General features: G+C 72.9%; 48 protein-coding genes, 3 rRNA genes and 1 pseudogene (2 of these 52 only partly in view). 33 read left to right on the top strand and 19 right to left on the bottom strand.

What is annotated here, in order from left to right; all coding sequences use genetic code 11:
• The 4 genes in view from ACSDG8_RS05505 to ACSDG8_RS05490 are tightly spaced (at most 2 nt apart) and all read left to right on the top strand, a layout consistent with a single transcriptional unit that may run on beyond the window.
• Positions 1–682 carry the 3' portion of a peptidase M50 gene (locus ACSDG8_RS05505; RefSeq protein WP_210897572.1) on the top strand. 503 nt of this gene lie to the left of the window's left edge, so only the last 682 of its 1,185 coding nucleotides appear in the window; the start codon falls outside the window, past its left edge; the stop codon is at positions 680–682.
• Between the two features lie 2 nt (positions 683–684).
• Positions 685–1,596, top strand: a complete 912-nt coding sequence (locus ACSDG8_RS05500; RefSeq protein ID WP_210897569.1) for an ABC transporter ATP-binding protein — start codon at positions 685–687, stop codon at positions 1,594–1,596.
• Positions 1,593–2,348 (top strand): ABC transporter permease, encoded by a 756-nt coding sequence (locus ACSDG8_RS05495; protein ID WP_210897567.1) that lies wholly within the window; start codon positions 1,593–1,595, stop codon positions 2,346–2,348. Before ACSDG8_RS05500 ends, ACSDG8_RS05495 begins: the two co-directional genes overlap by 4 nt.
• Positions 2,345–4,276, top strand: a complete 1,932-nt coding sequence (locus ACSDG8_RS05490) for a TOMM precursor leader peptide-binding protein (RefSeq protein ID WP_210897565.1) — start codon at positions 2,345–2,347, stop codon at positions 4,274–4,276. Before ACSDG8_RS05495 ends, ACSDG8_RS05490 begins: the two co-directional genes overlap by 4 nt.
• Positions 4,277–4,358: 82 nt before the next feature.
• Here ACSDG8_RS05490 and ACSDG8_RS05485 read toward each other — a convergent pair whose 3' ends face one another.
• Entirely contained in the window at positions 4,359–4,535 is a 177-nt protein-coding gene (locus ACSDG8_RS05485; protein ID WP_210897563.1) for a thiazolylpeptide-type bacteriocin, read from the bottom strand.
• A gap of 151 nt (positions 4,536–4,686) precedes the next feature.
• On the opposite strand from ACSDG8_RS05485, the gene ACSDG8_RS05480 reads away from it, so the two are divergent.
• The 9 genes from ACSDG8_RS05480 (at position 4,687) to argH (ending at position 14,646) form a co-directional block, all read left to right on the top strand.
• A complete protein-coding gene (locus tag ACSDG8_RS05480) occupies positions 4,687–5,967 on the top strand; it encodes an amidohydrolase (RefSeq protein ID WP_210897725.1) in 1,281 nt (426 codons plus the stop codon).
• A 90-nt stretch (positions 5,968–6,057) separates the two neighbouring features.
• Positions 6,058–7,059, top strand: coding sequence for an N-acetyl-gamma-glutamyl-phosphate reductase (argC, locus tag ACSDG8_RS05475; protein ID WP_210897561.1), 1,002 nt, complete (start codon positions 6,058–6,060; stop codon positions 7,057–7,059).
• Positions 7,056–8,228 (top strand): bifunctional glutamate N-acetyltransferase/amino-acid acetyltransferase ArgJ, encoded by a 1,173-nt coding sequence (gene argJ / locus ACSDG8_RS05470; protein ID WP_210897560.1) that lies wholly within the window; start codon positions 7,056–7,058, stop codon positions 8,226–8,228. The genes argC and argJ overlap by 4 nt, the downstream gene beginning before the upstream one ends.
• A gap of 177 nt (positions 8,229–8,405) precedes the next feature.
• Positions 8,406–9,293, top strand: a complete 888-nt coding sequence (gene argB / locus ACSDG8_RS05465) for an acetylglutamate kinase (protein ID WP_210897557.1) — start codon at positions 8,406–8,408, stop codon at positions 9,291–9,293.
• Complete coding sequence (locus tag ACSDG8_RS05460; RefSeq protein ID WP_210897556.1) at positions 9,290–10,534, top strand: acetylornithine transaminase; 1,245 nt, start codon at positions 9,290–9,292, stop codon at positions 10,532–10,534. The genes argB and ACSDG8_RS05460 overlap by 4 nt, the downstream gene beginning before the upstream one ends.
• A complete protein-coding gene (gene argF / locus ACSDG8_RS05455; protein ID WP_210897554.1) occupies positions 10,531–11,457 on the top strand; it encodes an ornithine carbamoyltransferase in 927 nt (308 codons plus the stop codon). The genes ACSDG8_RS05460 and argF overlap by 4 nt, the downstream gene beginning before the upstream one ends.
• A complete protein-coding gene (locus ACSDG8_RS05450) occupies positions 11,454–11,966 on the top strand; it encodes an arginine repressor (RefSeq protein WP_030502461.1) in 513 nt (170 codons plus the stop codon). The genes argF and ACSDG8_RS05450 overlap by 4 nt, the downstream gene beginning before the upstream one ends.
• Positions 11,963–13,168 carry an argininosuccinate synthase gene (locus tag ACSDG8_RS05445; RefSeq protein ID WP_439427723.1) on the top strand — a complete coding sequence of 402 codons (1,206 nt, stop codon included), beginning with the start codon at positions 11,963–11,965 and terminating at the stop codon, positions 13,166–13,168. The genes ACSDG8_RS05450 and ACSDG8_RS05445 overlap by 4 nt, the downstream gene beginning before the upstream one ends.
• Before the next feature lie 14 nt (positions 13,169–13,182).
• Positions 13,183–14,646: an argininosuccinate lyase gene (argH, locus tag ACSDG8_RS05440; protein WP_210897723.1), complete on the top strand. Its 1,464-nt coding sequence runs from the start codon at positions 13,183–13,185 to the stop codon at positions 14,644–14,646.
• 316 nt (positions 14,647–14,962) lie between these two features.
• Here the strand turns inward: argH and ACSDG8_RS05435 are convergent, their stop codons facing one another.
• From ACSDG8_RS05435 to ACSDG8_RS05425, 3 genes are all read right to left on the bottom strand, one after another.
• Positions 14,963–15,316 (bottom strand): MmcQ/YjbR family DNA-binding protein, encoded by a 354-nt coding sequence (locus ACSDG8_RS05435; RefSeq protein ID WP_210897552.1) that lies wholly within the window; start codon positions 15,314–15,316, stop codon positions 14,963–14,965.
• 64 nt (positions 15,317–15,380) lie between these two features.
• A complete protein-coding gene (locus tag ACSDG8_RS05430; protein ID WP_210897550.1) occupies positions 15,381–15,806 on the bottom strand; it encodes a DNA-binding protein in 426 nt (141 codons plus the stop codon).
• A 152-nt stretch (positions 15,807–15,958) separates the two neighbouring features.
• On the bottom strand, positions 15,959–16,597 hold the full coding sequence (locus ACSDG8_RS05425; protein ID WP_210943161.1) for a DNA-3-methyladenine glycosylase: 639 nt from the start codon (positions 16,595–16,597) through the stop codon (positions 15,959–15,961).
• Between the two features lie 138 nt (positions 16,598–16,735).
• On the opposite strand from ACSDG8_RS05425, the gene ACSDG8_RS05420 reads away from it, so the two are divergent.
• Positions 16,736–17,836 carry an LLM class flavin-dependent oxidoreductase gene (locus ACSDG8_RS05420; RefSeq protein WP_210897547.1) on the top strand — a complete coding sequence of 367 codons (1,101 nt, stop codon included), beginning with the start codon at positions 16,736–16,738 and terminating at the stop codon, positions 17,834–17,836.
• Positions 17,833–18,459, top strand: coding sequence for a CE1759 family FMN reductase (locus ACSDG8_RS05415; RefSeq protein WP_210897545.1), 627 nt, complete (start codon positions 17,833–17,835; stop codon positions 18,457–18,459). The genes ACSDG8_RS05420 and ACSDG8_RS05415 overlap by 4 nt, the downstream gene beginning before the upstream one ends.
• A 218-nt stretch (positions 18,460–18,677) precedes the next feature.
• On the opposite strand, the gene ACSDG8_RS05410 is transcribed toward ACSDG8_RS05415, so the two are convergent.
• On the bottom strand, positions 18,678–19,562 hold the full coding sequence (locus ACSDG8_RS05410) for a universal stress protein (protein ID WP_210897542.1): 885 nt from the start codon (positions 19,560–19,562) through the stop codon (positions 18,678–18,680).
• Between the two features lie 71 nt (positions 19,563–19,633).
• Positions 19,634–20,542 carry a universal stress protein gene (locus ACSDG8_RS05405; protein ID WP_210897539.1) on the bottom strand — a complete coding sequence of 303 codons (909 nt, stop codon included), beginning with the start codon at positions 20,540–20,542 and terminating at the stop codon, positions 19,634–19,636.
• A gap of 156 nt (positions 20,543–20,698) precedes the next feature.
• Here ACSDG8_RS05405 and ACSDG8_RS05400 point away from each other — a divergent pair, with 156 nt between their 5' ends.
• Complete coding sequence (locus ACSDG8_RS05400; protein ID WP_116509964.1) at positions 20,699–21,169, top strand: cyclic nucleotide-binding domain-containing protein; 471 nt, start codon at positions 20,699–20,701, stop codon at positions 21,167–21,169.
• Here the strand turns inward: ACSDG8_RS05400 and ACSDG8_RS05395 are convergent.
• The 6 genes from ACSDG8_RS05395 to ppdK all read right to left on the bottom strand — a co-directional run bounded on the left by ACSDG8_RS05395 (position 21,166) and on the right by ppdK (position 28,882).
• Entirely contained in the window at positions 21,166–21,450 is a 285-nt protein-coding gene (locus ACSDG8_RS05395; RefSeq protein WP_210897537.1) for a hypothetical protein, read from the bottom strand. The two genes, ACSDG8_RS05400 and ACSDG8_RS05395, sit on opposite strands and share 4 nt — an antisense overlap.
• Before the next feature lie 32 nt (positions 21,451–21,482).
• Positions 21,483–22,277: a pyruvate formate-lyase-activating protein gene (gene pflA / locus ACSDG8_RS05390; protein WP_210897535.1), complete on the bottom strand. Its 795-nt coding sequence runs from the start codon at positions 22,275–22,277 to the stop codon at positions 21,483–21,485.
• A complete protein-coding gene (gene pflB / locus ACSDG8_RS05385; protein ID WP_210897533.1) occupies positions 22,274–24,517 on the bottom strand; it encodes a formate C-acetyltransferase in 2,244 nt (747 codons plus the stop codon). The genes pflA and pflB overlap by 4 nt, the downstream gene beginning before the upstream one ends.
• A 62-nt stretch (positions 24,518–24,579) precedes the next feature.
• Positions 24,580–25,590, bottom strand: a complete 1,011-nt coding sequence (gene adhP, locus ACSDG8_RS05380; protein ID WP_210897530.1) for an alcohol dehydrogenase AdhP — start codon at positions 25,588–25,590, stop codon at positions 24,580–24,582.
• 160 nt (positions 25,591–25,750) lie between these two features.
• A complete protein-coding gene (locus ACSDG8_RS05375; protein ID WP_210897528.1) occupies positions 25,751–26,209 on the bottom strand; it encodes a hypothetical protein in 459 nt (152 codons plus the stop codon).
• Positions 26,210–26,221: 12 nt separating this feature from the next.
• Entirely contained in the window at positions 26,222–28,882 is a 2,661-nt protein-coding gene (gene ppdK / locus ACSDG8_RS05370; protein WP_210897526.1) for a pyruvate, phosphate dikinase, read from the bottom strand.
• 145 nt (positions 28,883–29,027) lie between these two features.
• Between ppdK and ACSDG8_RS05365 the strand changes: the two genes are divergently transcribed.
• The 3 genes from ACSDG8_RS05365 (at position 29,028) to ACSDG8_RS05355 (ending at position 31,652) form a co-directional block, all read left to right on the top strand.
• A complete protein-coding gene (locus ACSDG8_RS05365) occupies positions 29,028–29,516 on the top strand; it encodes a GNAT family N-acetyltransferase (RefSeq protein ID WP_210897721.1) in 489 nt (162 codons plus the stop codon).
• 9 nt (positions 29,517–29,525) lie between these two features.
• Positions 29,526–30,152 (top strand): hypothetical protein, encoded by a 627-nt coding sequence (locus ACSDG8_RS05360; protein WP_174537356.1) that lies wholly within the window; start codon positions 29,526–29,528, stop codon positions 30,150–30,152.
• 144 nt (positions 30,153–30,296) lie between these two features.
• Positions 30,297–31,652, top strand: coding sequence for a hemolysin family protein (locus tag ACSDG8_RS05355; RefSeq protein WP_210897523.1), 1,356 nt, complete (start codon positions 30,297–30,299; stop codon positions 31,650–31,652).
• 51 nt (positions 31,653–31,703) lie between these two features.
• On the opposite strand, the gene ACSDG8_RS05350 is transcribed toward ACSDG8_RS05355, so the two are convergent.
• From ACSDG8_RS05350 to ACSDG8_RS05335, 4 genes are all read right to left on the bottom strand, one after another.
• Positions 31,704–32,021 (bottom strand): PRC-barrel domain containing protein, encoded by a 318-nt coding sequence (locus ACSDG8_RS05350; protein WP_184684745.1) that lies wholly within the window; start codon positions 32,019–32,021, stop codon positions 31,704–31,706.
• On the bottom strand, positions 32,008–32,388 hold the full coding sequence (locus ACSDG8_RS05345; RefSeq protein WP_210897521.1) for a hypothetical protein: 381 nt from the start codon (positions 32,386–32,388) through the stop codon (positions 32,008–32,010). Before ACSDG8_RS05345 ends, ACSDG8_RS05350 begins: the two co-directional genes overlap by 14 nt.
• Positions 32,385–33,611, bottom strand: a complete 1,227-nt coding sequence (locus ACSDG8_RS05340; protein ID WP_210897519.1) for an NRAMP family divalent metal transporter — start codon at positions 33,609–33,611, stop codon at positions 32,385–32,387. The genes ACSDG8_RS05345 and ACSDG8_RS05340 overlap by 4 nt, the downstream gene beginning before the upstream one ends.
• Before the next feature lie 71 nt (positions 33,612–33,682).
• Positions 33,683–34,066, bottom strand: coding sequence for a PaaI family thioesterase (locus tag ACSDG8_RS05335; protein ID WP_175438812.1), 384 nt, complete (start codon positions 34,064–34,066; stop codon positions 33,683–33,685).
• A gap of 101 nt (positions 34,067–34,167) precedes the next feature.
• On the opposite strand from ACSDG8_RS05335, the gene tyrS reads away from it, so the two are divergent.
• From tyrS to rrf, 4 genes are all read left to right on the top strand, one after another.
• Entirely contained in the window at positions 34,168–35,457 is a 1,290-nt protein-coding gene (tyrS, locus tag ACSDG8_RS05330) for a tyrosine--tRNA ligase (RefSeq protein ID WP_374223566.1), read from the top strand.
• A gap of 618 nt (positions 35,458–36,075) precedes the next feature.
• A 16S ribosomal RNA gene (locus ACSDG8_RS05325) occupies positions 36,076–37,590 on the top strand.
• A 371-nt stretch (positions 37,591–37,961) separates the two neighbouring features.
• Positions 37,962–41,071: ribosomal RNA gene (locus tag ACSDG8_RS05320) — 23S ribosomal RNA — on the top strand.
• 77 nt (positions 41,072–41,148) lie between these two features.
• Positions 41,149–41,265: ribosomal RNA gene (gene rrf, locus ACSDG8_RS05315) — 5S ribosomal RNA — on the top strand.
• The 16S, 23S and 5S rRNA genes sit together here, the layout of an rRNA operon.
• Before the next feature lie 94 nt (positions 41,266–41,359).
• Here rrf and ACSDG8_RS05310 read toward each other — a convergent pair.
• Positions 41,360–43,123, bottom strand: coding sequence for a hypothetical protein (locus ACSDG8_RS05310; RefSeq protein ID WP_439427722.1), 1,764 nt, complete (start codon positions 43,121–43,123; stop codon positions 41,360–41,362).
• Between the two features lie 57 nt (positions 43,124–43,180).
• Here ACSDG8_RS05310 and ACSDG8_RS05305 point away from each other — a divergent pair.
• Positions 43,181–43,715: pseudogene (locus ACSDG8_RS05305) on the top strand (Replicase polyprotein 1ab); the annotation flags it as partial.
• Between the two features lie 595 nt (positions 43,716–44,310).
• On the top strand, positions 44,311–45,306 hold the full coding sequence (locus tag ACSDG8_RS05300) for an HAD-IIA family hydrolase (protein WP_439428033.1): 996 nt from the start codon (positions 44,311–44,313) through the stop codon (positions 45,304–45,306).
• A 67-nt stretch (positions 45,307–45,373) separates the two neighbouring features.
• Here ACSDG8_RS05300 and ACSDG8_RS05295 read toward each other — a convergent pair whose 3' ends face one another.
• Complete coding sequence (locus ACSDG8_RS05295; RefSeq protein WP_439427721.1) at positions 45,374–45,709, bottom strand: SCP2 sterol-binding domain-containing protein; 336 nt, start codon at positions 45,707–45,709, stop codon at positions 45,374–45,376.
• 112 nt (positions 45,710–45,821) lie between these two features.
• Here ACSDG8_RS05295 and ACSDG8_RS05290 point away from each other — a divergent pair, with 112 nt between their 5' ends.
• The 5 genes from ACSDG8_RS05290 to ACSDG8_RS05270 all read left to right on the top strand — a co-directional run bounded on the left by ACSDG8_RS05290 (position 45,822) and on the right by ACSDG8_RS05270 (position 52,665).
• Positions 45,822–46,490, top strand: a complete 669-nt coding sequence (locus ACSDG8_RS05290) for a phasin family protein (protein WP_210890660.1) — start codon at positions 45,822–45,824, stop codon at positions 46,488–46,490.
• The gene (locus tag ACSDG8_RS05285; protein WP_030502668.1) at positions 46,487–46,714 is read left to right on the top strand and encodes a hypothetical protein; all 228 of its coding nucleotides are present in this window, start codon (positions 46,487–46,489) and stop codon (positions 46,712–46,714) included. Before ACSDG8_RS05290 ends, ACSDG8_RS05285 begins: the two co-directional genes overlap by 4 nt.
• A 21-nt stretch (positions 46,715–46,735) precedes the next feature.
• Positions 46,736–47,584, top strand: a complete 849-nt coding sequence (locus tag ACSDG8_RS05280) for a TlyA family RNA methyltransferase (protein WP_210890662.1) — start codon at positions 46,736–46,738, stop codon at positions 47,582–47,584.
• A complete protein-coding gene (locus tag ACSDG8_RS05275; RefSeq protein WP_073831635.1) occupies positions 47,581–48,465 on the top strand; it encodes an NAD kinase in 885 nt (294 codons plus the stop codon). Before ACSDG8_RS05280 ends, ACSDG8_RS05275 begins: the two co-directional genes overlap by 4 nt.
• 471 nt (positions 48,466–48,936) lie before the next feature.
• Positions 48,937–52,665 carry a S8 family serine peptidase gene (locus tag ACSDG8_RS05270; protein WP_439427720.1) on the top strand — a complete coding sequence of 1,243 codons (3,729 nt, stop codon included), beginning with the start codon at positions 48,937–48,939 and terminating at the stop codon, positions 52,663–52,665.
• A 46-nt stretch (positions 52,666–52,711) separates the two neighbouring features.
• Here the strand turns inward: ACSDG8_RS05270 and ACSDG8_RS05265 are convergent, their stop codons facing one another.
• On the bottom strand, positions 52,712–53,686 hold the full coding sequence (locus ACSDG8_RS05265) for a helix-turn-helix domain-containing protein (protein WP_210890666.1): 975 nt from the start codon (positions 53,684–53,686) through the stop codon (positions 52,712–52,714).
• 79 nt (positions 53,687–53,765) lie between these two features.
• Between ACSDG8_RS05265 and recN the strand changes: the two genes are divergently transcribed.
• The 3 genes from recN to ACSDG8_RS05250 form a co-directional block, all read left to right on the top strand.
• On the top strand, positions 53,766–55,523 hold the full coding sequence (recN, locus tag ACSDG8_RS05260; protein ID WP_210890668.1) for a DNA repair protein RecN: 1,758 nt from the start codon (positions 53,766–53,768) through the stop codon (positions 55,521–55,523).
• Between the two features lie 118 nt (positions 55,524–55,641).
• Complete coding sequence (gene steA, locus ACSDG8_RS05255; RefSeq protein WP_210890670.1) at positions 55,642–56,820, top strand: putative cytokinetic ring protein SteA; 1,179 nt, start codon at positions 55,642–55,644, stop codon at positions 56,818–56,820.
• 28 nt (positions 56,821–56,848) lie between these two features.
• On the top strand, positions 56,849–56,959 hold the beginning of the coding sequence (locus ACSDG8_RS05250) for a copper transporter (RefSeq protein WP_210942733.1). The gene runs 831 nt beyond the window's last position; only the first 111 of its 942 coding nucleotides appear in the window; the start codon lies at positions 56,849–56,851; its stop codon lies beyond the right edge, outside the window.

The following is a 56,959-nucleotide window of genomic DNA, read 5'->3' as shown; positions in this document are numbered from 1 at the left end:
GCTCGCCTGGGCGGGCGCGGCCGTCCACGAGTTCGCGCACGCGCTGACCGCGGTCCGTCTCGGCGCCACCGTCGAGCGGATCAACCTGATCACGCTCACCTGCCGGATCGAGGACTACGCCTTCCTGCCGAGGCGGCGGGACCAGGCGGTGATCGCCGCCGCCGGCGGGGTGGCGAACGGGATGGTGCTGCTGCTCGTCGGCGCGCTCCTCGCCGCCCTGCCGGGCGCTTTCGCCGGCCACCTGTTCAGCGCGTACGTGCTGGTCGCCGCCGTGCAGACCGCTGTCAACTTCGTGCCGCTCCCACCGTTGGACGGCTACAAGATGGCCAGCCACCTCCTGGACACGCTGGACCTGGCGCCGGAGAGCCGCCGCTACCTGTACACCGCTCTCGGCCGGCTGGCCCGCCGCGGCCGTGTCCGCTACCCGAGGCCGGCCGCCGTACGCCTCGGTCTGTACGGCCTGTGGTGGCTGTTCGCCGCCGTGGCGGTGGCCGCCTGTGTGGTCTACCTCGCCGGCGCGCTCCTGGAGTCGACACTGGGCGTAATCGGACACGTCGTGCCCGCCGCGGTCGTCGCGCTGACGCTCGCCGGCTGGCTGGCCCGGCCCCGGCGTGCCGCCCCCGCGGGCCGGTCCTCTCCGTCACACCAGCAGAACATCGAAGCCCACAAGCGAAAGGCGTGACCATGCCAGCCACCGACGATCCGGCCATCGTGCTGGACTCCGTGAGCAAGTCGTACGGCGAGGTGAGAGCGGTGGACGACGTCACCGTCTCGATCGGCCGCGGCGAGTTCTTCGGCATGCTCGGGCCCAACGGCGCGGGCAAGACGACGCTCATCGAGATGATCGAAGGTCTGCGGACCCCGGACAGCGGCGCCGTGCGGGTGCTCGGCATGTCGCCGACGCCGCGCAACCTCGACCTGCTGCCGCTGATCGGCGTGCAGACCCAGCGGTCGGCGTTCTTCACCCGGCTGACCGCCCGGGAACACCTGGTGACCGTCGCCGCGCTCTACGGCCTGCCCGCCTCCGCCGCGGACCGGGCGCTGAAGCTGGTCGGGCTGACCGACTCGGCCGACATCCGGGTCACGAACGTCTCCGGTGGACAGCGTCAGCGCCTCGCCATCGCCTCGGCGATCGTGCACGACCCCCAGGTGATCTTCCTGGACGAGCCGACCGCCGCCCTGGACCCGCAGGCCCGTCGTGATCTCGGGCAGTTGCTGCGGGAGCTGAAGGCGGGTGGGAAGACCATCGTCTACACCACCCATCACCTGGACGAGGCGCAGGCGCTGTGCGACCGGGTCGCCATCCTCGGCGCCGGGCGTGTCCTGGCCCTGGACAGCCCGCGGGATCTGATCGCGCGATCGGGTGTCGGCACCCGCCTCGTCGTACCCGCCGGCCGGCTCAGCGCGGAGCAGGCCGGCCGGATCGACGGCGTCGACGGCATCGACATCGAGGACGGCTCGGTCGTCCTGCGTACCACCCAGACGGCCCGGGTGCTGGCCGCCCTCGGCGCCGAGGGCGGCCTCGACGAGGTGGAGACCCGCCCGGCCACGCTGGAAGACGTCTACCTGCAACTGATGGGAGCGCCGCAGGCATGAGCGCATACACCGCACTGGCCCGGGCCAGCTACAAGGCGAGCGTCCGGGACGCCACGACGCTGTTCTTCACGTTCGCGTTCCCGCTGGTCTTCCTGGTCATCTTCGGACTGATCTTCCGCAACCAGGAGGTCGCCGAGACCGGCCACGGATACATCGACTTCATCGCGCCGGGCGTGCTGTCGTGGGGCCTGGCCAGCGCCGCGCTGTTCGGCGTGTCGTTCACGCTGATGCAGTGGCGCAACGACGACCTGCTGCGCATCATCCGGCTGTCGCCGACGAGCATCTGGTCCGTGGTCGGCTCCCGCTACGCGGTGGCGCTCGGCATCGGCGTCGCGCAGAGTCTGCTCTTCGTCGGCGTGGCCATGCTGCCCTTCCTGGGCATGCGCCCGGACGGGAAGTGGCCGCTGGCCCTGCCGATGATGCTGCTGGCGGTGACCACGTTCCTGGCGCTGGGCCTGATCGTCGGCTCGCGCGCGGACACCGCCGAGGCGGTCGCCGCGATCGCCAACTGCATCGTGGTGCCGATGGCCTTCCTGTCGGGGTCGTTCTATCCCCTGGAGCTGATGCCCGGGTGGTTGCAGGGCGTCTCCCGGGCGCTGCCGCTGCGCTATGTCAACGACGGCATGGCGTACGCGTTCACCGGGTTCGGCTCCATGACCGACTATCTGGTGGCGTGCGGCGCGCTGGCCGGCTTCGCGGTCGTGTTCGCCGTCATCGGCGTGCGTACCTTCCGGTGGAGCCACAGCTCGTGACCGCACCCGCGGCGTCGGCGCCCCCGGTCCCGCTGTCCGCCGCCGCGGCCCGGCTCGACGAGCACCTGCGCCGGCGGTGGACGGCACGGCCGGTGGGCCCGGCGCCCCGGGTGGTCACACTGGGCGCCGCCGACGCGCTGGCCGGGGCGGCGCCGCACCGGCGGCACGCCACTGTGCACCTGAGCGCGGACGCGGTGCTGGTCGGCCCGGTCGCCGGCACCCCGCCCGGGGCCGCCTGCGGGCACTGCCTGGCCATCCGATGGCAGCGGCTGCGCGGCCGCAGCGAACGCGACGCGCTGGAGACCGGTGGTGCTCCGACAGCGGTCGGGCCGTGGCCCCGGCTCACCGCCTACCAGCTCGACGCGGTGTGGGACCTGTACCGGGCGGCGCACGCCACACCGGCCCGGCCCGCGCCGCCGACGTGGGACGACCCGGACCGGCGGCTCGCCCGGGTCAGCCGGCTGGAACTGGACACGCTGCGGGTACGCACCCACCCGGTGCTGGCGGAGCCGCGCTGCCCGACGTGTTCGACGGCGCGTCCCGACTCGCCGGCCGAGGTGCCGGAGCTCGACCGGCCGGCGCCGAAGCCGGCCGTCGACGCCTACCGGCTGCGCGCCCCCGGGGACTACCCGCTGCCCCGCGCCGCCCTGGTCAACCCGGTCTGCGGGGCGCTCGGCGCGGGCACCCAGCTCACCATCACCTCACCCACCACCGCCCCGGTCACCGGCAGCGTCTTCATCCGGGGCTACGGCGGGCTGCTCGACGTCTCCTTCAGCGGCCAGTCCACCGGCTACGACGCCAGCCACGCGCTGGCGTACCTGGAAGGGCTGGAGCGCCACGCGGGCACCCACCGGCGGCGCAACCTCGTCCCCGTCGTCGCCGCGTACGCGGACGTCGCCGAGCACGCCCTGCACCCGGACGAGTGCGGCAGCTACCCGGACGAGGTGTACGACAGCGACCCGATCCTGCGCCGCTTCGACCCGGAGCGGCCGATTCCCTGGGTGTGGGGCCGGGACCTGCGCACCGGGCGGCCGGTGCTGGTGCCCCGGCGGCTCTGCTTCTACAGTTCCCCGGCCGCCGGGGACACGTTCGTGCTCTCGTCCTCCAGCGGCTGCGCGACCGGCAGCTGCCTGGCCGAGGCGGCCCTGTTCGGCTTGCTGGAGCTGATCGAGCGGGACGCCTTCCTGCTCGGCTGGTACGGCAACCTGACGTTGCCGAGGATCGACCTGGCGAGCTGTTCGCCGGCGGTACGGGCGATGGCCGACCGTGCCGAGTTGCAGGGGTACGCGCTGCACGCCTTCGACAACCGGATCGACCTGGACGTGCCGGTGGTGACCAGCCTGGCGGTCCGCCACGACGGCGGGCCCGGCCTGCTGTCCTTCGCGGCAGCCGCGCACGTCGACCCGGAGCAGGCGGTGGCCGGTGCGGTCGCCGAGGCGCTCACCTACATTCCGCACCAGCCGGCCACGGTGCGCCGGCGGCGGGGCGAGCTGGAACGGATGGCCGACGACTACGGCCTGGTCCACCGGCTGCCGGACCACTCCGCCCTGTTCGGCCTGCCCCGGATGGCCGGGCACGCGGCGACGTACCTGCGCGACGCGGCGGAGCGGGACGTCGGGAGCGTCTTCGCCGGCCACCGGGGGGCCGGCGCCCGGGACCTCCTCGACGACCTGGGCCGGGTCCTGGACACCCTGCACCGGCGCGGCCTCCGGGCGATCCTGGTCGACCAGACGAGCCCTGAGCAGGAGGCGGTCGGGCTGCGGTCGGTGTGCGTGGTGGTGCCCGGCCTGCTGCCGATCGACTTCGGCTGGCTGCGTCAGCGGGCGCTGCACCTGCCGCGTCTGCGCACCGCCCCGTACGCGGCGGGGTTGACCGGCGCGGAGCTCACCGACGACGACCTGCGCCGCGTACCCCACCCGTTCCCCTGAGCCGGCCGCCGCGGCGGCGGCCGGACACGCGCACGTAGGGCCGCCCCGCTGCCGGGGCGGCCCTACGTCGTGACCGATCCGCTCAGGCGCAGCAGCTGGTGGTCGAGGTGGTGCTGCTGCAGGTCGAGGTGGTGCCCGACGAGGAGCAGGAGGCCAGGATCGCCTCGGAGGCGTCGGCGTAGTCGGAGATCGCGAAGGTCTCGGACTCCAGCTCGAGGATCTCCTCGGCGAGGGCGTTGAGGTCGGTTTCGGGCGCCATGATGACTCCAAGGGGTTGGGTCCGGCCGGTTCCTCCGGCCTGGGACAAGCAGACCGCACGGCGCTCACCGATCGCCGTCGTCCGGACCCCCGGATCGCTGTCACCGGTGGTGAGCGGTGTGACAGCGGCGTGCGGTTGGCTCAGCGGCATGGTGTCGTCCGGCCCGCTCGCGACCGCCCGCCCTCCGGGCCCGGCCCTCGACGCGGGTGTCCTGGCGCGGGCCGGCTCGCTCTACCGCGACCTGCACGCCCACCCGGAGCTGTCGGGCCGGGAGGAGCGCACCGCGGCCCGGTTCGCGGCCGCGCTGAGCGAGGCCGGCTGCGCGGTCACCACCGGCATCGGCGGGTACGGCGTCGTCGGTGTCCTGGCCAACGGCGCCGGTCCGGCGGTGATGCTCCGCGCCGAACTCGACGCGCTGCCGGTCGCGGAGCGGACCGGGTTGCCGTACGCGAGCACCGCCACCGCTGTCGACGGCGAGGGGCGCCGGGTGCCGGTGATGCACGCCTGCGGGCACGATCTGCACCTGGCGGCGGCGGTGGGCGCCGCGGCCCACCTGAACCGCGTCCGGGACCGCTGGCGGGGAACGCTGCTCGTGCTCGGGCAGCCGGCCGAGGAGACGCTGACCGGCGCGGCGGCGCTGATCGCGGACGGGCTGTACGAGCGGTTCGGCCGGCCGGACCTCCTGCTGGCACAGCACGCGGCGCCGCTGCCCGCGGGCATGGTCGCGCACGGGTCCGGTCCGATGACGGCGGGCTGCGTCACCCTGGAGGTGACGGTGACCGGCCGTGGTGGGCACGCCGCCACCCCGCACCTGTGTGTCGACCCGGTGGTGCTCGCCGCCACGGTCGTCGTCCAGTTGCAGACCGTCGTGGCCCGGCAGGTGGGGCCGGCCGAGCAGGTGACCCTGACTGTGGGTTCGCTGCGGGCGGGCCACCATCCGGGAGTGATCCCGGAGGAGGCCACGCTGGGCGTCACGATCCGGGCGCTGTCCGACCGGGTGCTGGACGACGTGCATGAGCGGGTGGTCCGGACGGTGCGGGGCTGTTGCGAGGCCGCCGGGAGCCCGGTGGAGCCGGTGCTGCGGGTGGTGTCGCGGACCCCGGCCTACCGGGGCGATCCGCAGGTGGCCGCGCGGTTGCGCGCGGCCCACGAGCGGACGTTCGGCGCCGGCCGGGTGGCCTGGTGGCCGTCGTCGCTGGCGGCCGAGGACTTCCCGCTGCTGGCCACCGACGGGATCCCCAGCGGGTACTGGATGCTGGGTGTCGTCGGCCCGCGCCAGTGGCGGGCGGCGCCCGGTGGCAGCGCCGTCGAGAAGCTCGCCGCCCTGCCGGCAAACCACAGCCCGTCCTTCGCGCCGTACGCGGGGCTGGCGCTGCCGGCCGGGGTCGAGGCGCTCGTGTCCGGCGCGCTCACCGCGCTGGCGCCGGAATGACCGGCCGAAGCATCATGCACTGGACCGTATGAACTTGCACCCGGTCCGCGCTCGCTGGTAACCTCTCCGCATATTCATGCGGAGGTTAGTATGGGCATTCGGACAGCGGTGGCCGGGGCGAGCGGGTACGCCGGAGGCGAACTGCTGCGCCTGCTCGCCGGTCACCCCGAGTTCGAGCTGATCGCCGCCACCGCGCACACCCAGGCCGGTCAGCCGGTCACCGCCGTACACCCGCAGCTCGCCGGCCTGGACCTGGTGTTCGCCGCGACCGACCCGGCGACCCTCGCCGACGCGGACCTGGTCTTCCTGGCCCTGCCGCACGGGCAGTCCGCGGCGCTCGCCGCGGCGCTGCCCGAAACGGTCAAGGTGGTCGACCTGGGGGCGGACCACCGGCTGCGCGACGCCGCCGCCTGGGGCCGCTACTACGGCGGCGAGCACGCCGGCGCCTGGACCTACGGGCTGCCCGAGCTGCCCGGACAGCGGGCCGAGATCGCCGCCGCGACGCGGGTGGCCAGCACCGGCTGCTACGCGGTGGCGACCACGCTGGCGCTGGCGCCGCTGATCGCGGCCGGCGCGGTACGCCCCGACGACGTGGTGATGGTCGCCGCCTCCGGCACCTCCGGCGCGGGCCGGGCCGCCAAGGCCCACCTGCTCGGCAGCGAGGTGATGGGCGACCTGTCGCCCTACAAGGTGGGCGCGCACCAGCACGTGCCGGAGATCAAGCAGGCCACCGGCGCGACCGGTCTGTCCTTCACGCCGGTGCTCGCGCCGATGCCCCGGGGCATCCTGGCCACCGTCACCGCCGTGCCGACCGGCGACGCCGACCCGCGCGCGGTGCTGGCCGCCGCGTACGCCGACGAGCCGTTCGTGCACGTGCTGCCCGAGGGCTCATGGCCGCACACCGCCGCCACCGCCGGCTCGAACTCCTGCCACCTGCAGGCGACAGTGGACGTCGACTCGGGGCGGGTGATCGTGGTCAGCGCGATCGACAACCTCGGCAAGGGCGCGGCCGGCCAGGCCGTGCAGAACGCCAACCTGATGGTGGGTCTCCCCGAGACCACCGGTCTGTCCGTGTTTGGAGTGGCCCCATGAGCGTCACCGTCCCCCGTGGCTTCCGCGCCGCAGGCGTCGCCGCCGGACTGAAGTCCTCCGGCGCCGCCGACGTCGCCCTCGTGCTCAACGACGGCCCGGACGCCGGTGTCGCCGCTGTCTTCACCGCCAACCGCGTCAAGGCCGCGCCGGTGCTGTGGAGCCAGCAGGTCGTGCACGGCGGCGTCGTGCGCGCCGTGGTGCTCAACTCCGGCGGCGCGAACGCCTGCACCGGCCCGGCCGGCTTCCAGGACACCCACGCCACCGCCGAGCACACCGCCGCCGCGCTCACCGCGGCGAACGCCCGGCTCATCGTCGGCGCGGGCGAGGTCGCTGTGTGCTCGACCGGCCTGATCGGCGAGCGGCTGCCGATGGACAAGCTGCTTCCCGGCGTACGCGACGCGGTGCGCGGCCTGTCCCGCGACGGCGGCCCGGCGGCCGCCGAGGCGATCATGACCACCGACACCCGGCCCAAGACGACAGTGGCGCGGGGCACGGGCTGGAGCGTCGGCGGGATGGCCAAGGGCGCGGGCATGCTCGCCCCGGCCATGGCCACCATGCTCTGCGTACTCACCACCGACGCGGTGGCCGGGCCGGACGCCCTGGACGCCGCGCTGCGCGCCGCCACCCGGATCACGTTCGACCGGATCGACTCCGACGGCTGCATGTCCACCAACGACACGGTGCTGCTGCTGGCCAGCGGCGCGTCCGGCATCGAGCCGACCGCCGAGGAGCTGACCGCCGCGGTCACCGCCGCCTGCCACGACCTGGCCCAGCAACTCCTGGCCGACGCGGAGGGCGCGTCCAAGGAGGTCGCGATCGAGGTGGTCGGCGCGGCCAGCGAGGACGACGCGGTCGAGGTGGGCCGCGTGGTGGCCCGCAACAACCTGGTGAAGACCGCGCTGTTCGGCAACGACCCGAACTGGGGCCGCATCCTCGCCGCCGTCGGCACCACCGCCGCCGTGTTCGAGCCGGACGGCGTGGACGTCGCGGTGAACGGCGTCTGGGTGTGCCGGGGCGGAGCCGCCGCCGAGGACCGCGCCAAGGTGGACCTCACCGGCCGCGGCGTCACCGTCCGGATCGACCTGCACGCCGGCGCCGACGCCGCCACCATCTGGACCAACGACCTGTCCCACGCGTACGTCCACGAGAACTCGGCCTACTCCACGTGAGCGCGAGGAACGCAGCGAAGCGGAGTCCCGCAGTCGCGAACGAAAGGCGGGCTCCGGTGAGCGCGAGGAACGCAGCGAAGCGGAGTCCCGCAGTCGCGAACGAAAGGCGGGCTCCGGTGAGCGCGAGGAACGCAGCGAAGCGGAGTCCCGCAGTCGCGAACGAAAGGCGGGCTCAGCATGAACCTGAGTGCTGACCTCACCCGGGCCCAGGCCAAGGCCGCCACGCTGATCGAGGCGCTGCCCTGGCTGGCCCGTCTCTCCGGCGCCACCGTCGTGGTCAAGTACGGCGGCAACGCCATGGTCGACCCGGAACTTCAGCGGGCGTTCGCCGCCGACATGGTGTTCCTGCGCTACGCCGGCCTGAAGCCCGTCGTGGTGCACGGCGGCGGCCCGCAGATCTCGGCCATGCTGGGCCGGCTCGGCATCGCCAGCGAGTTCCGGGGCGGCCTGCGGGTCACCACGCCGGAGGCGATGGACGTGGTCCGGATGGTCCTCGTCGGGCAGGTCGGCCGGGAGCTGGTCGGGCTGATCAACGCACACGGCCCGTTCGCGGTCGGCCTCTCCGGCGAGGACGCCGGGCTGTTCACCGCGGTGCGCCGTCCCGCGTACGTGGACGGGGAAGCGGTCGACGTGGGGCAGGTCGGCGACGTGGAGTCGGTGAACGCCTCGGCGGTCACCGACCTGATCGAGGCGGGCCGGATCCCGGTCATCTCGACTGTCGCGCCGGACGCCGACGGGGTGCTGCACAACCTCAACGCGGACACCGCCGCCGCCGCGCTCGCGGTGGCGCTGGACGCCCGCAAGCTGGTCGTGCTCACCGACGTGCCGGGCCTGTACGCCGACTGGCCGGACATGTCCAGCCTGGTCAGCGAGATCACCGCGGACGACCTGGCGAAGCTGCTGCCGTCCCTGGAGTCGGGCATGGTCCCGAAGATGGAGGCCTGCCTGCGGGCGGTGCGCGGGGGAGTGCCGGCCGCGCACGTCGTCGATGGCCGGGTCGCCCACTCCACGCTGCTGGAAGTGTTCACGTCGGAGGGCTTCGGAACCATGGTGATCGACTCATGAGCACGCTGGTGCAGCGGTGGAACGCCACCATGATGGACAACTACGGCACGCCGCCGCTGGCGCTCGTCTCCGGCTCCGGCGCCGTCGTGGTCGACGAGGCCGGCCGGGAGTACGTCGACCTGCTCGGCGGCATCGCCGTCAACGCGCTCGGCCACGCCCACCCGGCGGTGGTGGCCGCCGTCAGCAAGCAGGTCGCGACGCTCGGGCACGTGTCGAACCTGTTCGTCGCCGAGCCGCCGGTGGCGCTGGCCGAGCTGCTGCTGGCGCTGGCCGGCCGCCCCGGCCGGGTGTTCTTCGCCAACTCCGGCGCGGAGGCCAACGAGGCCGCGTTCAAGCTGTCCCGGCTCACCGGCCGCCGGCACGTGGTCGCCACCCGGGGCGGCTTCCACGGCCGGACCATGGGCGCGCTCGCGCTGACCGGGCAGCCGGCGAAGGCCGACCCGTTCCGCCCGCTGCCCGGCGACGTGACCCACGTGCCGTTCGGCGACGCGGACGCGCTGGCCGAGGCGGTCACCGACGACACGGCCATGCTGATCATCGAGCCGATCCAGGGCGAGAACGGCGTGGTCGTCCCGCCGCCCGGCTACCTGGCCGCGGCCCGGCGGATCACCGCCGCGCACGGCGCGCTGCTGGTGCTCGACGAGGTGCAGACCGGCGTCGGGCGGACCGGCCACTGGTTCGCCCACCAGGCCGAGGGCGTCGAGCCGGACGTGATCACGCTCGCCAAGGGCCTCGGCGGCGGGCTGCCGCTGGGCGCCTGCCTGGCCTTCGGCCGGGCCGCCGACCTGCTCACCCCCGGCTCGCACGGCACCACGTTCGGCGGCAACCCGATCAGCTGCGCCGCCGCGCTCGCGGTCGTCTCCACGATCGCGCACGAGGGCCTGCTCGACCACGTCAAGCGGGTCGGCGAGCGGCTGCGGCGCGGCGTCGAGGCGCTCGGGCACCCGCTGGTCCGCGAGGTGCGCGGCGCCGGCCTGCTGCTCGGCATCGTGCTCGACCAGCCGGTCTCCGCCGCCGCGGCGGCAGCGCTGCGCGAGGCGGGCTTCCTGGTCAATCCGGTGCAGCCGGACGTGGTCCGGCTCGCCCCGCCGCTGATCCTCACCGTGGCGCAGGCCGACGCCTTCGTCGCCGCGCTGCCCGCCGCGCTGTCCGCCGCCGCGCCGCCCTGTTCCACCGACGCCGCAGCGACCGCCGACGACGCCGCGTCCGACGCCACGACCCCGACGGAGGCTCCCGCATGATCCGCCACTTCCTGCGTGACGACGACCTGACGCCCGCCGAGCAGGCCGCCGTGCTCGACCTCGCCGCCCGGATGAAGGCCGACCGGTACGGCCACCAGCCGCTGGCCGGGCCGAAGTCGGTGGCGGTGCTGTTCGACAAGCAGAGCCTGCGGACCCGGATCTCGTTCGACGTCGGCATCGCCGAGCTGGGCGGGCACCCGCTCGTGGTGGACACCCAGGTCACCCACTTCGGCCGCGGCGAGACGCTCGCCGACGCCGGCCGGGTGCTGTCCCGCTACGTCGCCGCGATCGTGCTGCGCACCCACGGCGACGACCGGATCGCCGAGGTCGCCGAGCACGCCACCGTGCCGGTGGTGAACGCGCTGACCGACACGTACCACCCCTGCCAGCTGCTGGCCGACCTGCTCACGGTCCGGGAGCGCTTCGGCGCCACCGCCGGGCGGATCCTCACGTATGTGGGCGACGCGGCGAACAACATGGCCCACTCGTACCTGCTGGCCGGCGCGACCGCCGGGATGCACGTGCGGATCGCCGGGCCGTCCGGGTTCCAGCCGGACCCGGAGATCGTGGCCCGCGCGGAGAAGATCGCCGCCACCACCGGCGGCTCGGTCCAGGTGCTCGTCGATCCGGCCGAGGCGGTACGCGGCGCGCACGTCGTCGCCACCGACACCTGGACGTCGATGGGGCAGGAGGCCGACGGGCTGGACCGGATCACGCCGTTCCTGCCGTACCAGGTCAACGCCGCGCTGCTCGGCCACGCCGACACCGACGTGATCGTGCTGCACTGCCTGCCCGCCCACCGGGGCGAGGAGATCACCGACGAGGCGCTCGACGGCCCGCACAGCGCGGTGTTCGACCAGGCGGAGAATCGGCTGCACGCCCAGAAGGCGCTGCTGACGTTTCTCCTGGAGGAATCCGCATGACCGCTCCGCTGACCCGCGCCGCGCGGCACGCCCGCATCGTCGAGCTGATCCGCGACACCCCGATCCACTCGCAGACCGAGCTGGCCGACCTGCTCGCCGGGGACGGCATCCAGGTCACCCAGGCCACGCTGTCGCGGGACCTCAAGGAACTGGGGGCGGTGACCGCGCGCGGCGGTGACGGGCGGGGCGTCTACCTGATCCCGGAGGACGGGCACCGGCCGCTGCGCGACGCCGAGGGCGCGCCGGCCCGGCTGGTCCGGCTGCTGCGCGAGCTGCTCAACGGCGTCGACTCCAGCGGCAACATCGCGGTGCTGCGCACCCCGCCGGGCGCGGCCCAGTATCTCGCCAGCGCGCTGGACCGGGCCGGCCTGACCGAGATCGTCGGCACCATCGCCGGCGACGACACCATCCTGGTCGTGGCCCGCGAGGCCGACGGCGGGGCGGCGCTGGGCGAGCGGCTCGCCGCCTGGGCGCGCCGGGACGACAACGCGGAAGGGAGCACCACGTGACCGAGCGGGTCGTGCTGGCGTACTCCGGGGGCCTGGACACCTCGGTCGCCATCCCGTACCTGGCCGAGCAGACCGGCGCCGAGGTGATCGCGGTGGCTGTCGACGTCGGCCAGGGCGGCGAGGACATGGCCGTGATCCGGCAGCGCGCGCTCGACTGCGGCGCCGTCGAGGCCGAGGTGGTCGACGCGCGCGACGAGTTCGCCGCCGACTACTGCCTGCCGGCCATCCGGGCCAACGCCCTCTACATGGACCGCTACCCGCTGGTTTCCGCGCTGTCCCGGCCGCTGATCGTCAAGCACCTGGTGGCCGCGGCCCGCGCCCACGGCGGCACGATCGTGTCGCACGGCTGCACCGGCAAGGGCAACGACCAGGTTCGCTTCGAGGTCGGCCTGGGCGCGCTCGCGCCCGACCTGAAGGTGATCGCCCCGGCCCGGGACTTCGCCTGGACGCGGGACAAGGCGATCGCGTTCGCCGAGGAGAAGGGGCTGCCGATCGACGTGTCGGCGAAGTCGCCGTACTCGATCGACCAGAACCTGTGGGGCCGCGCGGTGGAGACCGGGTTCCTGGAGGACATCTGGAACGCCCCGGTCGAGGACCTCTACGCGTACACCGGGGACCCGGCGGCGGAGCGCGACCCGGACGACGTGGTGCTCACGTTCGACGCCGGCGTCCCGGTCGCGATCGACGGCGAGACGGTCACCCCGTACGAGGCGATCCGGGAGCTGAACCGGCGCGCCGGGGCGCACGGCGTGGGCCGGCTCGACATGGTCGAGGACCGGCTGGTCGGCATCAAGAGCCGCGAGGTGTACGAGGCGCCCGGCGCCCTCGCCCTGATCACCGCCCACCAGGAGCTGGAGGCGGTGACAGTCGAGCGGGATCTCGCCCGGTTCAAGCGCGGCGTCGACCAGCGCTGGGGTGAGCTGGTCTACGACGGGCTCTGGTTCTCGCCGCTGAAGCGGTCGCTGGACGCGTTCATCGACGACGCCCAGCGGCACGTGTCCGGCGAGGTGCGGCTGCGGCTGCACGGCGGCCGGGCGGTGGTGACCGGCCGGCGCTCCGAGGCGAGCCTGTACGACTTCGGCCTGGCCACGTACGACACCGGCGACACGTTCGACCAGTCGCTGGCGAGGGGTTTCGTGCAGTTGTGGGGTCTGCCCAGCCGGATGGCGGCGGCGCGGGACGCCCGGATGGGAGGAGCCTGATGGGGGGCACCACAATGGGTGGGGTGGACGACAAGAGCCTGACCGAGAACAGCGCCCCCGCCAACCGGACGAGCCTATGGGGCGGCCGGTTCGCCGGTGGCCCCGCCGAGGCGCTCGCGCGGCTGTCGGTGAGCGTGCAGTTCGACTGGCGCCTCGCCCCGTACGACATCGCCGGTTCCCGCGCGCACGCCCGGGTCCTCGCCGGCGCCGGCCTGCTGGACCCGGACGAACTGGGCCGGATGCTTGCCGCGCTGGACGACCTGGAGGCGGCGTGCGCCTCCGGCGCGTTCCGCCCGACGGTGGACGACGAGGACGTGCACACCGCGCTGGAGCGTGGCCTGCTGGAGCGGCTGGGCAGCCTCGGCGGCAAGCTGCGCGCCGGCCGGTCCCGCAACGACCAGGTCGCCACCGACCTGCGGCTCTACCTGCGCGATCACGCCCGCGGCGTGGCGGCCCGGCTGGTCGAGCTGGCCGATGCCCTCGTCGAGCAGGCGGAGCGGCACGTGGCCACCGCCGCGCCGGGCATGACGCACCTGCAGCACGCCCAGCCGGTCACGTTCGGGCACTGGCTGCTGGCCCACGTGCAGCCGCTGCTGCGTGACCTGGAGCGGATGCGCGACTGGGACGAGCGGACCGCGATCAGCCCGCTCGGCGCGGGCGCGCTGGCCGGCTCGGGGCTGCCGCTGGACCCGGTGGCGGTCGCCAAGGAGCTGGGTTTCCGCACCTCGTTCGCCAACTCGATGGACGCGGTCGCGGACCGCGACTTCGTCGCCGAGTTCCTGTTCGTCACCGCCATGATCGGCGTGCACCTGTCCCGCCTCGGCGAGGAGGTGGTGCTCTGGACGTCGCAGGAGTTCGGCTGGGTCGAGCTGGACGACGCCTTCGCCACCGGCTCGTCGATCATGCCGCAGAAGAAGAACGCGGACATCGCCGAGCTGGCCCGGGGCAAGTCCGGCCGTCTGGTCGGCGGCCTGATGAGCGTGCTCACCATGCTCAAGGGCCTGCCCATGACGTACGACCGGGACATGCAGGAGGACAAGGAGCCGGCGTTCGACGCGGTCGACACGCTGGAACTGCTGCTGCCCGCGCTGGCCGGCATGATCTCCACGATGACGGTCCGGGTGGACCGCCTGGTGGCCAGCGCGCCGTCGGGCTTCTCGCTGGCCACCGAGGTCGCCGACTGGCTGGTCCGGCGCAACGTGCCGTTCCGCGACGCGCACGAGATCACCGGCAAGCTGGTGGCGCTCTGCGCGGTCCGGGACTGCGCGCTGGACGAGGTGTCCGACGCCGACCTGGCCGCGGTGAGCGAGCACCTGGACCCGTCGGTGCGCGACGTGCTGTCGGTGCGTTCGGCGCTGGCCGCGCGCATCACGCCCGGCTCCACCGGCCCCGGCCCGGTCGCCGACCAGCTCGCCGCCGCGGCGGACAAGCTGACCGGCTGGCGGGAGTGGGCCGCCGAGCGGGTCGTCCCCCGCTGACCTGCGGCTGAGCCCCGGGGGCAGGCACTCGCCTGCCCCCGGGGCAGCCCGGCACCATCCGCTGCCCGTCCGGCACTCGCGCCTCACGCCCTCCGCGCCTCACCTCACGCGCCCCGCGCCCCGCGTCCCGCGCCGAGATCTTGGTACGAAAAGGCCCCTATAGGGGCCTCAAGCTTCCAAGATCTACAAGAGTCCTGCTATGTGGAACGCGGATCCCACTTGCCGGCGTCGGGCTGAACGTCTCGGACTTCGGACTCCGACCGCTTGCGGCGGCTCCGGCGCTTGCCCGGATCTGCCGCACGACCTCGTTCTCCGGTCAGCCTGTGGGCCGCTCGCGTTTCGGCAGCTTCGCCACCACCGCGTCGTACGACCCGTCGACCGCCTCGATCAGCTCGTCGTCCGGGATGCCGCCGGAGAGCCGCAGCGTGTTCCAGCCGGATCGGCCGATGTAGGGGGAGGGGCGCGCGTCGGTCGGGAACCGGTGCAGCCACTCGTCGGCCACCTCCCGCGACGGCCCGCACTTCACCCCGAGCCGGGCTTCACCCTCGGGCGAGCCGAGGAACGCGAAGATGCGGCTGCCCACCTTCACCACCTCGTCGCCCTCCCACGGCCGGTCGAGCCAGGCGCCCGGCTTGGCCAGGCAGTAGGCCAGCATCTCCTCGCGCGTCATCGCGTCCTCCCGTGCCCTCGTCCGGCACAGTCTGGCCCGTAGCTGTGACAGTTCGCCGCGCCGGTCAGTCGCCGGTGCCGGTGCGGACGGTGAGCCGCTCGTAGCGCTGCCGGGCCGCCTGGGCGCTGCCCAGCCCCAGCCCGAAGGCGATCGCCTGCCAGGTCATGCCCCGCCCGCGGGCCACATGCAGCAGCCCGGCCTCCAGCGCGTCCACCTCGGAGCGCACGTGCGGGATGAGCGTCAGCGCGGCCATCAGGTCGGCCTGGTCGACAGGCTCCTCGCCCTCGTCCAGCCCGGCGCCTCCGGCGAGCGCCATCACCAGCGTGGCCGCCTCGTAGGCGTCGGGCACGTCGGGGTGGGCGTAGCGACGGCGGCGGGAGTTCGTGCCGGCGTGCCGCTCGGCGATGCGCAGCAGCGCCGCGTAGTTGCGGTGCGCCCGGGCCTGGGCAGCATCCGGAGCGGTGAACGGGTCGTTGTCCACGGTGACCATGACGTCCATCCCACATCGAAGAATGGCTTGTTGTCAACACCCTGTTGAAATTCATTCGTGCAAGACGGCACGCCCTCGGAACGTGGTGAGAAAACGACGCGTCATGCACCGCAGACGCGCGACGGGGTGGTCCGGGTTGCCGGACGGCCGATTCAGGCCGGTGAATTCCGCACGGGGGCGGCCGGAGCGGGCCGGCGACGCGGGGTGTGCCGCCGGTAGACGCTCACGCTCGGCTCGTCCGCCAGCCAGAACCGCCACGGCAGGTCGTGCGCGGCGGCGACCCCGACACGCGGCCCGGCGAGGATGCGCGCCGGGTCGACCGGGCTCCCGGGTGGCGTCAGCAGCAGCGGGCCGCTGCCGTCGATCGCCGAGGTGCCGTTTGCGTCCCGCCCGATCCCGAGCGCGGTGACCAGCCGGGCCGGCCCGCGAGCCAGCTCCCGGTCGGCGGCGCGTGGCCGGCGCTCGCGGGCGGTCTCGATGCCGTCGACGACCTCGCCCGCGCGCAGCAGCACCGCCGCCGCCTCGCCGTCCCGCCCGCAGACGATGTTCGCGCACCAGTGCATGCCGAACACGAAGTACACGTACACGTGCCCGGCGGGCCCGAACATGACCTGGTTGCGCGGCGTCGGCCCGCGGTGGGCGTGCGACGCCGGGTCCTCGCCGGTGCCCGCGTACGCTTCGACCTCGGTCAGGCGGACGGTGACGCCGCCGGCCGACACGGTCCAGCCGAGCAGCGTCCGGGCGGTGTCCGCGATCTGCGCGGCGGGCGCGGAGAGCCAGGGGTACGTCATCGCGGCAAGGGTAGTCGGTGGGTGGCGGTGATCCGGGCCACGGCGGGTCGGGCAGGCACCGGAATAGTTGACTCGTCAAATATGTTGTGAGGAGCGATCCCGGGCCGACCGGTCCGGACCCCACGCGAGGAGCTGGTCATGCAGTTCGGAGTCTTCACCGTCGGTGACGTCACCCTCGACCCGACAAACGGGCGGCTGCCGTCCGAGCGTGAGCGGATCAAGGCCATGACCGCCATCGCGCTCAAGGCCGAGGAGGTCGGCCTGGACGTCTTCGCCACCGGCGAGCACCACAACCCGCCGTTCGTGCCGTCGTCGCCGACCACCATGCTCGGCTGGATCGCCGCGCGCACCGAACGGCTGCTGCTGTCGACCTCGACCACGCTGATCACCACCAACGACCCGGTGAAGATCGCCGAGGACTACGCGATGCTCCAGCACCTCGCCGACGGCCGGGTGGACCTGATGATGGGACGCGGCAACACCGGGCCCGTCTACCCGTGGTTCGGCCAGGACATCCGCAACGGCATCCCGCTGGCCATCGAGAACTACGACCTGCTGCGCCGGCTGTGGCGCGAGGACGTCGTCGACTGGAAGGGCCGCTTCCGTACGCCGTTGCAGGCGTTCACCTCGACCCCGCGCCCGCTCGACGGCGTGCCGCCGTTCGTCTGGCACGGCTCGATCCGCAGCCCGGAGATCGCCGAACAGGCCGCGTACTACGGCGACGGCTTCTTCGCCAACCACATCTTCTGGCCCAAGAGGCACACCCAGCGGATGGTCGGCCTCTACCGGCAGCGGTTCGCGCACTACGGCCACGGCTCGCCCGACCAGGCCATCGTCGGCCTCGGCGGGCAGGTCTTCATGCGCCGCAACTCCCAGGACGCGGTACGCGAGTTCCGCCCCTACTTCGACAACGCCCCGGTCTACGGGCACGGCCCGTCGATGGAGGAGTTCACCCGCGAGACGCCGCTGACCGTGGGCAGCCCGCAGCAGGTCATCGACCGCACGCTGGGCTTCCGCGAGTACGTCGGCGACTACCAGCGGCAGCTCTTCCTGATCGACCACGCCGGCCTGCCGCTGAAGACGGTGCTGGAGCAGCTCGACCTGCTGGGCGAGGAGGTGGTCCCGGTGCTGCGCAAGGAGTTCGACTCGATGCGTCCCGCGCACGTGCCCGAGGCGCCCACCCACGCCAGCCTGCTTGCCGCCCGTGACGCCGCGCCGGCCGACGGGGAGCAGCGATGACCCGCCGTACCCTGGCTGTCGTCTCGGCCGGGCTCGCCCAGCCGTCGTCCACCCGCCTGCTCGCCGACCAGCTCGCCGCGGCCGCCCGCGACGAGCTGGGCGGGCGCGGCGCGACAGTCGAGCTGCGCACCGTGGAGCTGCGCGAGCACGCCCACGACGTGGTGAACCACCTGCTCACCGGCTTCGCGCCGGCCGCGCTGCGGCAGACGCTCGACGCCGTGGCGGCCGCCGACGCGCTGATCGCGGTGACGCCGATCTTCAACGCGTCCTACAACGGGCTGTTCAAGTCGTTCTTCGACGTGATCGACCGGGACACGCTCGCGGGCAAGCCGGTGCTGATCGGGGCGACCGGCGGCACCGCCCGGCACTCTCTCGCGCTGGAGCACGCGGTCCGGCCGATGTTCACGTACCTGCGGGCGGCGACACTGCCCACGGCGGTGTTCGCCGCGCCGGAGGACTGGGCCGGCGACGACGGTGACAGCGCGTTGCGGTCCCGGATCCGCCGAGCCGCCGCCGAGCTGGCCGAGCAGGTGGGCCGCCGGCCGCCCGCGACCGGCCCGGCCGACCCGTTCGCGCTGACCACCGACTTCGCCGACCTGCTCGCCGGCCGCGACCCGTCCTGACGCTGACCGGGCCGGCGCGGACCGACCTCTACCGGGCGTGGTCGTCGCCGGGGAACCACGCCGGAAACTTGATATGACTGAGAGGCATAAATATGCCTCTCAGTCATATCGCTTGGAAGACATCCCTCGGGCCGGGCCGGGCCGGGCCGGGCCGGGCCGGGCCGGGCCGGGAGGGCTCGGCGGACCGGAGCGGGGCGGGGCAACCAGCGCGCGGCGCGTCAGTCGTCGGCCGGCTCGGGCCGGTGGGCGACGAGCACCGGGCAGTGGGAGTGCTGCACCATGGCCTGGCTGACCGAGCCGAGCAGCAGCCCGGCGAAGCCGCCGCGGCCCCGGGAGCCGACCACCACGAGTGACGCCTCGCCGCTGGCCTCCCGCAGCGCGGTCTCCGGCGAGGCGGCGGTGACGGACCGCTCCGTCACCCGCAGGCCCGGGTGCGCCGCCCGGACCCGGTCCGCGGCCTCGGCCAGCAGCCCGGCAGCCTCGGCCCGCTCGGCGGTGGACGCCTCCGCCGCGACCTCGGGCGCCACCGCGCCGCGTTCCGGCGACCGGACGTGCATCAGCACCAGCTCCGCGTCGCGCCGCTCGGCCTCGTCGGCGGCCAGCTCGATCGCGTACGCGGCCGAGTCGGAGCCGTCCACGCCGACCAGCACCGGCCCGTCCACCGGGATCGGCTGCTCCTCCGGGCGGACGATCAGCACCGGGCAGTGCCCGTGCTGCGCGAGCTGCCCGCTGACCGAGCCCAGCAGCAGGCCGGCGAAGCCGCCCACGCCCCGGCTGCCCACCACCACCAGCTCGGCGCGGCGGGACTCCTCGACCATCGTCGCGCCCGGACCGCCGGCGACCTGGCGCACCTGCACGCGCAGGCCCGGGTGCCGCTCGGCCAGGTCGGCGGCGACCGACTCCAGCATCTTCTCCGACTCCGCGGTGGGCGCCGGCACCCCCAGGTCGTACGGGTTGAGCGGCACGCCGTAGCCGAGCGGGTGCAGGTAGCCGTGCACCAGCAGCAGCGGCCGGGAACGCGCCACGGCGGTCGCGGCGGCCAGGTCGGCGGCGGCCAGGCTGGACGGTGATCCGTCCACTCCCACCACGACGGGTCGGTTCATCAGGTCTGTTCCCTCCGGTCGGCTCAGGCCATTGTGGCGGTCCCGGCGCCGCCGGGACCGCCGAACCGGGGTCAGCGGTCCCGGCCCCCGCGGTGCCGGACGACGGCCAGCGGGCTGTGGCAGTGGTGCAGCACGGCGTGGCTGACCGAGCCGAGCAGCAGCGAGCCGAGGCTACCCCGCCCGTGCGCGCCGACCACCGTCAGCTGCGCCCCGACGGACTCCTCGACCAGCACCCGGGCGGGCGTGGCGGCGGCGACCAGCTTCGGCCGTACCGTGACCTCCGGGTAGCGCTCGGTCCAGCCGGCGATCGCCTCGGCCAGCACCCGCTGCTCGTCGGCGCGCAGCTCCTGCGGGTCGTACGCCAGCGGCAGGACGTCGCCGAACGCCTCGCGGTAGCTGACCGGCTGCGGGTAGAGCCAGGTGTGCACCACGACCAGCTCGGCGCCGCGCGCCGCGGCCTCGGCGAACGCGAAGCCGACCGCCTCGTCCGACAACGCCGAGCCGTCCACGCCGACCACCACCGGGCCGTCGGCACGGGCCTCGCCCCGGGCGACGAGCACCGGGCAGTCCGCGCGGGCGGAGAGCTGCACCGCCGCCGAGCCGACCAGGAGTTCGGCGAAGCCGCCCAGGCCACGGTGGCCCAGCACGAGCAGCGCGGCGTCGCGGCTCTCCCGCAGCAGCACCGCCACCGGCCCGCCGTCGACCACCGCGCCGGTCACCGCCAGCTCGGCGTCGACCTTGCGGGCCTCGTCCACCGCCTCCTCGACCAGCTTCTCGGCCTCCTGGCGCAGCTCGATGTCGGGCAGCACCGGGGCGACCATGCCCAGCGGCGTGCCGACCAGCGGCCACAGGAAGGCGTTCACCACCCGCAGCGGCCGGTGCCGCAGCACCGCCTCGCGTGCGGCCAGCCGTACCGCGTCCAGCGCGGACGGGGAACCGTCCACGCCCACCACGACGGGGGCACCGGTCCTGTCGGTCATCACGTCCTCCTTCGGTTCACCCTCAGCCTGCGCCGGCCGCTTCCACCTGGGCAGAGGCGATCCGCCCGCCCTGACCGGGACCATCGGCCCCTACCGGCCGGGCCGATCGCGAGGTGGAATGGAACCACTGCACCCTCCGCCGATCCTGGAGGCGCGATGACCCCGCTGGAGATGCTCCGCGTCCATCCGTTCCTGGCCGGGCTGCCCGACGAGTGGCTGCCCCGGCTCACCGGCTACGCGCGCCCGGTGGTCTGGCACCCCGGGCACCGCCTGTTCCGCTCCGGCCAGCCGGCCGACCGCTTCTGGCTGGTCCGCGGCGGCCAGGTCGCGCTGGACTTCCCGGTTCCGGGCCGCGGCGACGTGGGCATCGAGACGATCGGCCCGGGCGGGGTGCTCGGCTGGTCCTGGCTGTTCCCGCCGTACCGCTGGCAGTTCGGCGCGGTCGCCACCCAGCGCAGCACCGCCGTCGAGCTCGACGCCGACGGGGTACGCCGGCTGATGGAGTCCGACGACACGCTCGGCCGCCAGCTCACCACCCGGTTCATGAGCGTGGTGGTGGACCGCCTCCAGGCGTCCCGGGTGCGGTTGCTCGACCTGTACGGCTACCCGACGGCGGCGGCGAGCTAGCGGTCGCGGACGACCAGCTCGTCCACCTCGAGCCGGCCGATGCGCAGCTCGCGGATCACCGCGCGGCGCACGGCGAGCCGGCCGATCACGAGCGAGCCCACCGCCACGGCGCCGAGCGCGAACGCGCCGAAGGCGATCGCGCCGACAGCAGTGGCGCCGAGCGCCCGCGCGCCGGTCGCGCCCGCGCCGGTGGCCTGCGCGCCGACGGCTCGTGCCCCGGTGGCCTGCGCGCCGGTCGCGCCCAGGGCGCGGATACGTGCGGTCGGAAGCAGATTCGGCATGTCCCGATCCTAGTTGCGCGACCGCAGGCCGGTCAGGTGACGGTGAGGCCGCGCGCGGTGAACTGGCCGCGTACCCGGGCCAGCAGGTCGGCGTCAGGCGGCTCGGTGTCCGCCAGCGGGAAGGTCAGCCCCAGCTCGGCGTACTTGTGCGCGCCGAGGCGGTGGAACGGCAGCACCTCGACGCGCTGCACCGTCGCCAGCCCGGCGGCGACGTCGGCCACCCGCTCCACCTCGTCGACCGCGTCGGTCAGGCCGGGCACCAGCACGTACCGGATCCAGATCGGCGTACCCCGGTCGGCCAGCCGTTGCGCGAACCGCAGCGTCGGCGCGAGCCGGCCGGTGCCGGTGACCCGGCGGTACGTCTGCGGGTTGCCCGCCTTGACGTCGAGCAGCACCAGGTCGGTGGCGTCCAGCAGCGCGTCGTCGGCGCGCACGCCGAGGAAACCGGAGGTGTCCAGCGCGGTGTGCAGGCCGAGGTCGTGGCAGCGGCGCAGCAGCTCGCCGGTGAACGCCGGCTGCAGCAGCGGCTCCCCGCCGCTCACGGTGACGCCGCCGCCCGCGACCTGGATGAACCGGCGGTACCGGGTGGCCAGGGTGACCATCTCGTCCACGGTGCGGCGGCGGCCGCTGCGGCCGTACCAGGTGTCCGGGCTGTGGCAGTAGCGGCAACGCAGCGGGCAGCCGGCCAGGAAGACCACGAACCGGGTGCCCGGCCCGTCCACCCCGACCGACGTGTCCCACGAGTGCACCGCGCCGGTGACGGCCTCCGCGGCGCGGCCCGGCGCCGCCGCAGTGACCTGCGGCGGCGCGGGCGGGCGGCTGGTCACAGCGACCCGTGGAAGGTCCGCGACACCACGTCGCGCTGCTGCTCCGGCGTGAGCCGCACGAAGTTCACCGCGTACCCGGAGACCCGGACGGTGAGCTGCGGGTACCGCTCCGGGTGCGCCATCGCATCCAGCAGCGTGGCCCGGTCCAGCACGTTGACGTTGAGGTGGAACCCGCCGGCGTCGGTGTAGCCGTCGAGCACCCCGGCCAGGTTCGCGATCCGCTCGTCGCGGGTGTGGCCCAGGCCGTCCGGCGTGACGGTGCCGGTCAGCGAGATGCCGTCGCGGGCCGCGTCGTACGGCAGCTTCGCCACCGACAGCGCCGAGGCGACCAGGCCGTGCGTGTCCCGGCCGTTCATCGGGTTCGCCCCGGGCGCGAACGGCTCACCGGCGCGCCGGCCGTCCGGCGTGTTGCCGGTGTGCTTGCCGTACACCACGTTCGAGGTGATGGTGAGCACCGACATGGTCAGCTCCGCGTCGCGGTACGTGCGCTGGCGGCGCAGCTTCTCCGCGAACGTCTCGACCAGCCACACCGCGATCTCGTCGGCCCGGTCGTCGTCGTTGCCGTACGTCGGGAACTCGCCCTCGACCGCGTAGTCGACCGCCAGCCCGGACTCGTCGCGCAGCACCTTGACCCGGCCGTACCGGATGGCCGACAGACTGTCCACGGCGACCGACAGGCCGGCGATGCCGGTGGCCATGAACCGGCGCACCGGGTGGTCGTGCAGCGCCATCTCCAGCCGCTCGTAGGCGTACCGGTCGTGCTGGTGGTGGATCACGTTCAGCGCGTCCACGTACGTCTCGGCGAGCCAGTCCAGCGTCCGGTCGTACGCGGCCAGCACCTCGTCGTAGTCGAGCGTCTCACCGCCGACCGGCGCGGCCGCCGGGGCGACCTGCGCGCCGGACAGCTCGTCCCGGCCGCCGTTGATCGCGTACAGCAGCGCCTTCGCGAGGTTCGCCCGTGCGCCGAAGAACTGCATGTCCCGGCCGACCCGCATGGCCGACACGCAGCAGGCGATCGCGGTGTCGTCGTCGTACGCGGGGCGGATCAGCTCGTCGTTCTCGTACTGGATGGCGCTGGTGTCCAGCGACACCTGGGCGCAGAACCGCTTGAACCCCTCGGGCAGGCGCGGCGACCAGAGCACCGTCAGGTTCGGCTCCGGCGCCGGGCCGAGGTTGTACAGCGTCTGCAGGTAGCGGAACGTGGTGCGGGTGACCAGCGGACGGCCGTCCGCGCCCATCCCGCCGAGCGACTCGGTGACCCAGGTCGGGTCGCCGGAGAACAGCTGGTCGTACTCGGGGGTGCGCAGGAAGCGGATGATCCGCAGCTTGATCACGAAGTCGTCGATCAGCTCCTGCGCGCCGCTCTCGTCCAGTCGCCCCTCGGCGATGTCCCGCCGCAGGTAGGCGTCGACGAACCCGGCGGTGCGCCCGAGCGACATCGCGGCGCCGTTCTGCTCCTTCGTGGCGGCCAGGTAGGCGAAGTAGAGCCACTGGATCGCCTGCGCGCCGGTGGCGGCCGGGCGGGAGACGTCGAAGCCGTACGCGGCGGCCATCTCCTTCAGCTCGCCGAGCGCGCGGATCTGCTCGGCCAGTTCCTCCCGGTCGCGGATCACGTCGTCGGTGCTGCGCCGGCCGTCCAGCGCCGCCTTGAGCGTCCGGCGCTCCTCGATCAGCCGGTCCACGCCGTACAGCGCGACCCGGCGGTAGTCGCCGATGATCCGCCCGCGCCCGTACGCGTCGGGCAGCCCGGTGATGACGTGCGAGCGGCGCGCGGCCAGCACGTCCTCCGGGTACGCGTCGAAGACCGCGTCGTTGTGCGTGCGGCGGTACCGGGTGAAGATCTCGTGCACGCGCGGGTCCGGTTCGCGCCCGTACGCGCGCAGCGCGGTCTCCACCATCCGCAGCCCGCCGGCCGGCATGATCGCCCGCCGCAGCGGCGCGTCGGTCTGCAACCCGACGATCAGCTCCCGCTCCCGGTCGATGTAGCCGGGCGCGTGCGAGGTGATCGTGGACGGGGTGGCCGCGTCGACGTCGTACACGCCGCGGCGCCGCTCCTCCGGGAACATTTCCCGCAGCCGGTCCCACACCGCGAGGGTGCGCGGCGTCGGCCCGGTGAGGAACGACGCGTCCCCGGTGTACGGCTCGTGGTTGTGGCGGACGAAGTCGGCCACGTCGACTGTCTCCTGCCACGCTCCGGCGTGGAACCCGCGCCAGGGGGCCAGGGCTTCGGTGACGATCATGTCGGTCCCTCTCCGGACGTCGGCGGGCCGGTCCCCGCGGGGTGCGGGGACCGGGGCGGGGGTCAGGGCTGGAGCACGAGCCGGGCGGCGACCCGGCCGGCGAGGACGTCGTCCACCGCGTCGTTGATCTCGTCCAGCTTGCGGGTCTCGTAGACGACCCGGGTGCGGCCGGCGGCGTGCAGCGCGAACACCTCGGCCAGGTCGGCGCGGGTGCCGACGATCGAGCCGAGCACCGTGATGCCCTTGAGCACCGTCTCGAAGACGGGCAGGCTGATCGCGTTCTCGGCGGGCAGCGACACCAGCACCAGCCGGCCGCCGCGGCGCAGCGAGCGGTGGGCCTGCTCGATCACCCGAGGGCTGGCGGCCAGCACGATCGCCACGTCCACGCCGCCCAGGGCGGTGATCCGCTCGACCGGGTCGGTGGTGGCGGCGTCGACGGTGTGCGTCGCGCCCAGCGACGTGGCCAGCTCCAGCTTCTCGGCGGTCACGTCGACCGCGACCGTCTCGGCGCCGAAGATCTGCGCGTACTGCTGGGCGAGGTGGCCCAGGCCGCCGATGCCGAAGATCGCGACCCGCTCGCCGGGCCGTACCCCGGCGACCTTGACGGCCTTGTACGTGGTGACGCCCGCGCAGGTCAGCGGCGCGGCCTCGAACGGGTCCACGTCGTCGGGCACGCGGACCGCGTAGCGGGCCGATGCGACGGCGTACTCGGCGTGCGCGCCGTCGATGCTGTAGCCGGTGTTGCGCTGCGACTCGCACAGCGTCTCCCAGCCGGTCACGCAGTAGGAGCAGGTGCCGCAGGCCCAGCCGAGCCAGGGCAGCGCGACCCGGTCGCCGACGGCGTGCTCGGTGACGCCGGGGCCGACCTTCTCGATCACTCCGACGCCCTCGTGACCGGGCACGAACGGCGGGGTGGGCTTCACGGGCCACTCGCCGCGGGCGGCGTGGATGTCGGTGTGGCACAGTCCGCTGGCTTCGATACGGACCAGGATCTCGCCCGGGCCGGCCTCCGGCACGGGACGCTCGATGATTTCCATCGGGCGGTCGAACGCGGTGACGACACTCGCGCGCATGGGGAGCCTCCTCTGTCTCGTTCTCCCCTTCAGCGTCGTCCAGCCGGGCGCGAGCGGGCAGGGGCGCAGGACCGCCGTGACCCGGGACCAACGGCCCCTTCGGGGCGGGAACGACGGTACGGCCGCCGGTGACGTACCGGCGGCCGTACCCCGGGGGCGGTCAGCGATCGACGACCAGGCGGCGGGCCCGCAGGATGCGCGCCCACCAGGGCCGGTCGTCCGGGCGCAGCCGGGGCGCCGGCAGGCCGCGCAGGCTGACCCAGCCGCCCGGCCCCATGGTGACGGTGCCCACCGACGGCGGGCGGCGCCGCGACCACACCGCCACCGCTGCGGTGAGCGCGGCCACCGCGAACGCGCCGGTGGCGGCCGCGACGAGCTGGTCGGGTTCGACCACGCGCCGGTAGCGGACCCGGCCGCCGGCCGCGACGAACACGCCGACCGGGCGGCCGTCGCGGTTCACCGGCACCAGCGCGGCGTCCCCGGGCAGCTCCAGCACCGGGCCCACCGGCCCGGCCGGGGCGGGGGCGGGCGCCGCGGCCGGCGGTGGCGCGGCCTGCGGCGGTGCCGGGCGGGGGACCGGCGCGACCGCCGGGCCGGTCGGGTTGAAGATGGCGGTCATGACGCTGCCCTCCTAGCGGGAGTCGGACTTCTCGGTGCGGGCCTCGACAGCGGCCCGGCCGGCGGCCAGCCGCGCCACCGGCACGCGGTACGGCGAGCAGGAGACGTAGTCGAGCCCGGCCGCGGCGAAGAACCCGATCGAGTCCGGGTCGCCGCCGTGCTCACCGCACACCCCGACGGTCAGGTCCGGCCGGGCCGCCCGGCCCTCGGCGACGGCGAGGCGGACCAGCCGGCCCACCCCGGTGGCGTCGATGCTCTCGAACGGCGACACCGGGAAGATCCCCCGTTCCAGGTACGTGGAGAAGAACGCCCCCTCCACGTCGTCGCGGGAGAACGCCCAGGTCATCTGCGTCAGGTCGTTGGTGCCGAAGGAGAAGAAGCGCGCCTCGGCGGCGATCTCCCCGGCGGTCAGCGCCGCCCGGGGCGTCTCGATCATCGTGCCGATCGGGATCTCCGGCGCGCCCGGGACCCCGGCCAGCACCCGCTGTGCCTCGTCCGCCACCGCGGCGAGTTCCCGCACGTCCCCGACCAGCGGCACCATGATCTCCGGGCGCGGGTCGCCGCCGGCCCGGACCCGCTGCGCGGCCGCCTCGGCCAGCGCTCGCACCTGCATCGCGAACAGGCCCGGCACCACCAGCCCGAGCCGTACGCCGCGCAGCCCGAGCATCGGGTTCGTCTCGTGCATCCGGCGCACCGCCGCGAGCAGCACGCCGTCGTGGCCCGGCTCCTCGCCGCGCGCCTGCGCGCCCGCCACCTGGGCGGTCAGCTCGGCCAGGGGAGGCAGGAACTCGTGCAGCGGCGGGTCGAGCAGCCGGACGGTGACCGGCAGCCCGTCCATCGCGGTGAGCAGCCCGAGGAAGTCGGCCCGCTGCAACGGCAGCAACGCGTCCAGCGCCGCGCCCACCTCGGCCGGACCGTCGGCCAGGATCAGCCGCTCGACCAGCTCCCGGCGCTCGCCGAGGAACATGTGCTCGGTGCGGCACAGCCCGATCCCGGCGGCGCCCAGCTCACGGGCCCGCCGTGCGTCGTCGGGCGTGTCGGCGTTGGCGTGCACGCCGAGCGTGCGCACCGCGTCGGCGTGCCCGAGCAGCCGGTGCACGGCGGCGACCAGCGGGTCGGCCTCCGGCCGCAGCTCACCGGTCAGGTACCGGGCCACCGGGGACGGCTGCACCGGCACCTCGCCGAGCCAGATCCGCCCGCTGGTGCCGTCGATGGAGATCACCTCGCCGGCGCGCACCACGTGCTCGCCCACTGTGAACTCGCCGCGCTCCACGTCGATGGTCAGCGCCTCGGCGCCGCACACGCAGGTCCGGCCCATGCCCCGGGCCACCACCGCGGCGTGCGAGGTCTTCCCGCCGCGCGAGGTGAGCACCCCGACCGCGGAGATCATGCCGGGCAGGTCGTCCGGGTTGGTCTCCGGCCGGACCAGGATGACCGGGTCGGTGGACGCCGCCGCGGCGGCCGAGTCGAACACCACCCGTCCGACCGCCGCGCCGGGGGAGGCGCCGACGCCGACGGCGAGCGGCTCGGGCGCGCCGGCGGCGTCGAAGGCCGGGAACATCAGCTGGGCGAGCTGCGCGCCGGTGACCCGGGTCAGCGCCTCGTCGGCCGTGATCAGCCCCTCCTCGGCCAGCTGCGCGGCGATCACGAACGCAGCCGCCGCGGTCCGCTTGCCGACCCGGGTCTGCAGCATCCACAGCTTCCCGCGTTCGATGGTGAACTCGACGTCGCACAGGTCGCGGTAGTGCCGCTCCAGCGTCGCCATGATCTCCCGCAGCCGGTGGAAGCTCGCCGGATCGAGCTTCGCCAGCTCGGTCAGCGGCACGGTGTTGCGGATGCCCGCCACCACGTCCTCGCCCTGCGCGTCGCTCAGGTAGTCGCCGTACACGCCGGGGGCGCCGGTGGCCGGGTCGCGGGTGAACGCCACACCGGTGCCGGAATCCGGGCCGAGGTTGCCGAACACCATCGCCATCACGTTGACGGCGGTGCCCAGGTCGTCCGGGATGCGCTCCTGACGCCGGTAGATCCGGGCCCGCTCGGAGTGCCAGGACTCGAACACCGCGCGGACGGCCAGGAACAGCTGCTCGTGCGGGGCTTGCGGGAAGTCGTGCCCGACGTGCCGGGCGAAGATCTTCTTGTACGTCTCGACCAGGTCGTGCAACTGTCCGGCGCTCGGCCCGCCCGGCCCGGCGGTGGCCCGCAGCGCGGCCAGCTCGTGCTCGAACTCGTCGGCCGGGATGCCGTGCACGGTGCGGCCGAACATCTGGATCAGCCGCCGGTACGAGTCCCACGCGAACCGCTCGTCGCCGGTGCGGGCGGCCAGCCCCGCCACCGTGGTGTCGTTGAGCCCGATGTCCAGGATCGTCTCCATCATCCCCGGCATCGAGAACCGCCCGCCGGAGCGGACCGCCAGCAGCAGCGGGTCCCGCGCGTCGCCCAGCCACCGGTCCAGCCGCGCCTCGACCTCCCGCAGATGCGCGTTGATCTCCTCGTACAGGCCGTCCGGCGGCGCGCCGGTGGCCAGGTACGCCCGGCAGGCGTCGGTGGTGACGGTGAACCCGGGCGGCACCGGCAACCCGAGCCGGGTCATCTCGGCGAGGTTGGCGCCCTTGCCGCCGAGCAGGTCGGCCTGGCTGCGGTCACCCTCGATGAAGTCGTAGACGTACTTCGACATGGTCCGGCCTCCTCGACTGCGTGGTTCCACCTCCTTGGTAACCGGGCCGGCCGGCGGCGCGGCAGGGCCGGACGGGACACGTACCGGGCCGGAGGTCCCGAGAGTGTCGGAGGGGCCGCGTATCGTCCCGGCCGTGACCCAGGTGATGCTCCGTCCGGTGCGCGACGACGACCTGCCCGCGTTCTTCGCCCACGAGCAGGATCCGCAGGCCAACTGGATGGCCGCGTTCGGCCCGACGGACCCGTCGGACCGGGCCGCGTTCGACACCCACTGGGCGCGCATCCGCGCCGACGCGCGCATCGTGAACCGCGCGGTCACCGTCGACGGCCAGGTGATCGGCCGGGTGGCCGCGTTCCCGGTCGGCGAGCAGACCGAGGTCAGCTACTGGATCGACTCGGCGCACTGGGGGCGCGGCCACGCCACCGCCGCGCTGCGCGCGCTGCTGACCGAGGTGCCGCACCGGCCGCTGCGGGCCCGCGCCGCGAAGGACAACGCCGCCTCGCTGGCGGTGCTGCGCAAGTGCGGCTTCGTCGTGGTCGGCGAGGACTCGGGGTACGCCCCGGCGCGCGGCGCCGAGGTCGAGGAGTACGTGCTGGAGCTGCCCGCCGAGGGGTCTGACCAGGCAGGCCGCTAGTCTCCCCGGGTGAACTGGCTGGAACTCGTCGGCTGGGCCGGCTCCGCGCTGCTGGTCTGGTCCCTGCTGCAGACCCGGATCCTGCGGCTGCGCGCGCTCAACCTGGTCGGCTGCCTCATCCTGATCGGCTACAACGCCGCCGTGCAGGTCTGGCCGATGGTGGGTCTGAACGTGGTGCTCACCGTGATCAACGTCTGGTACCTGCGCAAGCTGCTCGCCACCCGGCACGACGAGCAGACCTACCAGGTGGTCGAGGTGGGCACCGGCGACGCGTTCCTGGCCCACACGCTGCGCGTGCACGCCGCCGACATCGCGCGCTTCAACCCGGGCTTCCGCTGGGACGCCGACGCCGACGACCGTTCGGCGTTCCTCGTGGTACGCGCCGACGAGGTGGTCGGCGTGATGCTCTCGCACGCCGAACCGGGCGGGGTGGCCCAGATCGACCTGGACTACGTGACCCCGCCGTTCCGGGACTTCACCCCGGGCGAGTTCGTGTACCGGCGCAGCCGGCTGTTCACCGACCGGGGCTTCCGCCGGGTGGTGAGCCCGCCCGGCATGGTCGCCCCCTACTACCACCGGCTCGGATTCCGGCCCGAGGGCGGCGCGTACGTGCTGGACCTGCCCGTACCGGCCTGACCCGGCCCCGGGCGGGTGACACCGGCGGCCGGTCATGATTCAGCGGCGGGCCCGCGGGGCACAGAGGTGCCACGCCGACCGGATCTGCCGGCCGGCGAGTCGGCCATCGGCCGACCCGGATCGGGTCGAGGGAGATAACCGGTCGTGCAGAGCTACTGGAGCCAGCTGGCCCTGGTCGGTGTGCTGGTGATCCTCAACGCGGCGTTCGCCGGCAGCGAGATGGCGCTGGTGTCCCTGCGGGACAGCCAGGTGCAGCGGCTGGAGCGCAGCGGCCGGGGCGGACGGACACTGGCCCGCCTCGCGAAGGACCCGAACCGGTTCCTGGCCACGATCCAGATCGGCATCACGCTCGCCGGGTTCCTCGCCTCCGCCGCCGCCGCGGTCTCGCTGGCCCGGCCGCTCGTACCGCTGCTCAGCGCGTTCGGCAACGCCGCCGAGACCGCCGCCATCGTCGCGGTGACGCTGGTGCTCACGTTCGTCACGCTGGTCTTCGGCGAGCTGGCCCCGAAGCGCATCGCCATGCAGTCCGCCGAGCGGTGGGCGCTGCTGGTGGCCCGCCCGCTGGACCTGCTCTCCAGCATCACCCGGCCGGCCGTCTGGCTGCTGGGCGCCACCACCGACCTGGTGGTACGCCTGTTCGGCCTGGACCCGAAGGCCGAGCCGGACGAGATCGGCCCGGACGAGCTGCGCGACATCGTGGCCGGCAACCACGGCTTCACCAAGGAACAGCGCACGATCATCGCGGGCGCCGTGGAGATCGCGGACCGGCAGTTGCGCGCGGTGCTCGTACCCCGGTTGCAGGTCTTCACGCTCGACAGCGGCACCACCGCGGAGGCCGCGCGGCTGGTCCTGGCGGCGACCGGCCACTCCCGGGCGCCGGTGGTCCGCCACGGCGGCCTGGACGACGCCGTCGGCGTCATCCACCTGCGTGACCTGGTCGGCGTCTCCGACGACCGGCCGGTCGACGAGATCGCCCGCCCGCCCATGCTGCTGCCCGACTCGCTGCCGGTGGTCGACGCGCTGCGCCAGTTCAAGGCCGAACGCCAGCACATCGCGCTCGTGGTGGACGAGCGCGGCGCGGTCGACGGGATCGTCACGCTGGAGGACATCCTGGAGGAGATCGTCGGCGAGATCTACGACGAGACCGACCGGGACCTGCGCTCCGTGCGCACCGAGCCCGACGGCACGCTGGTGCTGCCCGGCACGTTCCCGGTGCACGACCTGACCGACCTCGGCGTGGAGCTGCCGAACCGGCCGGCGGGCGACTACACGACGGTCGCCGGGCTGGTGCTGAGCTGCCTCGGGCACATCCCGACGGTGGCGGGGGAGCGGGTGACGGTGGACGGCTGGGACCTGACGGTCGCCGACGTCGACCAGCGGGCCATCACCGAGGTGCACGTGCGCCGCCGCGACCGGCGCGACGGCGCCCCGGACGACGACACCGCGGACGACGCCGGCGACCCGGCCGACGCCCCGGAACTCGACGAGGCACGCCGCTGAGCGGGCGTCCGCCCGCGCGCTGCCCCGGTCCGCGCCGGCCGGCTCGGCGCCTCAGCGGCGTCCGGCCGGCGGGCCGAACGGGAAGCCGGGCACCGGCGGGAGCAGTTGCACCGCGTCGGCCGGCACCTGGTGGGTGCTGCGCCCGACCAGCCGGGCCACCACCCGCAGCAGCCACGGACCGGAGGGGTGCAGCTCCGGGCCGATCAGGCGGCTGATCAGCCGGGTCCACCAGTGCCCGGCGACGATCACGTCGGTGATCCGCAGCCGGTCCGGCGGCCAGCCGCCGCGCACCACCACGTCCACCACCCGGCCGAGCCGCCGGCCGTGCAGGTCGTACGCGGTACGGCCGAGCAGCTCACCCGCTCGCACGGCCGGACCCCGGTATCCGCTCGATCAGGTGCCGGCGCAGCCACGCCTCCACCGGCGACGGCGGCAGGTCCGCCGCCGGGCAGCGCAGCCGCACCGCGCTGTCCACGCGGGCGACCTGGGCCAGCGGTATGCGCAGCGGAGGCACCGGCGGGTCGTCGGTGAACCGGTCGGCCACCGCCACCAGCAGCCGGCCGATCCGCCCGCCGATCCGCGCGCCGAGCGCGCCCTGCCCGGTGAGCAGGCTGTCCACGTACGGGAAGCCGTCGTTGTCGACGGCGAACGCGATGTCGTCGACCCGCCCGACCAGCCGCCCGTCCACGTCGACGATCTGCCGGTCGAGCAGCCGTTTGGCCAGCTGAACCCTCATGGCCCCATCCCCGTCATGATCGCCAGTGGGATCGCGGCCACCGAGGCCGCGACGATGAGCAGCAGGAACACCGCGCCGAGCAGGTTCATCCACCGCCCGTTGACCCGGTCGCCGAGGTACCCCCTGTCGTTGGCGACCACCAGGATCGGCAGGTATGTCAGCGGCAGCACCACGGCGCTCAGCACCAGCATGTACTCGGTCAGCCGCACCGGGTCCACAGTCGTCATCAGCATCACCACGCCGAGCAGCAACCCGACCAGCAGGACGCTGTGGAACCGGGCCGCCTCCCGGGGGCGCACCCGCTTGCCCCACTGCCAGCCGAAGTACTGCGCTGCCGCGTACGCCGCCGACAGGCCCGTCTCCAGCGCCGCGCCGAACGTCACCGCGAAGAACGCCAGCACGGCCGTGGCCAGGCCGGCGCCGCCGAGCGCGGTGGCCACCGGCCGCGCCACCTCGTCGAGCGTGCTGAGCGACACCCCGGACGGGTGGTAGGCCACCGTCGCCACGGCCACCAGCGACAACGCCAGGAACCCGCCCACCGGGAAGCCGATCAGCACGTTCGACCGGGCCCGCGCCAGGTCCGCCGCGCTCCACCGTTCCTCGACGCCGCCGGAGGAGAAGAAGAACACCTCGTACGGGCTGACGGTCGAGGCGAACAGCGCCACCGCCACGAACCAGTACAGCGGCCAGCCGTGCCCCGCCGTGCTGATCTGCCACGCGCCCTGCCCGAGCGCCGGCCAGTTGGTCGGCAGCGCCACGAGCGCGACCGCGAACACCAGCAGCGCCAGCCCGGCCAGGCCGAAGATCCGCTCCATCAGCTCGAACCGCAGCCGCCACAGCACCAGCCAGACCGCCAGCGCGGCCAGCGGTACCCAGAACAGGTGGCTCACCCGGGTCGCCAGTTGCAGCGCCAGCGCCACCCCGCCCAGCTCCGCGGCGAGCGTGACCACCGTGACCAGCCACGACGCGACCAGGTTGAGCAGCGCCACGCGTGGCCCGAGGCGCTCCCGGACCAGGTCGAACACCGCCCGCCCGCTCACCGCCGCGATCCGGCCGGCCATTTCCGCGTACGCGCAGATGCCGACCACGCCGATCAGCAACACCCAGGTGTGGGCCATGCCGAACAGCGCGCCGGCCTGACTGGCCGCCACCAGGTCGCCGATGTCGACGAAGCCGCCGACGGCCGACAGCACGCCGAGCGTGGCGGCGAACAGCTTCCTCACGTCGGGTCGGGAGCGGACGATCTCACCGAGGCGACGATATCGGCGTCAGTGCCCGGTTTCGGGCGAATGCGTCAGGCGGCGGTCAGGTTTTGCAGGCGCACCTGGCCGCGGGCCACCAGCCGGCCGTCGGCGTCGGTGATCTCCACGAGCCAGAGTTGCTGGCTGCGGCCCCGGTGCACGGGCGTGCCGACAGCGGTCAGCTCGCCGTCGCGCACCGCGCGCAGGAAGTCGGTCTGGTTCGACACGCCGACGACGTTGCCCTTGTCGCCCAGCCAGAGCGCGCCGCCGATGCTGGCCGCCGTCTCCACCACCGAGCAGTAGACGCCGCCGTGCTGGATCCCGTACGGCTGGTGCAGCTCCGGGCGGACCTTCCAGCGGATCACCACCCGGTCCCCGCTGACCTCGTCGAACGTCAGGCCCAGCAGGGCCACGAAGCCACCGGTCAGGTTCGGCATGTCCACCGCGGTTCCTCCTCGCGTTCGACGGCGCCGCCAGCCTAGTCGGCCGCACCTCGGCAAACCCGGTACGGGCCGGGGGTGGGAATGGGGGACAATCGGTGACCGTGACCGACAGCAACCTCCCGCCGGGGCGGGACTCCCTGACCGACGACCTGCAGTGGCGGGGCCTGATCCAGGACTCGACCGGCCTCGACGAGCTGCGCGAGCTGCTCGACGGCGGGAGCACCACCTTCTACGTGGGCTTCGACCCCACCGCGCCGAGCCTGCACATCGGCAACCTGATGCAGGTCGTCATGGCCCGTCGGCTGCAGCAGGCCGGGCACCGTCCGCTGCTGCTCGTCGGCGGCGCCACCGGGCAGATCGGCGACCCGAAGGAGAGCGCCGAGCGCACGCTGAACCCGCCCGAGGTGATCGCCGGCTGGGTGGAGCGCATCCGCGAGCAGCTCTCGCCGTTCGTCACGTACTCCGGGGAGAACGCGGCGCAACTCGTCAACAACCTGGACTGGACCGGCGAGATGTCGGTGGTGGAGTTCCTCCGCGACGTCGGCAAGCACTTCCCGGTGAACAAGATGCTCGCGCGTGAGGTGGTCAAGGCGCGGCTGGAGACCGGCATCAGCTACACCGAGTTCAGCTACCAGCTCCTGCAGGCCAACGACTACTTCGAGCTGCACCGCCGGCACGGCTGCCGGCTCCAGTACGGCGGCTCCGACCAGTGGGGCAACATCACCGCGGGAGTGGACTACATCCGGCGGCGCGGCGCCGGGCCGGTGGAGGCGTTCACCACGCCGCTCGTCACCAAGGCCGACGGCACCAAGTTCGGCAAGAGCGAGACCGGCACGGTCTGGCTCGACCCGCAGATGACCAGCCCGTACGCGTTCTACCAGTTCTGGGTCAACGCCGACGACCGCGACGTCAGCCGCTACCTGCGCTACTTCAGCTTCCGCTCCCGCGAGGAGCTGGAGGAGCTGGAGAAGGCCACCGCGGAACGCCCGCAGGCGCGCCTGGCCCAGCGGGCGCTCGCCGAGGAGCTGACCACGCTGGTGCACGGCGAGCGGGAGACGGCCCAGGCGGTGGCGGCCAGCCAGGCGCTGTTCGGGCGCGGCTCGCTCGACGAACTGGCCCCGGAGACGCTGCGCGCCGCGCTGACCGAGGCCGGCCTGGTACGCCTCGACGCGCTGCCGGACGTCGCCGGCCTGCTCAAGGAGTCGGGTCTGGTGCCGAGCATGAAGGAGGCACGCCGGGTGATCGCCGAGGGCGGCGCGTACGTCAACAACGCGCGAATCTCCGAGGTGGACGCCACGGTCTCCGAAGCGGACCTGCTGCACGGCCGGTACCTGGTGCTGCGCCGGGGCAAGCGGTCCTTCGCCGGTGTCGAGCTGGGCGGATAGTCCGCTGTCGACGATGTGACGCGGGACGCGCCCAGCGGATTTGACGATCACTCCGCTGGGCGCGTAACTTTCTCTCTGCCAGCGCGGAACGGACGAAACAGGGCGAAAGACCTGATAGGCCGGAGCGCAGGACCTGAGAACCGGGCGGTGCCCCGGATTCGCCGGGAGGCGGATTTGGTGAGGCGGAACCGACCGGGTAAGGTAGCCAGTCGGCAGGGAAACGGGCGATGACGCGGGAGACCGCGACGGCCGTCCTGCTGAAACCCTCGGAATCGTCCGGCGGAAGCCGGGTGAATCGGGGTGCCCGGCAAAAAGGTGATGCACGACAAACTGGTTGACACCGGTTTGACACGGCAGAAACCGCCGGGTAACGTAGTAAAAGTGCCCGGCGCGGGAGCGGCGGGCAGTTGAACGAGATACCCCGGTTGGGGGCTCCGCGGTTGTGGGGTTTCTGGTTGGTGTGTGGTTGTTCTTTGAGAACTCAACAGGGTGCTTGTAAAGCCAGTGCCAATTTGTTTATACCCCGGACTGGTGGCTGTTCTTTTTGAGGATGGTTGCTGGTTGGGATTCCTTTGGCAACACTTTTTGTTGCCAGGTTGATTGCTGTTCGACAAGTTTTTGTTGGAGAGTTTGATCCTGGCTCAGGACGAACGCTGGCGGCGTGCTTAACACATGCAAGTCGAGCGGAAAGGCCCTTCGGGGTACTCGAGCGGCGAACGGGTGAGTAACACGTGAGCAACCTGCCCCAGGCTTTGGGATAACCCCGGGAAACCGGGGCTAATACCGAATATGACCTTGCACCGCATGGTGTTTGGTGGAAAGTTTTTCGGCTTGGGATGGGCTCGCGGCCTATCAGCTTGTTGGTGGGGTGATGGCCTACCAAGGCGACGACGGGTAGCCGGCCTGAGAGGGCGACCGGCCACACTGGGACTGAGACACGGCCCAGACTCCTACGGGAGGCAGCAGTGGGGAATATTGCACAATGGGCGGAAGCCTGATGCAGCGACGCCGCGTGAGGGATGACGGCCTTCGGGTTGTAAACCTCTTTCAGCAGGGACGAAGCGTAAGTGACGGTACCTGCAGAAGAAGCGCCGGCCAACTACGTGCCAGCAGCCGCGGTAAGACGTAGGGCGCGAGCGTTGTCCGGATTTATTGGGCGTAAAGAGCTCGTAGGCGGCTTGTCGCGTCGACCGTGAAAACTTGGGGCTCAACCCCAAGCCTGCGGTCGATACGGGCAGGCTAGAGTTCGGTAGGGGAGACTGGAATTCCTGGTGTAGCGGTGAAATGCGCAGATATCAGGAGGAACACCGGTGGCGAAGGCGGGTCTCTGGGCCGATACTGACGCTGAGGAGCGAAAGCGTGGGGAGCGAACAGGATTAGATACCCTGGTAGTCCACGCTGTAAACGTTGGGCGCTAGGTGTGGGGGGCCTCTCCGGTTCCCTGTGCCGCAGCTAACGCATTAAGCGCCCCGCCTGGGGAGTACGGCCGCAAGGCTAAAACTCAAAGGAATTGACGGGGGCCCGCACAAGCGGCGGAGCATGCGGATTAATTCGATGCAACGCGAAGAACCTTACCTGGGTTTGACATGGCCGCAAAACTGTCAGAGATGGCAGGTCCTTCGGGGGCGGTCACAGGTGGTGCATGGCTGTCGTCAGCTCGTGTCGTGAGATGTTGGGTTAAGTCCCGCAACGAGCGCAACCCTCGTTCGATGTTGCCAGCGCGTTATGGCGGGGACTCATCGAAGACTGCCGGGGTCAACTCGGAGGAAGGTGGGGATGACGTCAAGTCATCATGCCCCTTATGTCCAGGGCTTCACGCATGCTACAATGGCCGGTACAATGGGCTGCGATACCGTGAGGTGGAGCGAATCCCAAAAAGCCGGTCTCAGTTCGGATCGGGGTCTGCAACTCGACCCCGTGAAGTCGGAGTCGCTAGTAATCGCAGATCAGCAACGCTGCGGTGAATACGTTCCCGGGCCTTGTACACACCGCCCGTCACGTCACGAAAGTCGGCAACACCCGAAGCCGGTGGCCCAACCCTTGTGGAGGGAGCCGTCGAAGGTGGGGCTGGCGATTGGGACGAAGTCGTAACAAGGTAGCCGTACCGGAAGGTGCGGCTGGATCACCTCCTTTCTAAGGAGCACCATCCACCGAAAGGTGGTATGGAGCCCGCACCGCCCGAATGTGGTGGTGGGGTGCTCAATGGCGGAGACACTGGCAAGTTCGGCGCCGGCAACGGCCAGGAGACCTCTAGTACAGCCACTTCGGTGGTGGGAACGAACTCCTGGTGCGGCTGGTGAAGGATGTAAGCACCCTGTTGGGTCCTGAAGGAACAACCCGTGTGGTTGTCTTTCAGAGCCGTAGAGCAGACGGGAAACGTCTGTGAGGCGCCAGGCATGGCCTGGTCTCGCATACCGCCGGCGGTTGCCGGGTGTTGGTGTGGGGCTGTGGGTTGTGGGTTGGTTGTTTGTTGAGAATTGCACAGTGGACGCGAGCATCTTTGTGGTCAAGTTGTCAAGGGCGAACGGTGGATGCCTTGGCACCAGGAGCCGATGAAGGACGTGGGAGGCCGCGATAGGCCTGGGGGAGCTGTCAACCAAGCTGTGATCCCAGGGTGTCCGAATGGGGAAACCCGGCATCAGTCATGTGATGTCACCCGCACCTGAACACATAGGGTGTGTGGGGGGAACGCGGGGAAGTGAAACATCTCAGTACCCGTAGGAAGAGAAAACAAATAGTGATTCCGTGAGTAGTGGCGAGCGAAAGCGGATTGAGGCTAAACCGGCTGCGTGTGATACCTGTCAGGGGTTGCGTGGTCGGGGTTGTGGGACCCTGCTGAGTGTGCTGACACGCATTCGAGGAGTTACAAAGCTAGTGGCTAGTCGAACAGTCTGGAATGGCTGACCGTAGACGGTGATAGTCCGGTAGGTGAAAGCTGCTGGTCTTCTGTGGGTGTTCCCGAGTAGCGGCGGACTCCTGAAATCTGCCGTGAATCTGCCAGGACCACCTGGTAAGCCTAAATACTTCCTGGTGACCGATAGCGGACAAGTACCGTGAGGGAATGGTGAAAAGTACCCCGGGAGGGGAGTGAAATAGTACCTGAAACCGTTCGCCTACAATCCGTCGGAGCCTTGCGGGGTGACGGCGTGCCTTTTGAAGAATGAGCCTGCGAGTTAGTGGCATGTGGCGAGGTTAACCCGTGTGGGGGAGCCGTAGCGAAAGCGAGTCTGAATAGGGCGTTTTTAGTCGCATGCTCTAGACCCGAAGCGGAGTGATCTAGCCATGGGCAGGCTGAAGCGCGGGTAAGACCGCGTGGAGGGCCGAACCCACCAACGTTGAAAAGTTGGGGGATGACCTGTGGTTAGGGGTGAAAGGCCAATCAAACTCCGTGATAGCTGGTTCTCCCCGAAATGCATTTAGGTGCAGCGTCGCGTGTTTCTTGCCGGAGGTAGAGCACTGGATGGTCTAGGGGGCCCACAAGCTTACCGAAATCAGCCAAACTCCGAATGCCGGTAAGTGAGAGCGCGGCAGTGAGACTGCGGGGGATAAGCTTCGTAGTCGAGAGGGAAACAGCCCAGATCACCAGCTAAGGCCCCTAAGCGTGTGCTAAGTGGAAAAGGATGTGGGGTCGCATAGACAACCAGGAGGTTGGCTTAGAAGCAGCCACCCTTTAAAGAGTGCGTAATAGCTCACTGGTCAAGTGGTTCCGCGCCGACAATGTAGCGGGGCTCAAGCACACCGCCGAAGCTGTGGCATTCACATTTTAACTTCGTGCCTCCTTGATGGGGTATGCAGGTGTGTGGATGGGTAGGGGAGCGTCGTGCCGGGGGTGAAGCAGCGGGGTGACCCAGTTGTGGACGCGGCACGAGTGAGAATGCAGGCATGAGTAGCGAAAGAAGGGTGAGAAACCCTTCCGCCGGATGACCAAGGGTTCCAGGGCCAGGCTAATCCGCCCTGGGTGAGTCGGGACCTAAGGCGAGGCCGAGAGGCGTAGTCGATGGACAACGGGTTGATATTCCCGTACCCGCGAAAGAGCGACCCTGACGAACCTCGTTGTGCTAACCACCCGAACTGCCGGCGGTCTTCGGACCAATGGTGGGGAGCGTGGGAACCTGGCGGGTAGTAGTCAAGCGATGGGGTGACGCAGGAAGGTAGCTGAGCCCGGCCGGTGGTTGTGCCGGGGTAAGCGTGTAGGCCGTGTCGTAGGCAAATCCGCGACACATGGAGGCTGAGACGTGATGCCGAGCCGATTCAGGTGAAGTCAGTGATCCTATGCTGCCGAGAAAAGCCTCTAGCGAGTTCTTAGCGGCCCGTACCCCAAACCGACACAGGTGGTCAGGTAGAGAATACCGAGGCGATCGGGCGAACTGTGGTTAAGGAACTCGGCAAATTGCCCCCGTAACTTAGGGAGAAGGGGGGCCGGAGACGTGAAGCCCCACGCGGGTGGAGCGTTGTATGGCCGCAGAGAGCAGGGGGAAGCGACTGTTTACTAAAAACACAGGTCCATGCGAAGAAGTAATTCGATGTATATGGACTGACGCCTGCCCGGTGCTGGAACGTTAAGGGGACCTGTTAGCTCTTCGGGGCGAAGCGGAGAACTTAAGCGCCAGTAAACGGCGGTGGTAACTATAACCATCCTAAGGTAGCGAAATTCCTTGTCGGGTAAGTTCCGACCTGCACGAATGGCGTAACGACTTCCCCACTGTCTCAACCACAGGCCCGGCGAAATTGCATTACGAGTAAAGATGCTCGTTACGCGCGGCAGGACGGAAAGACCCCGGGACCTTTACTATAGCTTGACATTGGTATCTGAATTAGCTTGTGTAGGATAGGTGGGAGCCGGTGAAGTCCATACGCCAGTATGGGTGGAGGCAATCTTGAAATACCACTCTGGTTGATTTGGGTATCTAACTTCGGACCGTTATCCGGTTCAGGGACAGTGTCTGGTGGGTAGTTTAACTGGGGCGGTTGCCTCCTAAAGGGTAACGGAGGCGCCCAAAGGTTCCCTCAGCCTGGTTGGCAATCAGGTGTTGAGTGCAAGTGCACAAGGGAGCTTGACTGTGAGACTGACAGGTCGAGCAGGGACGAAAGTCGGGACTAGTGATCCGGCACTGGCATGTGGAAGCGGTGTCGCTCAACGGATAAAAGGTACCCCGGGGATAACAGGCTGATCTTCCCCAAGAGTCCATATCGACGGGATGGTTTGGCACCTCGATGTCGGCTCGTCGCATCCTGGGGCTGTAGCAGGTCCCAAGGGTTGGGCTGTTCGCCCATTAAAGCGGTACGCGAGCTGGGTTTAGAACGTCGTGAGACAGTTCGGTCCCTATCCGCCGTGCGCGTAGGATACTTGAGAAGGGCTGTCCCTAGTACGAGAGGACCGGGACGGACGAACCTCTGGTGTGCCAGTTGTCCCGCCAGGGGCACGGCTGGTTAGCTACGTTCGGAAGGGATAACCGCTGAAAGCATCTAAGCGGGAAGCTCGCTTCAAGATGAGGTATCCCACCCACATTTGTGGGGTAAGGCCCCCAGCTAGACGACTGGGTTGATAGGCCGGAAATGTAAGCCCGGTAACGGGTTCAGTTGACCGGTACTAATAGGCCGAGGACTTGACTACTAAGCTGCTACGCGTCCACTGTGCAACTCTGAACAAACACCACCCATGTTGCGGGTTGGTTGACATGTTCATAGAGTTACGGCGGTCATGGCGGAGGGGAAACGCCCGGTAACATTCCGAACCCGGAAGCTAAGCCCTCCAGCGCCGATGGTACTGCACTCGGGAGGGTGTGGGAGAGTAGGACACCGCCGGACAATCTTCCAGTCGAGGGCCGCCCCAGCAGGGGCGGCCCTCGACTGCGTTAGCGTTCTCGGCGGAAACGCCATCAGGAAGGATGTACCTGTGAGTTCAGGACCCCAGGGCGGGGACCGCCCCCGTCGTTACGAGGATCGCGCCGACCGTGGGCAGGGGCGTGGTGACGCCGGCCGCGACGGCCGTCGCGATGACCGTCCCTCGTACCGGGGCGGCCGCGATGACCGCCCGGGTGGCTTCCGTGGTGGCGACCGTCGCGAAGGCGGTTTCCGCAGCGGCGAGCGCCGTGAGGGCGGTTTCCGCGGCGGCGACCGTCGTGAGGGCGGCTCTGGCGGCGGTGACCGTCGTGAAGGCGGTTTCCGCGGTGGCGACCGTCGTGAGGGCGGCTCTGGCGGCGGTGACCGTCGTGAAGGCGGTTTCCGCGGCGGTGAGCGCCGTGAGGGCGGCTTCCGCGGTGGCGACCGTGAAGGTGGCTTCCGGAGTGGAAACCGTCCGGGCGGCGACCGTCGCGAAGGCGGGTTCCGGGGCGGTGACCGTGACGGTGGTTTCCGCGGCGGCGACCGTCGCGAGGGTGGTTTCCGCGGCGGTGAGCGTCGCGAAGGCGGCTTCCGCGGTGGCGACCGCGAGGGTGGTTTCCGTGGTGGCGACCGTCGTGAGGGCGGCTTCCGCGGTGGCGGCTTCCGCGGTGGTGACCGTCGTGAGGGTGGCTTCCGCGGCGGTGAGCGTCGTGAAGGTGGCTTCGCCGGCGGTGACCGTCGCGAGGGCGGCTTCCGTGGTGGCGACCGCCGGGAGGCTGGCACCCGCGACGGCGGCTTCCGCGGCGGTGACCGTCGTGAAGGTGGCTTCGCCGGTGGTGACCGTCGTGAAGGTGGCTTCGCCGGTGGTGACCGTCGTGAAGGTGGCTTCCGTGGCGGTAGCCGCGAGGGTGGTTTCCGCGGTGGTGAGCGTCGCGAGGGCGGGTTCCGTGGCGGGGATCGCCGTGAAGGCGGCTTCGGCGGTGGCGACCGTCGCGAGAGTGGTTTCCGCGGTGCGGACCGTCGTGAAGGCGGCGAGCGCCGTGAGGGTGGTTTCCGCGGCAGTGACCGTCGTGAGGGCGGTGCCCGCGAGGGTGGCTTCCGCGGCGGTGAACGTCGCGAAGGCGGTTTCCGCAGTGGCGAGCGCCGTGAGGGTGGCTTCAGCGGTGGTGACCGTCGCGAGGGCGGGTTCCGTGGCGGGGATCGCCGTGAAGGCGGCTTCGGCGGTGGCGAGCGTCGCGAGGGTGGTTTCCGCGGTGGGGACCGTCGTGAGGGCGGCGCCCGCGAGGGTGGCTTCCGCGGCGGTGAGCGTCGTGAGGGCGGCTTCCGCGGTGGCGACCGCGAGGGTGGTTTCCGCGGTGGGGACCGTCGTGAGGGCGGCGCCCGCGAGGGCGGTTTCCGTGGTGGTGAGCGTCGTGAGGGCGGCTTCCGCGGTGGGGACCGTCGTGAGGGCGGCGCCCGCGAGGGCGGTTACCGGGGCGGCGAGCGTCGCGAAGGTGGCTACCAGGGCGGCGACCGCCGGGAGAGCTACGCCGGTGGCGACCGCCGTGAGGGCGGTTCCCAGGGCGGCGACCGCGACCGTGGCTTCCGGCGCGACGACCGGGGACCGGGCGGCTTCCGGGGTGAGCGCGACGGTGAGCGCCGTAGCTACGGTGACCGGCCGGGTGGCGACGACCGCCGTGGCAACTACGGTCCGCAGCGGGAGCGCCGCGACGAGCGTGGCGAGGGGCGTACCGGCGAGGCGCCGGAGCTGCCGGACGACGTCGTCGCGAGCGACCTCGACTCGGCCGTCCGGGCGGAGCTGCTCTCCCTCGCCAAGCCGGTGGCGGAGACTGTCGCCCGGCACCTGGTCGCGACCGGGCTGCTGATCGACGAGGACCCGGCGCTGGCGCTGGCGCACGCCATGGCGGCCCGCCGGCTCGCCTCGCGGATCGCCGCGGTGCGGGAGGCCGTCGGGCTGGCCGCGTACCACGCCGGTGAGTGGCAGACGGCCATCGCCGAGCTGCGGACGTACCACCGGATGAGCGGCCTGCAGAGCCACCTGGCCGTGCTGGCCGACTGCGAGCGGGCCCTGGGCCGGCCGGAGCGGGCGATCGACCTGTTCCGCGGTGCGGACCGGGACAAGCTCGACCAGGCTGTGTCGATCGAGCTGCTCATCGTGGCCGCCGGTGCGCGCGGCGACCTCGGGCAGAAGGACGCGGCCGTGGCGATGCTGCAGGTCCGCGAACTGACCGGCGACTCGGCCGAGCCGTGGGCCGCGCGACTGCGCTACGCGTACGCGGACGCCCTGCTGGCCGTGGACCGGCGCGAGGAGGCGCGGGAGTGGTTCTCCCGGGCTGCCGACGTCGATTCCGAGGGGGAGACCGACGCCGCCGAGCGGCTGCTGGAGCTGGACGGCGTGGTCATCGAGGGCGACGACGAGCCGGAGGACGACGCGGACGCGTCCGAGACGTCGTCAGACGACGACGATCGCGACGACGACGACGATCACGACGACGACGACGATCACGACGACGACGATCACGACGACGACGATCGCGACGACGACGACGACGACGACGATGATGACGACGACGACGATGACGATCGCGACGACGACGACGATGACGACGATCGCGACGACGACGATCGCGACGACGACGACGATGACGACGACGACGCGCGGCTGAGCGACGACGACATCGCGTCGGGCGCCGGCGGGGACGCGGCACGGGCCGGCTACCGGGACCGTGACGCAGGGGACCTGGCCGACGACGAGCTGACCGACGCCGAGGCCGGCTCGCTCGCCGCCGCCACCCCGACCGCCGCCACGGCGGCCGAGGACGACGCCACGCCGTCCGACGGCACCGTCACGCCGGCCGGCACCGTCGCGGCTGCGGACGCGCCGGCCACCGACGGCGCCCCGGCGGACAAGCCGGGCGACGCCGCGGCCGGCGAGGGCGAGGCGGCGGAGCGCCGGTGACCGGGTACGGCGGGGACACCGCTACCGGCGCGGACCAGGGGCGACCCGGCCGCGCCGGTGCGGGTGGCCGGCTGGTCGACGCGTACTCGCTTGTCGTCTTCGACTTGGACGGCGTCATCTACCTGCTCGACCGGCCCATCCCCGGCGCGGTCGAGGCGGTCGGCCGGCTGCACGCCGAGGGGCGCGCCGTCGCGTACGCGACGAACAACGCCTCCCGGCGCTCCAGCGAGGTGGCCGACCTGCTCACCGGCATGGGCGTCCCGGCGCAGCCGGCGGAGGTGCTCACCTCCGCGGCGGCCACGGCCGAGCTGCTCCGGGACCGGCTGCCCGAGGGCGCGCCGGTGCTCGTGGTCGGCGCGGAGGCGCTGCGGGCCGAGCTGCGCGCGGTGGGTCTGCGGCCGGTGTCCACCGCCGACGAGGAGCCCGCCGCCGTGGCCCAGGGCTACGGTCCGCAGGTCGGCTGGTCCGACCTGGCCGAGGCGTCCCTGGCGGTACGCGCGGGCGCGCCCTGGTACGCCACGAACACCGACCGCACCCTGCCCAGCCCCCGCGGCCCGCTGCCGGGCAACGGCTCGCTGGTCGCGGTGCTGCGTACTGCGCTGGGCCGTGACCCCGACGTGGTGGTGGGCAAGCCGGAGCCGGCGCTGTTCACCACCGCCGCGCGCCGGGCCGGGACCGGGCGCACGCTCGTGGTGGGGGACCGGCTGGACACCGACATCGAGGGCGCGCGCCGGGCCGGGCTGGACAGCCTGCTGGTGCTCACCGGCGTCAGCGACGCCGCCGAGCTGCTGGCCTCGCCCGAGGAGCGCCGCCCCACGTACGTCTCGTTCGACCTGGCAGGGCTGTTCGACCCGGCGGCGGTGGTGGCGGTGCCGGGCCGGGCGACCAGCGGCGGCTGGTCGGTGATGGAGGGCGACGCGGAGCTTGTGCTCGACGGCGCGGGACCGCCGCTGGAGGCCCTCGCGGCGCTCTGCGCGGTGGCCTGGTCGAGCCCGGCCGGTCAGCGCGTGCGGGCGCAGTCCCCGGCGGCGGAGGAGGCGCTCGCCGCGTTCGGCCTCGACGGCTGAGCGGCGAACCGCCCCGACGGCTGAGCGGCCGAGCGCCCCGACGGTGGCAGCCTGCGCGGCGGATCGGCTAGAGCAGCTTGCGGAGCTTCATCAGGTCGAACGGGTTCGCCTTGATCGAGACCCGCCGGGAGGCGACCGCCGACATCACGTCGAGCCGGCCGTTCACCAGCGCCACCAGGTCGTCGCTGCCGGTGCTCAGCGCGATCTTCGCCTTCGGGTCGTCGCCGTCGGCCAGGTCGACCAGCCGCCCGCCCTCCAGCCGACCGTGGAACGCGGTGTCGAGGTCGGTGATCCGGCAGGCGAGAGTGCGGTCCAGGTCGATGCGTCCCTGCGCCTCGGCGTTGCGGTCCAGCCGCGTGGCCAGGTCGTGCAACGCCTGCCGGCACTCGTCCACGCTGGCCACATCGTCTCCTCACCACGAACCACGCCGTTTCCCGGCACCGTACCGCAATGGGGCGTCCGGGGTGCCCGGTAGCGTGGCACCTGCACACCTCGCCCCGCGGAAGGACTCAGGCATGCAGGACGCGTGGCGCGCCTACCTCGAGCTGGCCATGGGCCTGACGGAGGCGCCCCGGAAGAAGGCACAGGACGCGGTCATGCGCGTCGTCGGCCAGGGTGGCGCGACCGCCGCCCAGATCCAGACGCTCGCCGAAGAGCTGGTCGCCACCGGCCTGGCGAACCGGGAGTCGCTGACGAAGCTGGTCCGCTTCGAGGTGGACCGGGCGCTGGGCGCGGTCGGGCTGGCCACCGCCGACGAGGTCGCCGAGCTGACCCGCCGGGTGCACGACCTGGAGCGACAGCTGCGCGAGGCGCGCGGCAACCTCGGGCCCGGCGAGACGCCGCCCGCCGGAGCGTCCGAGCCCGCCGCCCCGGCCGGGACCGCCGCGGCGCCGTCGGCCGCGACCGCACCGCAGACCGAGCCGTCCGGCGCCGAGCCGCCGAAGGCCGCGGCGCCGGCCGCCGCGTCCGCCCCGGGGACGACGCCGACGAAGGCCCCGGCGACGACGCCGACCAAGGCCCCCGCGACGACGCCGACCAAGGCGGTGGCGAAGAAGACGGTGGCCAAGAAGGCGATCGCGAAGAAGCCGCCCGCCACCGTGGCCCGTACCCCTGCCGACGGCTCGCCCGCCGCGCCCGCCCGGCCGGCGAAGAAGGCCACCGGGCGCCGGGCGGACGGCTCGTGACCGCGCCCCGGCCCGGTCCGCCGCCGGGCCCGCGGCCCGGACCGCCCCCGGGGGTACGCCCCGCGCCGGCCGAGGAGGTCGGCGAGGCGCGGCACCCGGCGGTGGACGCCGCCGTGCTCGGCATGGCCAACGCCGAGGCGCTCGCCCCGGCCGACCAGATCGCCCAGTACGAGGCGGCGTACGAGACGCTGCGCGAGACCCTCGCCACCATCGACCAGGCCTGAGCAGAGGCGGAGACACACCTGATGGCTCGTCGTACCCGGCTGGACGCCGAACTGGTCCGGCGCGGGCTGGCCCGCTCCCGCGAACAGGCCGCCGCGCTCGTGGAGGCCGGTCGCGTCCAGCTTCGCGGAGTGCAGGCGCGAAAGGCCGCCGCGATGGTCGACCCGGCCGATCCGCTGCTGGTCACCGGCGAGGACCCGGCGCAGGAGTACGTCTCCCGGGGCGGCCACAAGCTGGCTGGCGCGCTCGCCGCGTTCGCCCCCGGCGGGCTGACCGTCACGGGCCGGCGCTGCCTGGACGCCGGCGCGTCGACGGGCGGTTTCACCGACGTGCTGCTGCGCGGCGGCGCCGCCGAGGTGGTCGCCGTGGACGTCGGCTACGGGCAGCTCGCCTGGTCGCTGCGCACCGACGAGCGGGTCCGGGTGTTCGAGCGCACGAACGTGCGTACGCTCACGCCGGAGGCGATCGGCGGCCCGGTCGACCTGACGGTGGCCGACCTGTCGTTCATCTCACTGCGGCTGGTGCTGCCCGCGCTGGCCGCGTGCACTGGCCCCGGCGGCGACCTGGCGCTGATGGTCAAGCCGCAGTTCGAGGTCGGCAAGGAGCGGGTCGGCGCCGGCGGCGTGGTCCGCGATCCGGCGCTGCGCGCGGAGGCGGTGCTCGACGTGGCCGCGGCGGCCGCCGGGCTCGGCCTCGGCCTGGCCGGTGTGGCGGCCAGCCCGCTGCCCGGGCCGAGCGGCAACGTCGAGTTCTTCGTATGGTTGCGCGGGGACGCGCCCGCCGCGGACCCGGAGCGGGTCCGCGCGGTGGTGGCCGCCGGCCCGCAGGGCGCCGCCACCACGGCGGCCACGACCGAGGAGGTGTCCGGGTGAGCCGCACCGCGCTGCTGGTGACGCACACCGGCCGTCGACGCAGCACCGAGCACGCCCGGGCGGTGGCCGCCGACCTGATCGCCGCCGGTTTCGAGGTGCGGGTGGTGGCCGAGGAGGCCGACGACCTGGACCTGCCCGGCGTGGTGCCGGTGACCGGCCCGGAGGCGGCCGAGGGCGCCGAGATCGTCTTCGCGCTGGGCGGGGACGGCACGTTCCTGCGCGCGGCCGAGCTGGCCCGTCCGACGAAGGTCCCGTTGCTGGGCATCAACCTCGGCAAGGTCGGCTTCCTCGCCGAGGCGGAGATCGACGACCTGGACACCGCGGTACGTGACGTGGTCGAGCGCAACTACAGCGTGGACGAACGGCTCACGCTGGACGTCACCGCCGAGTTCGAGGGCGGGCCGACCATCGAGTCGTGGGCGCTGAACGAGATCAGCGTGGAGAAGGGCGAGCGCGCCCAGATGCTGGAGCTGCTCGTCGACGTGGACGGCCGGCCGCTGTCCCGGTACGGCTGCGACGGCGTGATATGCGCGACCCCGACCGGCTCCACGGCGTACGCGTTCTCCGGCGGCGGGCCGGTGGTCTGGCCCGAGGTGGAGGCGCTGCTGCTGGTGCCGATAAGCGCGCACGCGCTGTTCAGCCGCCCGCTGGTGACCGCGCCGACGTCGACGTTCGTCATCACCGTCGACCCGTTCACCACCCTGGCCGTGCTCTGCTGCGACGGTCGGCGCGTCTACGACCTGCCGCCCGGGGCCCGGGTCACGGTGCGCCGGGGCACGTTGCCGGTGCGCATCGTGCGGTTGCGGGCGCGCCCGTTCACCGACCGGCTGGTGGCCAAGTTCGACTTGCCCGTCCAGGGCTGGCGGGGCAACCGTCGCTGACCGACGGATCAGCGGAAACCTCCGTTCGGACCACCGGTCCGGGCCGCCGCGCGCGTTACGGTGGGCGTACGGGCCGCGATGAGGTGAGTCCGGGCGCGGCGGTGAGGCCCGCCGCGTCCCGGATGCGTGGCCCGGATGTCGCGGGCTCGGCCAGGGGGTGGTCGGGACCGCGACGGTCGGGACGCCGGAGTGTCGAAGCCGGCCGCGGCGGGCGGACCGGCGCGCCGCGTCCGATCGGGTGTCGACCCGGGTCGGGCGGACAGGTCGCGGGGCCGCCGCCGGAGGAAGCGGCGGCGCGCGAGCTGGGCGACGCGATCTCCGGCGTCCCGGCCCTCCACCGCGCTGTGCTCGTGTCCACCTGGCGACATGTCGCCGGTGCGGCGGCCCGTACCCGGTGACCGGGTGGCGGACGCCGTCGCAGACTCCGATCGCCGACCTCACGGGGCCGGCCTCGGAGTAGAGGAGCGTCACATGCACCGGTTCCCCCGCTGGCTCACCGCCGGCGCGGTCGGGGCGTTGGTGGTCGGACTCGCCGTACCGGCGTCCGCCGACCCGCCCGCCCGGCCCGCCGGTCCGCCCCCGGGCACACCCGCCCCGGGCGCGCAGCCCGCCCGCGTCACGCTGATCACCGGCGACCAGGTCGAGCTGGTCGAGGCCGCGCCGGGCCGGGTCGCCGCCACCGTCCACCCCGGTCCCGGCCGCGACCGGATCGTCTTCCAGACCACCCAGGTCGACGGCGGTCTGCGGGTGCTGCCCGCCGACGTCGTGCCGTACGTGTCCGCGGGCGTGCTCGACGCGGACCTGTTCGACGTGCAGGAGTTGGTCGAGCAGGGCTACGGCGACGCCGGTCAGGCGGCGCTGCCGCTGATCGTGCGGTACCGGGAGCCCGCGGCCGGGCGGGTGCGCCAGCTGTCCGGCGTCACCGAGGCCCGGCCGCTGTCCAGCATCAACGGTGCCGCGCTGCGGGTCGGCAAGGGCGACCTGGGCGTACTGTGGACGTCGCTGCGCGAGACGCCGCAGGCGCGCGCGGCGGGCGCCGGGCCGGTCCGGCTGGGTGCCGGGGTGGAGCGCGTCTGGCTGGACGGGCGGGCCCGGGTGGCGCTGGAGCACAGCGTCCCGCAGATCGGCGCGCCGGCCGCGTGGGCGGCCGGGCGCGACGGCGCCGGGGTGCGGATCGCGGTCCTCGACACCGGCGTCGACGCCGAGCATCCTGACCTGGCCGGCCGGATCGCGGAGGCGCGCGACTTCACCGGCGGCGGCAGCGCCCGCGACGGCCACGGCCACGGCACGCATGTGGCGGCCACCGTCGCCGGCAGCGGCGCGGCCTCCGCCGGGCTGCGCAAGGGCGTCGCGCCGGGCGCGCGGCTGCTGGTCGGCAAGGTGCTCGACGACTCCGGCTCCGGCTACGACTCCGGCATCATCGCGGGCATGGAGTGGGCCGCCCGCTCCGGCGCGAAGGTGGTCAGCATGAGCCTCGGCGGCGCGCCGACCGACGGCACCGACCCGATGAGCCAGGCCGTGAACGACCTGACCGCCGAGACCGGCGCGCTGTTCGTGATCGCCGCCGGCAACGACGGCGAGCCGCGCAGCGTCGGTTCGCCCGGCGCGGCCACCGCCGCGCTCACCGTCGGCGCTGTCGACCGCGACGACGTGCTGGCCGACTTCTCCAGCCGCGGCCCGCGCCTGGGCGACAACGGCCTGAAGCCGGAGATCACCGCGCCGGGCGTCGGCATCGTCGCCGCCCGTGCCACCGGCACCACGATGGGTACGCCTGTCGACGGCGCGTACACCCGCGCCTCGGGCACCTCGATGGCCACGCCGCACGTCGCCGGCGCGGCCGCGGTGCTCGCCCAGGAGCACCCCGGGTGGACCGCCGCGCAACTCAAGGACGCGCTGGTGAGCACCACCCGGCCGAGCGCCGGCGCGACGGTGTTCGAGCAGGGCGCCGGCCGGGTCGACGTGGCCCGCGCGCTGCGCCAGCGGGTGTACGGCACCGGCGCCGCCGACTTCGGCCGGCTGGCCACCGGCGCGCCGTCCGCCACCCGGACGGTGCGTTACGTCAACGGCACGTCCGGCGCGCAGACGCTGCGGCTGGCGCTGGACCTGCGCAACCTGGACAGCGGCGCGGCCGAGCCCGACGGCGTCACGCTCGACGCCGCCACCGTGACGGTGCCGGCCGGCGGCGGCGTGGACGTGCCGCTGCGCGCCGACCCGGCCCGGCTGGACCGGGGCCCGCACGGCGGGTGGCTGGTGGCCACCGGCGCGGACGGCGTGACGGTCCGCACCGCGGTCGGGCTGACGCTCAGCGGCCCGCTGCACACCGTGACGCTGCGCGCGCTGGACCTGGCCGGTCGGCCCGGACCGGCGCCGGTGGTCACGCTGTTCGGCGAGCACCCCGAGTCGGACGCGCTGGGCTGGCTCGGCGGCGGCGACGAGTGGCGGATCCAGGTGGAGCAGGGCCCGTACCTGCTGCACGCGCTGATCGAGCACGGCGCGCCGCTGGACGAGCAGCTCACCCTGGTCACCGACCCGGAGCTGACGGTGGACCGGGACCTCACAGTGGTGCTCGATCCTCGGCGCGGTCGTCCGGTACGGATCGAGACGCCGAAACCGTCCGAGCAGCGGGCGGTCCTCAGCTTCTACCAGCACCGGGTGTTCGGAAACGGCCGGCAGGTCGACCACGGCGTGATGTCGTTCAGCACCGTGCAGCAGCTCAACGTCACCCCGACCCGGCAGGTGCGCCGCGGCGAGTTCGAGTTCTCCTCGCGCTGGCAGCTCGTCGCGCCGATGGTGGACCTGACGGTCCCCGGGGTGTCCGGGCCGCTGGACGTCAACCTGATGGGCCAGTCGCCGGCTCCGGCCGGTCGGCAGCGGCTGCGCCTGGTCGCCGCCGGCACCGGCGCACCAGGTGAGCTGGCCGGGGTGCGGGGCGCGGCGGCGCTGCTCACCGCGTCCGCCGACCGGTCCGAGGAGGAGCAGGTGGCCGCCGCGGCGGCGGTCGGCGCGAAGGCGGTGCTGATCGTGCGGCCGGCGGACCAGAGCGCGTGGACGGTCTGGCGTCCCACCGGCGACCGGCTGCCCGCGCCCGCGCTGGCTGTCGCGTACGACGACGGGCAGCGGCTGCTCGCGGCGGCCCGGACCGGCCGGGCCCGGATCGACCTGACGCTCACCGTGGACAGCCCGTACCTCTACGACGTGTTCCAGGTGTCGCGGGGCCGGGTGCCGGAGCGGATCGTCCACCGGGTCACCGCCGCCAACACCGCCGAGGTGACCGCGCGCTACGGCGACACCGGCGGCCTGGACTGGGCCACCGAGCAGCGGTACGGGTGGCGGCCCTGGCAGCAGTTCTCCTGGAACGACGACCAGCGGATGGTGCGTACCGGGACGACCCGGCGGGAGTACGTCAGCTCCGGGGACTCCTGGTGGCAGCACCGGGTGCTGCACCGGCTGATGTTCTCCAGCATGGGGACGCTGACCGGCGGCCTGTCCGACCGGCCCCGGCGTTACGCGGCCACCGACCGGAGCGCCGAGTCGTGGCACGCGCCGCTGGTGCGCCCGGCCGTGCCGGCCGGTGCGGTCGCGCCGAGCCGGACCGCTGACACGCTCGACCTGCGGGTGACCGAGTTCGTCGACGCCGACGGCCACGCCGGCGCGGACAACGTGTCGGAGGAGCAGGACACGGTGACCCGGCGGGTCAGCCGCGACGGCCGGCCGATCGCCGACCTGTCCGCGGGCTGGGCGCCGGTGCCCACCACAGCTGCTCCGGCCCGCTACCGGCTCGACGTGACCACGGCCCGCTCGTCTGCGGAGTGGCGGTGGGCCACCCGTACCGAGACGGCGTGGGAGTTCACCTCGGCCCGCCTGGCCGGGGACACGGCCCGGCCGCTGCCGCTGCTCCAGGTCGACTACCGGGTTCCGGCCGACCTGCGCGGCGAGGTGCCCGGCAAGCGGAAGCACACAGTCGGGCTGACGCTGCGCCACCCGGCGGGCCTGCCCGCGCCGGCCGGCGCGACGGTACGCGCCGAGGTGTCCTTCGACGGCGGACGCACCTGGCGCACGGCGCCGGTACGCGGCTCCGGCGCCCGGTTCACCGTCGAGGTGCCGGCCGGACGCGGCACGGTGTCGCTGCGCGTGTCGGCGCGGGACCGGGCCGGCAGCGCCGTGACGCAGACCGTGATCGACGCGTACGGGCTGCGGTGAGACCCCGGGGCGGGGCGGTCCTGGGGCCGTCCCGCCCCGGCCACGCTCAGATCCAGCCGCGCCGGGCGGCCTGGAACGCCAGTCCGGGCCGGGTGTCCACCCCGGCGGCGGCCATCAGGTCGGCCAGCCGTCGCTGCACGGTACGCCGGCTCACCCCGAGCTGGGAGGCGATCGACTTGTCCGGCACCCCGGCCACGAACAGCGACAGCAGCCGCGCCTCGTCGCCGTCGGGCTGGTAGCCGGTCGCGGCACGGTCGGTGGACGGGCCGATCGGCGTCGCCATCAGCCAGTGGCTCTCGAAGAGCGCGACCAGCGCGTCCAGTAGCTGGCTGCGGCCGATCACCGCCGCGGTGGGCTCACCGCCGTCGCGGTCGGGCACCAGCGGGCAGATCGCGGTGCGACCGTCCACCACGGCCAGTCGTACCGGCAGCCGGTCGAGCACCCGGGCCTGCTCCCCGGCGTGTACGCCCCGCTCCACGTCGGCCAGCGCGCCCGGCTCCAGCAGCATCGCCCGTTCGTAGATGGCCCGGTAGCGCACGCCCCGGGCGAGCGCGTCGAACTCCTCGACGTTCTCCGGTCCGGGCATCGCCAGCGGATTCGCCCGGCAGAACCAGAGCACCTCGTCGCGCGCGCCGTTCTGCAGCTCGCGCAGCCGTTCGCGCAACGCCCGCGCGCCGGTGACCACCTCCACCAGGTGCGCGGCGTCGTGGCGGCGCATCCCGGCCCGGTAGTCCTCGGCGAGCTGGGTCACAGCGGCGCGGGCGGACTCCAGCGCGGACTGGCGGCGCAGCAGCGCCTCGCCGAGCGGCACGTCGGGCGCGAGCGGCCGCAGCGGCGCGTCCGGCTCCGGCCCGGTCGGCAGCACGAGACCCTTGTCCCGCAACGTGTCCAGCCGCGCGGCGACCTCCGCGCGGGGTTGCCCGAGCCGCTGCGCGAGCTCACCGACGCGGGCCGTGTTCGCGCGTACCAGGCTGCGGTAGAGCTCCTCCTCGTCCGCGGTCAGGCCGATCTCCTCCAACACGGGGCTGAACTGTACGGGTGCCCGCGCCCCGCCCGGCCGGCTGGTCAACTGTCACAGGGCGGGGCTACTGTCGGGTGCTGTGCTGGAAGAGCTGCGCATCACCGGACTGGGCGTCATCGAGGACACCACGCTGCCGCTGGCCGCGGGGATGAACGTCATCACCGGCGAGACCGGCGCCGGGAAGACCATGGTGGTCACCGGCCTCGGCCTGCTCTTCGGCGGCCGCGCCGACGCCGGCCGGGTGCGCGCCCAGCCGGGCCGCGCGGTGGTGGAGGGCCGGCTGCGCCTGGGCGGGCGGGTGGCCGAGTCGGTGCACGCCCGCATCGTCGATGCCGGCGGCGAGCCCGACGAGGACGGTTCGCTGCTGCTCAGCCGCACCGTGACCATCGAGGGGCGCTCCCGCGCGCACCTGGGCGGCCGGGCCATGCCGGTGTCCACGCTCGGCGAGGTCGGCGAACAGGTGCTCGCCGTGCACGGCCAGTCCGACCAGCTGCGGCTGCTGCGCCCGGCCGAGCAGCGGGCCTCGCTCGACCGGTTCGCCGGCCCCGAGCACGAGAAGCTGCTCGACGCGCTGCGCGAGACGTACGCCCGGTGGCGCACCGTCGTCGACGACCTGGCCGACCGGCGGCGCAACGCGCGCGAGCGCAACCAGGAGGCCGACCTGCTGCGGCTGGGCCTGGACGAGATCACCCGGGTCGACCCGCAGCCGGGGGAGGACGACGAGCTGAAGGCGGAGGCGCAGCGGCTGGAGCACGCCGAGGGGCTGCGCGCCGCGGCGCAGGTCGCGCAGCAGTGCGTGGCCGGCGGCGTCGAGGCGGCCGACGAGACGCCGGACGCCGCCGCGCTGCTCGGCACCGCGCGGCGCACGCTCGAGGCGCAGGCCGGCACCGACCCGGCGCTGGGCGAGCTGGCGGCCCGGCTGGAGGAGGCCGCCACGCTGGTCACCGACGTGGCCGCGGAGCTGTCCAGCTACCTGGCCGCGCTGGACGCCGACCCGGCCCGCCTGCAGACCGTCTACGAGCGGCGGGCCGCGTTGCGCGGGCTCACCCGCAAGTACGCCGACGACGTCGACGGCGTGGTCGCCTGGGCCGAGCGGGCCCGGACGCGGCTGTCCGATCTGGACACCTCCGACGAGCTGCTGGACGAGCTGGACCGCGAGGCGACCCGGCTCGCCGGTGAGGTGGCCGACCTCGCCGGCCGGGTCTCGGCGTCCCGGCGGGAGGCTGCGGTCCGCTTCGCCGAGGAGGTCACCGTCGAGCTGGCCGGGCTGGCCATGCCGCACGCCCGCATCGAGGTGGCGGTGCTGCCCCGCCCGGCGGGCCGGTCCGAGCCGAGCCTGCCGGTCAACGGCGTCGAGACCGGCGTCGGCGCGGACGGCGCCGACGAGGTGGAGCTGCGGCTGCTGGCCCACCCGGGCGCGCCGGCGCTGCCGTTGCAGAAGGGCGCCTCCGGCGGCGAGCTGTCCCGGGTGATGCTCGCCATCGAGGTGGTCTTCGCCGGTTCCGGCGGCCCGCCCACGCTGGTGTTCGACGAGGTCGACGCGGGTGTCGGCGGCCAGGCCGCGGTGGAGATCGGCCGCCGGCTGGCCCGGTTGGCCCGCAGCCACCAGGTGCTCGTGGTCACCCACCTGCCGCAGGTCGCCGCGTTCGCCGACCGGCACCTGGTGGTGGCCAAGGACACCGGGGGAGCGGTCACCACGAGCGGGGTGCGTGTGGTGGAGGACACCGAGCGCGCCCGGGAACTGGCCCGGATGCTCGCCGGTTTGCCGGACTCGGATCTGGGTATCGCCCATGCCGAGGAGCTCCTGGCCGTGGCGGCCAAGGAAAGGCGTCCGTGATACCCCGATTGTGAGCGCAAGCACACCGGGGCGGGTTCCGGTGTGCTTCCCTGGGTAGGCGGCCCTGCTCAGGCATGTCGCGACAGCAAAACCTGCCTCACATGCCAGGATGGTCACGATGCGTCTACCCATACTGCGCCGGAGCCGGAACCCGGAGCCGGGCTCCATCGTCGGCACCGCGCGCCTCGACCGCCGGACGAAACGGCTGGTCGGGCGGCTGCGTCCCGGCGACATCGCGGTCATCGACCACGTCGACCTCGACCGGGTGGCGGCCGACTCGCTCGTCGCGGTGGGCGTGGCGGCGGTGCTCAACGCCAAGCCGTCGGTCTCCGGGCGCTACCCCAACCTCGGCCCGGAGGTGCTGATCTCGGCGGGCATCCCGCTGCTGGACGACCTCGGCGAGAGCGTCTTCGAGCAGGTCCGCGAGGGCGACCGGGTCCGCATCGAGGGCAACACGGTCTTCGTCGGCGAGGAGCCGGTCGCGCACGGCACGTTGCAGGACGCCGAGACAGTGGCCAAGGCGATGGCCGACGCCCGGGAGGGCCTGTCGGTGCAGTTGGAGGCGTTCGCCGCCAACACGATGGACTACCTGCGCCAGGAACGCGACCTGCTGCTCGACGGCGTCGGCGTACCGGAGATCCAGACCCAGATCCAGGGCCGGCACTGCCTGATCGTGGTGCGCGGCTACGACTACAAGGCCGACCTGGACGTGCTGCGCCCGTACATCCGGGAGTTCAAGCCGGTGCTGATCGGCGTCGACGGCGGGGCGGACGCGCTCGTCGAGGCGGGCTACACCCCGGACATGATCATCGGGGACATGGACTCGGTCACCGACGACGTGCTGCGCTGCGGCGCCGAGGTGATCGTGCACGCCTACCCGGACGGACGGGCGCCGGGACTGGCCCGGGTCAACGGCCTCGGCGTACCGGCGATCACCTTCCCGGCGGCGGCGACGAGCGAGGATCTCGCCATGCTGCTGGCCGACGAGAAGGGCGCCTCGCTGCTGGTGGCCGTCGGCACCCACGCCACCCTGGTGGAGTTCCTGGACAAGGGGCGCGGCGGCATGGCGTCGACGTTCCTGACCCGCCTGAAGGTGGGCGGCAAGCTGGTCGACGCCAAGGGCGTCAGCCGGCTCTACCGGCAGAGCATCTCCGGGTCGTCGCTGCTGCTGCTGGTCCTGTCGGCGGTGGCCGCGATGGCCTCCGCGGTGGCGGTCTCCACCGTCGGGAAGGCGTATTTGGGCGTGGTCTCCGAATGGTGGGACAATTTCGTGTTCCAGCTCGGCCAGCTCTTCTAGCTCCCCCGACGATCAAGAGGCTGCAAGCGTGATCAACTTTCGCTACCACGTGGTGTCCCTGACCGCGGTCTTCCTGGCGCTGGCGATCGGCCTGGTGGTCGGCACGGCCGCCCTCAACGGACCGGTCGCCGACTCGCTC

The sequence above is a fragment of the Micromonospora sp. LA-10 genome (assembly GCF_051853095.1).
GTDB lineage: Bacteria > Actinomycetota > Actinomycetes > Mycobacteriales > Micromonosporaceae > Micromonospora > Micromonospora echinospora_A.
This window is presented reverse-complemented; position numbering and strand designations above follow the sequence as displayed.

Bases quoted from the DNA above. Each gene is read 5' to 3' on its own strand.
- ACSDG8_RS05500 (WP_210897569.1), top strand. From the start codon at position 685: ATGCCAGCCACCGACGATCCGGCCATCGTGCTGGACTCCGTGAGCAAG.
- ACSDG8_RS05495 (WP_210897567.1), top strand. From the start codon at position 1,593: ATGAGCGCATACACCGCACTGGCCCGGGCCAGCTACAAGGCGAGCGTC.
- ACSDG8_RS05485 (WP_210897563.1), bottom strand. From the start codon at position 4,535: ATGGCGCCCGAAACCGACCTCAACGCCCTCGCCGAGGAGATCCTCGAG.
- argC (WP_210897561.1), top strand. From the start codon at position 6,058: ATGGGCATTCGGACAGCGGTGGCCGGGGCGAGCGGGTACGCCGGAGGC.
- argJ (WP_210897560.1), top strand. From the start codon at position 7,056: ATGAGCGTCACCGTCCCCCGTGGCTTCCGCGCCGCAGGCGTCGCCGCC.
- argB (WP_210897557.1), top strand. From the start codon at position 8,406: ATGAACCTGAGTGCTGACCTCACCCGGGCCCAGGCCAAGGCCGCCACG.
- ACSDG8_RS05460 (WP_210897556.1), top strand. From the start codon at position 9,290: ATGAGCACGCTGGTGCAGCGGTGGAACGCCACCATGATGGACAACTAC.
- argF (WP_210897554.1), top strand. From the start codon at position 10,531: ATGATCCGCCACTTCCTGCGTGACGACGACCTGACGCCCGCCGAGCAG.
- ACSDG8_RS05450 (WP_030502461.1), top strand. From the start codon at position 11,454: ATGACCGCTCCGCTGACCCGCGCCGCGCGGCACGCCCGCATCGTCGAG.
- argH (WP_210897723.1), top strand. From the start codon at position 13,183: ATGGGTGGGGTGGACGACAAGAGCCTGACCGAGAACAGCGCCCCCGCC.
- ACSDG8_RS05435 (WP_210897552.1), bottom strand. From the start codon at position 15,316: ATGACGCGCGAGGAGATGCTGGCCTACTGCCTGGCCAAGCCGGGCGCC.
- ACSDG8_RS05430 (WP_210897550.1), bottom strand. From the start codon at position 15,806: ATGGTCACCGTGGACAACGACCCGTTCACCGCTCCGGATGCTGCCCAG.
- ACSDG8_RS05425 (WP_210943161.1), bottom strand. From the start codon at position 16,597: ATGACGTACCCCTGGCTCTCCGCGCCCGCCGCGCAGATCGCGGACACC.
- ACSDG8_RS05420 (WP_210897547.1), top strand. From the start codon at position 16,736: ATGCAGTTCGGAGTCTTCACCGTCGGTGACGTCACCCTCGACCCGACA.
- ACSDG8_RS05415 (WP_210897545.1), top strand. From the start codon at position 17,833: ATGACCCGCCGTACCCTGGCTGTCGTCTCGGCCGGGCTCGCCCAGCCG.
- ACSDG8_RS05410 (WP_210897542.1), bottom strand. From the start codon at position 19,562: ATGAACCGACCCGTCGTGGTGGGAGTGGACGGATCACCGTCCAGCCTG.
- ACSDG8_RS05405 (WP_210897539.1), bottom strand. From the start codon at position 20,542: ATGACCGACAGGACCGGTGCCCCCGTCGTGGTGGGCGTGGACGGTTCC.
- ACSDG8_RS05400 (WP_116509964.1), top strand. From the start codon at position 20,699: ATGACCCCGCTGGAGATGCTCCGCGTCCATCCGTTCCTGGCCGGGCTG.
- ACSDG8_RS05395 (WP_210897537.1), bottom strand. From the start codon at position 21,450: ATGCCGAATCTGCTTCCGACCGCACGTATCCGCGCCCTGGGCGCGACC.
- pflB (WP_210897533.1), bottom strand. From the start codon at position 24,517: ATGATCGTCACCGAAGCCCTGGCCCCCTGGCGCGGGTTCCACGCCGGA.
- adhP (WP_210897530.1), bottom strand. From the start codon at position 25,590: ATGCGCGCGAGTGTCGTCACCGCGTTCGACCGCCCGATGGAAATCATC.
- ACSDG8_RS05375 (WP_210897528.1), bottom strand. From the start codon at position 26,209: ATGACCGCCATCTTCAACCCGACCGGCCCGGCGGTCGCGCCGGTCCCC.
- ppdK (WP_210897526.1), bottom strand. From the start codon at position 28,882: ATGTCGAAGTACGTCTACGACTTCATCGAGGGTGACCGCAGCCAGGCC.
- ACSDG8_RS05365 (WP_210897721.1), top strand. From the start codon at position 29,028: ATGCTCCGTCCGGTGCGCGACGACGACCTGCCCGCGTTCTTCGCCCAC.
- ACSDG8_RS05345 (WP_210897521.1), bottom strand. From the start codon at position 32,388: ATGAGGGTTCAGCTGGCCAAACGGCTGCTCGACCGGCAGATCGTCGAC.
- ACSDG8_RS05335 (WP_175438812.1), bottom strand. From the start codon at position 34,066: ATGCCGAACCTGACCGGTGGCTTCGTGGCCCTGCTGGGCCTGACGTTC.
- ACSDG8_RS05290 (WP_210890660.1), top strand. From the start codon at position 45,822: ATGCAGGACGCGTGGCGCGCCTACCTCGAGCTGGCCATGGGCCTGACG.
- ACSDG8_RS05280 (WP_210890662.1), top strand. From the start codon at position 46,736: ATGGCTCGTCGTACCCGGCTGGACGCCGAACTGGTCCGGCGCGGGCTG.
- ACSDG8_RS05270 (WP_439427720.1), top strand. From the start codon at position 48,937: ATGCACCGGTTCCCCCGCTGGCTCACCGCCGGCGCGGTCGGGGCGTTG.
- steA (WP_210890670.1), top strand. From the start codon at position 55,642: ATGCGTCTACCCATACTGCGCCGGAGCCGGAACCCGGAGCCGGGCTCC.